Source organism: Acidimangrovimonas sediminis, assembly GCF_002871005.1.
In the GTDB taxonomy this organism is placed as follows: Bacteria; Pseudomonadota; Alphaproteobacteria; order Rhodobacterales; family Rhodobacteraceae; genus Acidimangrovimonas; species Acidimangrovimonas sediminis.
The window spans coordinates 173,015-230,215 of record NZ_PHSN01000001.1 but is presented as its reverse complement, the minus strand read 5'-3'; the positions used below and the strand labels follow the sequence as shown (position 1 = coordinate 230,215).

Sequence of the window (57,201 nt, the reverse complement as noted above, 5' to 3'; positions counted from 1 at the left end):
GGTCGCGGGTGAAGAACACGCCTTCGGCGAGGGCGGCGAGCGGGCCAGCGGCGGCGGCCACCTCCTCGGGCTTGGAGACCATCAGCGTGACCGGCCCCTTGGCCTTGGGCGCGGCGGTCTTGTGATCGGCGAAATCGTAGTCGCGCAGCGCGAGGCCGAAGGAAAGCTCATGCGCGCGGGGATGCGGGCCGGCGAGGACGAGGTTGCCGCCCTCGGGCCGTTTCGCGCCGATCGTGGCACCGGCGCGGCGCGCCTCGTCCGCGCCGGCGCGGCGGTCGAGCTTGAGCACCTGAACAGCCTCGGCGGCGAGACCGGCGGGATAGGCGAGATCCAGCGCATCGCCCGGCTTCAGCGCGGCGAAGGCGGCCCCTGCAACACAACGTTCCACCGCGCCGCGGGTAAGACGGTTCACGCGGCGGGTCAGCGGCGAAAGCTTGCCGTCGCTGTCGACCAGAACCGTGACACGGCCGGCAAAACCGGCGATCGCTTCGGGATCTGCTTCGGTAAACTGGATGGCGGCGGGTGCAGTCATGTCGTATCCCTTCTGATCAACCGGGCGTTTGGGCGGACCCTAGCCCTGCGCTCCGGGAATGGCCAGATAGCAGTTTTCCCTGCCCGGGAATTCCGCTAGGTTCCGAAAAAACTCACGGGGCAGGAGCGCGCGAAGGTGTCAAGATTCGACAGATACATGCTGTCGCAACTCATGGCGCTGTTCGGGTTCTTCTCGCTGGTTCTCGTGCTCGTCTACTGGGTGAACCAGGCGGTCCTGCTGTTCGACCGGCTGATCGGCGACGGACAGACGGCCCTCGTGTTTCTCGAATTCACCGCGCTGTCGCTGCCCAACTCGATCCGCCTCGTGCTGCCGGTCTCGGCCTTTGCCGCGACGGTCTACGTCACCAACCGCCTGACCCGAGAGAGCGAGCTGGTGGTGGCGCAGTCGACGGGGATGTCGTCATTCCGGCTGGCACGGGGGGTCCTGGCCTTCGGAATCATCGTGGCCCTTCTGCTGTCGGTGCTGGTCCACGTGCTGGTGCCGGCAAGCCGCGCCACGATGGCGGTGCGCCAGGCGCGGATGGATGCCGACGTCACCTCGCGCATCCTGACCGAGGGCAAGTTCCTGCACCCGTCGGACGGGATCACCATATTCATCCGCCACATCACCCCGGACGGAGAACTGAAGGCGGTGTTCCTGTCGGACGGGCGGTCGCCCGACAGCCGCACCACCTATACCGCGAACCACGCGCTGCTTGTGAACACAGGCGGCACGCCGAAGCTCGTGATGTTCGACGGCATGGCGCAGACCCTGCACATGGACACCCGGCGCCTGTCGACCACCCGGTTCAAGGAATTCACCTACGAGATCGGCTCGGCCCTCGGTAGCGGCGTGCCACCGGTGCCCTCGATGAACGAGTTGAGCACCTGGACCCTGCTGCACCCGACTCCGGCCGAGCTGAAACTGACCGGCAAGACCGCAGGAGAGTTCTGGTTCGAGGGCAACACCCGGCTGGCCGAACCCCTGAACGGGCTGGCGGCGACGTTCCTCGGCTTTGCGGTGCTGATGGTGGGCGCGTTCAGCCGCTTCGGCCTGGGCCGGCAGATCTTCGTGGCGATCGTGCTGCTGATCGTGATGCAGCTTCTGATCAACGCCGGCGCCAACATGGGCCAGAAGAGCCCCGGGCTGTGGGGGCTGACCTACGTGCCGGCGGCCTATGGCATGATCGTGTCGGTGGGGCTGATGTGGTGGTCGCAGCGACGGCGCTGGCGCCCGCGCGACCGCAGCCGCCCCGAGACCGACACCGGCGGAGGGGCCACGGCATGACCCTTTCGCTTTACGTCGCGCGTCGCTTCGGGCTGGCCTTCCTGGGCGTGCTGCTGGTCTTCACCTTCATCCTGGGCCTGCTGGACATGGTCGAGCAGATCCGCCGTTTCGCCGGCGACAACGTGAGCTTCTCGCAGGCTGCGGGGCTGGCCGCGCTCGACGTCCCGTCGAGCCTTTACCGGATCCTGCCGCTGACGATGATCCTGTCGGCGATCGTGCTGTTTCTCGGCCTCGCGCGGACGTCGGAGCTGGTGGTGATTCGCGCCGCCGGGCGTTCGGCGCTGAGCTGCCTCGTGGCGCCGGTGCTGACGGCGCTGGCGATCGGCGTGCTGGCGGTCACCGTGCTGAACCCGATCGTCGCCGCCACCTCGAACGAATACGAGACGCTGAGCACGCATTATTCGCAGGGCGAGGAGAACGTCCTGTCGATCAGCCGCGAAGGCGTCTGGCTGCGCCAGGGCAGCGCCGACGGCCAGATGGTGATCCGCGCGGCCAAGGCGAATTCGGATGCCACCGTGCTGCACGACGCGACTTTCATCAGCCTCAACAAGCAGGCCCAGCCGACGACCCGGGTCGAGGCTCGCGTGGCGCATCTGCAGCCCGGCGCGTGGAAGCTGACGGACGCCAAGGTCTGGCGCTTCGACAAGGGCCCGAACGCCGAGAAGACGGCGCGCGACATGACCGAGATGACGCTGCCGTCGGACCTGACGCAGGCCCAGATCCGCGACAGTTTCGGCCCGCCCTCTGCGGTGCCGATCTGGCAGCTGCCGGGCTTCATCGACCGGCTCGAGAAGGCCGGTTTCTCGGCCCGTCAGCACCGGGTCTGGCTGCAGATGGAGCTTGCGCTGCCGCTGCTGCTGGCCGCGATGGTGCTGGTGGGGGCCGGGTTCACGATGCGCCACGCGCGTTCCGGCGGCACCGGCCTGATGGTGCTGCTTGCGCTGATGGCCGGTTTCGGGATCTTCTTCCTGCGCAACTTCGCCCAGGTCCTGGGCGAGAACGGGCAGATCCCGGTACCGCTCGCTGCGTGGAGCCCGCCGGTCGTGGCGGTGCTGCTGGCGCTGGGTTTCCTGCTACATCTGGAGGAAGGTTGATGGTGGTGCGACGCCTCCTGTCCCTTGGACTTCTCGCGGCGCTGATGGCCGGGACCGCGGCCGTGCCGCCCGCCGGCGCCCAGAGCGCAGGCCAGACGGGCACCGGTCAAACGGGCGCCGCCCCTGCGCAGGGCGACACCCCGGCCACGCTGGTCGCCGACAATGTCGAGCTCAAGGGCGACAACAGCATCGTCGCAACCGGCCATGTCGTGGTGTTCTACCAGGGCACCCGGATGGAGGCGACCAAGGTCGTCTACGACAAGGCCAACGACAAGATCGACATCACCGGCCCGATCCGCCTGACCCAGCCCGACGGCACCATCGTGCTTGCCGATCAGGCCGAACTCGCCACCGACCTGAAGAACGGGATCCTGACCAGCGCGCGCATGGTGCTGGCCAGCAAGCTGCAGCTTGCCGCGGCGCAGATCAACCGGGTCGACGGGCGCTATACCCAGCTGACCAAGACGGTCGCCTCGTCGTGCCAGGTCTGCGCCGGCCACCGCACCCCGCTGTGGGAGATCCGCGCGACCAAGGTGATCCACGATGCCGAGAAGCATCAGCTCTATTTCGACAACGCGACGTTCCGGCTGGCGGGCGTGCCGATCCTCTACCTGCCGCGGCTGCGCCTTCCCGACGCATCGGTCAAGCGCTCCACCGGCTTCCTGCTGCCGATGGTCCACAACTCGACGCTGCTCGGCACCGGCGTCACCCTGCCCTATTTCGTGGCGCTCGGCCCGTCGAAGGACCTCACCCTCTACCCCGAGCTCTACACCCGCAGCCGCACCCTCGCCTTCCGCTACCGGCAGGCGTTCCGCAACGGCTACATGTCGTGGACCGGGGCGGCCAGCCGCGACGACTTTCACACCACCGGAACCCGCGCCTACCTGTTCGGCAGCGGCGACTTCAACCTGCGCAACGATTACAAGCTGCATTTCGACGTGCAGCTCGCGTCAGACAAGGGCTATATCAGCGACCATGATTTCTCGGGCCTCGACCGGCTGCAGAGCGACCTGATCCTCAGCCGGACCCGGCGCAGCGACTTTTCCAGCGCACGCCTCTACGCCTTCCATTCGCTGCGCGGAGAGGACGACAACGCGACCCTTCCGGAATATGCCGCGGGCTACACCCGGATCCACCGCTTCACCATGCCGGGAATCGGCGGCCAGGCCAGCCTGTCGTTCGACACGCTCGCGCTCACCCGGCCCTCAAGCACCGACGTCTCGGGCCGCGACGACGCCCGCGCCTCGGCAGAATTCAACTGGCAGCGCAGCTGGATCTTCGGCCCCGGCGTCGTGTTCACCTCGCTGGCGAAGGCCACCACCGACTTCTACGTGATCCGGCAGGACAGCACCTACCCCTCGACGATCACCCGCACGATCCCCGAAGGGGCGGTCGAACTGCGCTGGCCGCTGGTCAAGCAGGAAGCCGGCGGCGGCAGCCAGGTGCTGGAACCGATCGTCCAGCTCATCCTGTCGCCGGACAGCGTCACCGCGGTGCCGGACGAGGATTCGACCATGGTGTCCTTCGACGAGGGCAACCTTTGGTCGCTGAACCGCTACGCCGGCTACGACGCGATCGAATATGGACCGCGCGCCAACGTCGGCCTGCGCTGGACCCGCTATTCCCCCGGCGGCTGGGTGCTGGGCGCGGTCGCGGGCCGGGTCTTCCGAGTCAAGTCGGCGCAGGATTTCTCCACCGCGTCGGGGCTGGACGGCGCCAGGTCGGACTGGCTGACCGGGGTGCGGGTGTCCTCGCCCAACGGGCTGGTATTCACCGGGCGGGCCGTGTTCAACGACCAGATGTCGCTCTCGCGCTCCGAGGCGCAGCTGAGCTACGGCCGCCCGCGCTACAACTTCTCGACCAGCTACACCTACCTGAACGCCGACCCGTCCGAGAACCGCAGCGTCGACACGTCGGAATGGGGAATGGGCGCCTGGTACAAGGTCAGCGACACGCTCGACAGCTCGATCAACTGGCGCTACGACTTCCAGGCACAGAGGGCCACCAGCGCCGGGATCGGCCTGAACTGGCACACCGAATGCATCTCGGTCAATCTTTCCCTCTCGCGCAGCTTCGCTTCCTCGACTAGTGTGACGGCGACCACGACCTTCGGCCTTCTGGTCAACCTGCTCGGCATCTCCGGTCGTTCCGCCGGGGCCGCCCCCAGCAGGTGCCGCAGCTGAGGACGCGCCGGGCCCAGCCCGCCGATCGGGCCGGACCGGACGCTGAAGCGAGCGCCGGCGCGGTTGGCGGAACGGACGACGGAACGAACGAACGAACGAACGACGGAACGGACGAGCAGAACGGACCGATGATGCGACTGAAGACGATGCTGATGACCGCCTGGATGTGCCTTGCGGGGGCGCTTATGCCACTGCCTGCACTGGCTCAAGCCGGGACCTTCGCGCCCGTGCTGATCGTGAACGGCTCCCCGATCACCGGCTACGAACTGTCACAGCGCGCGCGCTTCCTGCAGCTTCTGAACGCCCCGGGCGACCTGGACAAACTGGCGCAACAGCAGCTGATCCAGGACCGGGTGCAGCTCAAGGCCGCCAAGGACGCCGGGATCGTGCCGACCAAGGACGAGATCGACGCCGGGATGAAGGAATTCGCGGGCCGCGCCAACATGCCCGTCGACCAGTTCGTCGCCCAGCTCGGGAAGGCCGGGGTTGCCGAACAGACCTTCCGCGACTTCGTCAAGGCGGGCGTCGCCTGGCGCCAGCTCGTGCAGGCCAAGTTCGGCCCCGAGGTGTCGATCGGAAAGGCCGATCTCGACCGCGCGCTCTCGGTCGCGGCGCAGCAGCCCGCCACCCGGCTCCTGCTGTCCGAGATCATCATGCCCGCGACCCAGCCCTACATCGACCAGACCATGGCGAACGTGCAGCAGATCATGCAGACGGTGCACACCAGCGGCGAATTCGCCGCCGCGGCGCGCAAGTTCTCGGCCTCGGCCTCGGCGCCGCGCGGCGGTGCCATCGACTGGATCGCCGAAGACAACCTGCCGCCGCAGGTGCAGAACGCCGTCAAGGACCTCAAGCCCGGGCAGATGAGCTCTCCCGTCCGGATCGAGAACGCCGTCGGCATCTTCTTCCTGCGCGCCGAGGGCGCCGCCCCAGGGCCAGCCGCCTCGGACATCACGGTGAAATACGCCCAGTACCTGATCCCTGGCGGCCGCAGCGACAAGGCGATGGAGGCCGCAGCGAAGGTGAAGGCCCGCGTCGACAGCTGCGAAGACCTCTACAGCGTCGCGCGGGGGCAGTCCAAGGGCGTCCTGACCTTCACCACCCAAGTGCTCACCAAGGTGCCCGGCGACATCCGGATGCAGCTTGCCGGCATGGACCAGAACGAGATCTCGACCGCGCTGACCAAGGGCGGCAACCTTGACCTGCTGATGCTCTGCACCCGCCGCCCGACCGAGGCAGAGACCGCGGATCCCTCCGACATCCAGAAGCAGCTCTTCAACCAGCGCCTCGCCGGCAAGGCCGCCAACTACCTGGCGGAGCTGGAGGCCGACGCCTTCATCCGGCACCCCTGAGGGCGGTGCGATGGCAGACGTCCCGCCGATCGCGCTGAGCTGCGGCGACCCCTCGGGCATCGGCCCCGAGGTCGCCGCCAAGGCCTGGGCGCAACTGGGCGCGCGCCTGCCGTTCCTCTGGATCGGTGATCCGCGCCACCTGCCCCGGGGCACCCCCCACCGCGAGGTGACCAACCCGGCCGAGGCCATCCAGGTGGCGGGCTCGGCCCTGCCTGTCTGGCGCCAGGATTTCGCCGCCCCCGCCCGCCCAGGCGACCCCGACCCCGCCAATGCGGCGGGCGTCGTGGCCGCGATCGAAACCGCGGTGCGGCTGACCCAGGCAGGGCGTGCCCGTGCGGTCTGCACCGCACCGATCCACAAGAAGGCGCTGAAGGACGGCGCGGGCTTCGCCTTTCCCGGCCATACAGAATTCCTCGCTGCGCTCGCCGGGGTCCGGCAGGTGGTGATGATGCTCGCCTGCCCCGAGCTGCGTGTTGTCCCCGCCACCATCCACATCGCGCTCGCGGAAGTGCCGGCGGCGCTGACCGCGCGGCTGCTGAGCGATACGATCCGCATCACCCATACCGCACTGATCCACGATTTCGGCATCCCCGCGCCCCGGATCGCGATCGCCGGCCTCAACCCCCATGCCGGCGAAGGCGGCGCCATGGGCGGTGAGGAGATCGCGATGATCCGCCCGCTCCTGGACGAGCTGCGCGCCGAGGGCCTCGCCCTGCAGGGGCCTCTGCCCGCCGACACGATGTTCCACGCGCGCGCCCGGGCGGGCTACGACGCTGCGGTCTGCATGTACCACGACCAAGCGCTGATCCCGATCAAGACGATCGACTTCGCCGGCGGGGTGAACGTGACGCTGGGCCTGCCCTTCATCCGCACCTCGCCCGACCACGGCACCGCCTACGACATCGCGGGCACTGGCGTGGCCGACCCCGCCAGCCTGATCGCCGCGCTGAAGATGGCGGACGAAATAGCCCGGCTGAGAGGATAGAACCGGGGGTTTCACACCCCCGGACCCCCGTGGGATATTTCCGAGCAGAAAGAAGATGACGGTCCTCCCCACTTTCTGCTCTCAAATATCCCGGGGGGTAAAGGGGGGCAGCGCCCCCCTTCGCAGGAAAGGACTTGCGTGAGCACGATCGACGGACTTCCCCCCCTGCGCGAGGTGATCGCGACCCATGGACTGAGCGCGCGCAAGCAGCTGGGGCAGAACTTCCTGCTGGATCTCAACCTGACCGCCAAGATCGCGCGGCAGGCAGGGGATCTGTCCGGCTGCGATGTGCTCGAGGTCGGACCCGGGCCCGGGGGCCTCACCCGCGGGCTGCTGGCCGAAGGGGCGCGCAAGGTACTGGCGATCGAGAAGGACACCCGTTGCATGGCCGCGCTGGCCGAAGTGGGCGCGGCCTATGCCGGCCGGCTCGAGGTGGTGAACGGCGACGCGCTGCAGATCGACCCCCTGGCGCATCTGGCGCCGCCGGTCCGGGTGGTCGCGAACCTGCCCTACAACGTGGGAACGGAACTGCTGATCCGCTGGATGACGCCCGCGGAATGGCCTCCGTTCTGGGAAAGCCTGACGCTGATGTTCCAGCGCGAAGTGGCCGAGCGAATCGTGGCGAAGCCCGGCTCAAAGGCCTACGGGCGGCTGGCGCTGATGGTGCAGTGGCGGGCCGAGGCGCGGATCGTCATGCAGCTCCCGCCCGAGGCCTTCACCCCGCCGCCCAAGGTGTCCTCCTCCGTGGTGCATATCACCCGGCTCGACGCGCCGCGCTATCCTGCCGACGGGGCGATCCTGTCGCGTCTGACGGCGGCGGCGTTCAACCAACGGCGCAAGATGCTGCGATCAAGCCTGCGCGGCCTTGCCCCGGATATCGAGGCGCGGATCGAGGCTGCCGGGCTGAAGCCCACCGCCCGGGCCGAGGAGATCCCGCTGGAAGGATTCTGCGCCTTGGCGCGGGAGCTTGCCCACGCCCAAGTCTGACCGGCGACCGCCCCGCAAGGGCGCCCGCCAGGTCTGGATCGGCTTTGGGAACGGCCTGCGCCTATTCGGCGGCGGGGGATTGCTCCGCCGGCTGGCTGTCGCCGCCTTCGGCCTTTGCGCCGCTTTCGCCGCTGGCCTTCTTGCTGCCGGGCTTGGCCGCGGTCTCGCCTTCGGCGGTCTTGCGCGGCTTGCGCGGCGCACGGGGGCGGCGCGGCTTGGCAGGCTTCTCCTCCGCCTCGGCGGCGGGCTGTTCCGGGGCGGCCTCCGCCGCGGCGGCAGGCGCCGCATCGGCAGCCGGGGCATCCTCGGTACGGAACACCGGGCGGCGCGACTTGCGCTCTTCCGGGGTATCGACGAGGTTGCTGTCGCCCTCGGAGACGTCCATCACGTCGCCAGCCTGGGCAGCGCCCTGCGATCCGCCCTGGGCGCCGCTCTGGGCACCACCACGATCACCGTCGCGGTTCTGGTCACGGTCACGGCGGTTGCCGCCATTCTGGTTGCTGCCCTGGCCGCCACCCTGGACGTTGTTGTTGTTCTGGGCGTTGTTCTGGTTGCCCCCGCCCTGACCGTTGTTCTGGCCACCGTTCTGGTTGCCGTCCTGCTGGTCGCGGCGGTTCTCCTGGTCGCGCGCCATCTCGCGCTGCGCCTCGCTCAGCATGCGGGCGTAGTGTTCGGCGTGCTGGAGAAAGTTCTGCTCGGCCACGCGGTCGTTGGAGAGCTGCGCGTCACGGGCGAGAATCTGGTACTTCTCGATGATCTGCTGCGGCGTGCCGCGGACCTTGCCCTCGGGGCCCGAGGAATCGAAGACCCGATTGACGATGTTGCCCATCGAGCGCGGGCGGTTCGACTTGGAACGCGAACGGGATTTGCTTGATCTCATAACTGTTTTGTTTCCTGCCTTGCAGGGCTTTGCCCGAACCTTGCGCTGCCTCTCACAGGCGCCTCTCGCGAAGTGGTCCGGCTTTTGGGCTTGCCGGCCGGGGGGAAGCGCAATGCGTCCGCCCGCGTACCGTGCCCCCGAGTAAGCATGACAATGCGGACAGGGCAAGCGGAAAGTGCCGTTTCGGCAGGTTTCCGTGCCTTTCGCTGCCGCCTGTGACGCGGTTTCCGCGGGTTTCAGGGCCGTTCGGCCATCACCACGCGGTCGCGCCCGTCGAAGTCGGGGCGGATCGTCACCGGGCCAAGCCCTGCATTGCTGAAAAGCCCCGCGACCGCTTCGCCCTGGCTTGGGCCGATCTCGACGATCAGCCGCCCGCCGGGGGCAAGGGCACGGGGGGCATCCCGGGCAATCCGTCGATAGGGATCTAGCCCGTCCCCGCCGGGGGTCAAGGCCAGCCAGGGCTCCCACTCGCGCACCTCGGGGGCGAGATCGTCCATCTCGGCATCGCTGATGTAGGGCGGGTTCGAGACGATCAGGTCGAATGCCCCCTCGATTCCATCAAACCAGTCGGCCCTCCGGAAGGCGGCGCGCTCCGCCAGGCCCAGACGCTCGGCATTGTCGCGCGCCACGGCCAGCGCCGGGTCGGAAAGATCCGTCCCGAGGCCCGTGGCTCCAGGCATTTCCGCAAGCAATGTCAACAGGATGGCCCCGGACCCGGTGCCAAGGTCGAGAACCCGCGCGAAACGGGATGAAAGCGCCTCGGCCACCAACGTCTCGGTCTCGGGGCGCGGGTCGAGCACATCGGAGGTGACGCGGAAATCGCGGCCCCAGAAGGCGCGCAACCCGAGGATCTGGCTGACCGGCTGGCGCGCGCTGCGGGCCTCCAGCAGCAGGTCGAACCGCGCGGCCGATTGCGGCGACAGCGGGTCGGGAAGGTGCAGGGTCAGCCGGTCGGGGGCGATGTCCATCGCATGGGCCAGAAGCCGCCGCGCGTCGCGGGCCGGGTCGTCCACCCCGACCTCGGCCAGCCGGGGGATCGCCGCGCGCAACGCCGCGTCCGCGGTCTGCCGCCCGGTCTCGCGACGGCCAGTCTCGCGGGGACCAGTGTCGTGGGGACCAGTCACCCTTCCATCTCGGCAAGCTTTCGGGCCTGGTCATCGGCGATCAGCGCGTCGATCACCTCGGTCAGGTCGCCCTGCATCACCTGATCGAGGCGATAGAGCGTCAAATTGATGCGGTGGTCGGTCATCCGGCCCTGCGGGAAGTTGTAGGTGCGAATCCGTTCCGACCGATCGCCCGAGCCGACCTGGCTCTTGCGGCTGGCGGCGCGCTCGGCATCAGCGCGGGCACGCTCCATGTCGTAAAGGCGGGCACGCAGCACCTGCATGGCGATGGCGCGGTTCTGGTGCTGCGATTTCTCCGACGAGGTCACGACGATCCCGGTGGGGATATGGGTGATCCGCACCGCCGAATCGGTGGTGTTGACGTGCTGCCCCCCTGCCCCGCTGGCGCGCATCGTATCGATGCGGATATCGCCGGAGGGGATGTCGATGTCGACCTCCTCGGCCTCGGGCAGGACGGCGACCGTGGCGGCCGAGGTGTGGATGCGCCCCCCCGCCTCGGTCTCTGGCACACGCTGCACCCGGTGGACACCCGATTCGTACTTCAGCCGCGAGAACACCCCCTCGCCGGAGATGAGGGCCGTCACCTCCTTGATGCCGCCAAGCTCGGTCTCGGTCTCCTCCAGGATCTGCACCTTCCAGCCCTGCGCCTCGGCATAGCGCTGGTACATACGCAGAAGATCCCCCGCAAAGAGCGCAGCCTCCTCTCCGCCGGTGCCGGGGCGGATCTCGAGGATCGCGGGGCGGGCGTCGGCCGCGTCCCTGGGCAGGAGCGCCAGCCGCAGGGCCTGTTCCATCTCGGGGATGCGGGCCTTGAGGCGGGGCAGCTCCTCCTCGGCCAGAGACCGCATCTCTGGATCCGACAGCATCGCCTCGGCCTCGTCGTAGTCGTCCCGCGCCTGGCGGTAGGCGGCGATCTGCACGACAACCGGCTTCAGTTCGGAATATTCACGCGAGAGTGCGGCGATCTCTGAAGGCGGCGCGCCGGCAGACAGCTTCGCCTCGAGGAACTCGAAGCGCTGCGTGATCTGGGCGAGTTTGTCCATCGGAACCATGGGTCGGTCTGTGGCGCTATTGAACCGCTTGGTCAAGAGCGGGGAGTGCGGCGGCGGGGGCGCTGCCCCCTGCACCCCCGAGATATTTCCGCTCAGAAGAAGGGTGGGGCCCGCCTCTCCCCTTTCATTGTTCCGCAAATACGCAGACCACCTCGACGCCCCCCCACGCGGCGAGGTCAGGGAGCCGAAAGCTCGGCGAGCCAGTGCAGCAAGCGCGCCTTGTTGACGCCGAAGTCGGAGCGTCCGAAGCGAGCGCGGGCGTAGGCGGCGAAGGTGCTGGCCTCGCCGAGGGGGAGGACCTTGACCGAGGTGAAATCCGGGAAGCCCCATATGAGCGAACGGGTGAGGAAGGTCATCTGGCCGCTTGCGGCCGAGCCCGCGATCAGGCGGGTGCGCGGGGTGGCGAGGGCCACCTCCTCGAGGCGCGTGGCAAGCTCCGGCGCGGGGATCCGGTAGACCGGGGCGGCCATATCGCCGCCCTCGGGGCGGATCAGCCAGCCATTGGGCTGGTGGGGCCGGCCCGCGACCAGCGGATCCACGGCCCAGGCGCGGGGCGGGTTGGGCGAGAACCTGACCCAGGCGGCGGCGAAGGCCACCACGAGGATCAGGAGGGTCGCGAACCAGCGCAGCATCCGGTCATCCCCGCCGCGTCCAGCCGTAGAGGCAGATCAGTTCGGTCGCCACATGCGCGCCCATGATCGCGGTGGCACCTGTCGTGTCGAAGGGAGGCGAGACCTCGACCACGTCGCCGCCCTTGAGGTCGATCCCCGCAAGGCCACGCAGCATCGCCGCCGCCTGGGCCGAGGTCAGGCCGCCCCAGACCGGCGTGCCGGTACCGGGCGCGAAGGCCGGATCCAGCGCGTCGATGTCGAAGGTCAGGTAGCAGGGGCTGTCCCCCACGATCTCGCGCACCTTGGCGGCCACGGCCTTCGGGCCCGTCTCGTGCACCTCGGGCGCGTCGATGATGTTGATCCCGAGGGTGTCGTCGTTATGGGTGCGGATGCCGATCTGGACCGAGCGGGCGGGGTCGATCAGCCCGGTCTTCACCGCCTTGTAGAACATCGTGCCGTGGTCGATACGGCTGAGGTCGTCATCCGGCCAGGTGTCGGAATGCGCATCGAAATGGATCAGCGAGATCGGCCCGAACTTTTCGGCATAGGCCTTCAGGATCGGGTAGCTGATGTAATGGTCGCCACCGAGTGTGACGCTCCCCGCGCCCTCGGCCAGGATGCCGCGGATATGCGCGGTCAGGGTGTCGGGGAAGTCCGACACCTTGGCATAGTCGAAGGCCAGATCGCCGTAATCGACGATCGCCAGCTCCTCGAGCGGGGAAAAGCCCCAGCCATAGGGCGGATCGTAGGGTTGCAGGGCCGACGCCTCGCGGATCGCCCGGGGGCCGAAGCGGGTGCCGGGGCGGTGCGTCACCGCCTGGTCGAAGGGCACGCCGGTGATCGCCAGGTCCACCCCGGCGAGATCCTTGGAATATTTCCGCCGCAGGAACGAGGGCGCGCCACCGAAGGCGTTCTCGAACGCCAGCCCCTTGAGGTCGGACCGGGTGAAGGCCGTATCGACCTGCGTCTTCGCATCTTCCAGTGCCATCAGCCGATCCTCACGCCTTCTTTCACTAGCTGGTCCGTGACCTTGACGATCGCCCGGCGCAGCGTGGCCTCGATGAAGTCCACGTCGTCGCCGGTCATCACGAGGGGCGGCGACATGACGTTGTTGTGCCCCATGGGCCGGACGATCAGCCCCATCTCCTCGCAGGCGTCCGAGATGCGCGTGCCGATGCCCAGGCTTTCGGGCAAGAGCCGCTTCGTCGCCTTGTCGGCCACGTTTTCCACACAGATCATCATCTTGCGGCCGCGGACGTCGCCGACGATGGGCAGGTCGGAAAGCCCCTTCATCGCTGTCTCGAACAGCCCCCCCACGCGGCGGGCATTTCCGAGGATATCCTCGGCCTCGATGATCTCGATGTTCTTCAGCGCCGCGGCGCAGGCGACCGGGTGGCCGGAATAGGTGAAACCGGAGGTGAACCAGCGCCTGCCGTCCTCGGCCATTGCCTCCCAGATCCGGTCGGAGAAGATGGTGGCGCCGAGCGGCAGGTAGCCCGAGGTCAGCCCCTTGGCGCAGGTGATCACGTCGGGCTGGATGCCGAATTCATCCATCGAGGCGAACCAGTGGCCGAGGCGGCCGAAGGCGGTGACGACCTCGTCGGCGATGAACAGGATGTCGTGGCGGCGGCAGATTTCGGCCATCCGCGGCAGGTACCCTTCGGGTGGGACGATCACGCCGCCAGACGCCTGGATCGGCTCGGCGAAGAAGCCGCCGATGCGGTCGGCACCGACGCGCGCGATCAGATCCTCGAATTCCGCGACGAGGTGGTCGCAGAAAGCGGACGCGTCCATCCCGTCCGGCGCGCGGTAGGAATTGGGGCAGCTCAGGTGGTGGATGCCGTCTTCCTTGTAGCGGAACTGGGCCACCCGGTCGCCGTCACGCTTGCCGATGGATTGGGCGATGTAGGTGGAGCCGTGATAGGATTGTTCCCGCGCGACGACCTGCATCTTGTCGGGATTGCCGCGGCAGCTCTGATAGAACTGCACCAGCCGATAGGCGGTGTCGATCGCGGCGGACCCGGAGGTGGTGAAGTGGACGCGATTCAGATCACCCGGCGCCAGCTGCGCCAGCTTCTGCGCCAGCAGGGCGGCCGGCGCGTTGGTCTGGTCGACAAAGGTGTTGGAATAGGCCAGCTTCATCACCTGGCCCGCGATCGCCTGCGCCATGTCGGCGCGGCCCAGCCCGATGTTGGTGCACCACATGCCCCCGACAGCATCGAAATACTTCGCGCCGTTCGCATCCCACAGGTAACAGCCCTCGCCGCGCTCGATGATCATCGAGCCCTTGTCCTCGAAAGGACCGAAATTCGTCCAGGGGTGCAGGAAATGCGCGCGGTCGGCTTCCCAGACCGCGGCGGCGACGCTGTTCGACACCATGAGGTGCTCCATTGATGTTGAAATCCGCGCCACCTTAGCCGACCTATGGCCGGGCGCCAGCCCCTCCTTTTCGCACAGGTGAGCGATGAAACGGATCTACGAGCCCGAAGCCTACGACACCGCCTGGCCCGACAGCCACTGGCGCCGCTCGGCCCCCCTTCCTGTGCCCGCGCCCCGGCTGGAGGGCGGGCAGACCGCCGAGGTGGCGGTGATCGGCGCGGGCTATGCCGGGCTGTCGGCCGCGCATGAGCTGGCCACCCGGTTCGGGATCGACGTGGCTGTGGTCGACGCGGTGCAGCCGGGCTGGGGCGCCTCGGGGCGGAACGGAGGCTTCTGCTGCTTTGGCGCGACCAAGCTGAGCCATCGGGGGATCGTGCGCCGCGTGGGCGTGGATGGCGCGCGTGATTTTCACCGCTTCGGCGTCGAGGCGATCGAGGGGGTGGGCGCCTTCCTCGACGAACACGGCATCGACGCGCGGCAGGGCCCGGACGGAGAGGCCTCGCTCGCCCATTCGCCCTCCGCCTTCAAGGCGCTGGTCGAACAGGCGAAGTCGGAGCCCGAGTCACGGCTGATCGGCCCGGGGCAGCTGGCGTCCGAGGGCATGGCGGGCCCCGGATTTCACGGCGCACTGGTCGTGCGCGACGGCTTTCCGCTGCATCCGATGCTATATGTGGAGGGGTTGGCGAAGGTCGCCGCCGGGTCGGGTGTGCGGATCTTCGGCGACAGCCCGGTCCTGCATATCGCGCGGCAGGGCGCGGAGTGGCGACTGGACACACCCGAGGGCTCGGTGACGGCAAGAACCGTCCTGGTCGCGACCAACGGTTATTCGTCCGAAGACATCCCGACGTGGCTGGGCGGGCGCAACCTGCCCACGCTGTCCTCGATCATGGTGACGCGGCCGATGACCGAGGCAGAGCGTCAGGCGCAGGGCTTCACCACGCCGGTCATGTCCTTCGACACCCGCACCGCGCTGCACTACTTCCGCCATCTGCCCGACGGTCGGTTCCTGTTCGGGATGCGGGGGGGCACCTCGGCGGCGCCCGCAGCGACGGCGGCCACGCAGGTCCGCGTGCGGGAGCATTTCGATGCGATGTTCCCGGCATGGCGCGGGGTCGAGACGGAAAGCCGCTGGGCGGGGTTCGTCTGTCTCACCGGGTCGCTGGCCGCCTATGTCGGGCCTGTCCCGGGCGCAGAGGGGATGTACGCGGCCTTCGGCTGGCATGGCAGCGGCGTCGCGCCGGCCAGCCAGGGCGGACGCCTGGCCGCGCGGCTGATCGCGGGGGCGAACCCGCAGATCCCCGACCTCATCGCCACCCCGCCACGGCGCTTTCCGGTGCCCGCCTTCCGGCGCACCGCCCTCGCCACCGCCTACATGGCGGCAGAGTTCCGCGACGGCCCGCTGCCGAAAGGCTGATCAGAGCCCCGTCAGAGCGGCTGCGCCGTCTCGACCAGACGGGCGAGGAAGCTGGCCCCCACCGGCGCCACCTCGTCGTTGAAATCGTATCGCGAATGGTGCAGCCCCGCCCCCGGCCCGGTGCCGATGAACAGGTACGCCCCGGGCCGCGCCTCCAGCATGTAGGAGAAATCCTCCGCCCCCATCTCGCGCCCCGCGTGCCCCTCGACGGCAGCGGCGCCCGAGATCTCCTCGGCCACGGCGACGGCGAAATCGGTCTTGTCGGGGTCGTTCACGGTGGCGGGATAGCCCCAGTCGTAATCGACCTCGGCCGTCACGTTGTAGGCGGTGGCGGTGCCCTCCACGATCTCGTGGAACCTGCGGCGGATCATCTCGCGCAGGTCCGGGTCGAAGCTGCGGATCGTGGCGCAGAACATCGCCTCCTCGGGGATGATGTTCGACGCCGTGCCGCCGTGGATCTGGGTGACCGAGATCACCACCGGTTCCAGCGCGTTGGCATTGCGCGACACGATCGTCTGCACCCCCTGCACCATCGCCACGACGGCAACCAGCGGATCCACCGTCTCGTGCGGGTTGGCGCCGTGGCCGCCCTTGCCGGTGACGGTCACGGTCGCCGTATCCACTGCCGCCATCAGGGGCCCCGGGTTGGTCAGGAAATGACCAAGGGGCACGTTCGGCGCGTTGTGGATGCCATACACCTGCGAGATGCCGAACCGGTCCATCACCCCTTCCTGCACCATGACCTGGCCGCCGCCGCCATCCTCTTCCGCCGGCTGGAACAGCAGCGCGACGCGCCCCGCGAACCGCCGCGTCTCGGCCAGGTACTTCGCGGCCCCCAGAAGCATCGTGGTGTGCCCGTCATGGCCGCAGGCATGCATCCTTCCCGGCACGGTCGAGGCATGCTCGACCCCCGTGGTCTCGACGATCGGCAGCGCGTCCATGTCGGCCCGAAGCCCGATCGTCGGCCCCGTGCCCTGCCCCTTGATGATCGCCACGATCCCCGATGTGGCGATCCCCTCATGGATCTCGTCGACGCCGAACTCTCGCAGCCGCGCCGCGACATAGGCGGCCGTCTCGTGGCAGTCGAACATGAGCTCCGGATGCGCGTGAAGGTACCTGCGCCACGTCTTCATCTCTTCGGCGTAGTCGGCAATGCGATTGATCACGGGCATTGGAACCTCGGGCTGGAAACGACGCGTCTTCGTCTCACCATCGGCGCGGAAGGGCAAGCACCGTCGCGTGAGGTGGATGCGGGAAGCCGGGACGAAGCTCCGGCAGCCTCCACCTCTTCTGCGCGCCGACCCGCCGCCCCATGCATGGGAAGGCCCCCGGCAGAGCCCTCGAACCGCCCCCCTCGGCATGGCTCAATCGGCCCCTTTTGCCACCCGTGCCACCTTTCTGGCGCCAAGGCGCTGCAAGAATTTTCGCAATAGAATCAAATGGTGACGTAACGTCACTCAAAGATCTTGCGACCGAACCGTGGCCGCCGCGCGTTTGTGGTCTTGGAAGCACGCCGAAGCAGTACGGTGTGGACGCGAACACAGAAGAAGGAGACTTGCGATGCGCAAGGCAACTTTCACCCGCACCGCCCTGATGGGCGCCGCTATCGCCCTCGGTCTCGGGGTCTCCGCCCCGGCGATGGCCGACAGCCATTCCAACGGCGCCTCGCATTGCGCGCCCGGTCAGAAATGCCAGCCGCAGCAGCGGTCCGACAGCCACCGCAAAGATCAAAAGGCGCCCCAGCACGCCCAGTCGCGTGACAGCCACAAGACGCAGCAGCATGCCGACAACCACCGCGCGTCGGCGCCCCGCGTCGGCCAGCACGCGCATGGCGAGCGTATCTCGTGGTCGAAGAAATACCACCACCTGCCCAAGCCCCGCGCCCACACGCATTACGAGCGTGTCGACGGTCGGGTCGTGCTGGTGAACGACAACACCCTCGCCGTGGTCTCGGTCGTGGGTCTCGCCGCGGTGCTGCTCGCCAACAACTGATCCGGCGACAACATCGCCAAGCATCCCGAGGGGGGCGGCAGTGGCCGCCCCTTTCGCATGATCAGCCCCCGCACAGTCAGTCCCCGCCTGATCAGCCCTTACGCATCTCGTCGCGCCGCATCGGCATCGCATCGATCGTCTGGAACAGCATGTCCGGAGAAATCACGGCCCCCTCGTCCAGCTTGACGCCCCCGTCCTTGCCCACCAGCAGCATCCGGAATCCGCGCACGTCAAACGCCGCGCGCAGACGCCCCTGAGCCTTGGGATCGGTGTCAGTCAGAACCACGAGGTCGCGGTTCTCCAGACCCGCCGCCCGCGCGCGCAGCGCCTCGGTCACGTCGCGATACTTGGGATCCTGTGGCGAGGGCGCGAAGATCATGACCACCCGCTTGTTCCAGCGATACTGGTCGAGGTTGCCGCTGTCCGGCGGCAGCGGTCGAAACACCTCCGCCGCGGCCGCAGCACCTGTTGCGCCGACCGCCGCGAAACAGGCCGCGGCAAGTGCGATCCCGGCAGCGGATGTCCTGAATAGCTTCAACATCTGAGCCTCCTGTGCAGATCTCCCAATGGATAACGCACGAGGCAGTCTCAGGGATCAGTCCGCAGGCGGCGATCCGCGCACCCTGCACCGGACCTCAGTCCCCGAACGATCAAATCCCGGGAAGCGACCGCCAGAAAGGCGACCGCCGGGGATCACTCCTTCAGAAGCTGGTTCATCGAGACGGACGGCTGCGAGCAGCCGGCATCGCCCACGACCTTGGCGGGGACCCCGGCCACGGTCTTGCAGGGCGGCACGTCGTGCAACACGACCGACCCGGCCGCGACCCGCGAATTCGCCCCGATGTGAATGTTGCCCAGCACCTTGGCCCCGGCGCCGATCAGCACGCCGTCGCCGATCTTGGGATGGCGATCGCCGTCTTCCTTGCCGGTCCCGCCCAGGGTCACCGAATGGAGCATCGAGACGTTGTCGCCGACCACCGCGGTCTCGCCGATGACGATGGCATGGGCGTGGTCGATCATGATCCCCTTGCCGATCTTCGCCGCCGGGTTGATGTCGACGCTGAACACCTCGGATACCCGCGACTGGATGAACAACGCCATGTCGCGGCGCCCCTGCCCCAGCAGCCAATGCGCCACGCGATAGGCCTGCACCGCCTGGAACCCCTTGAAATAAAGGATCGGCTGAAGGTAGCGGTGGCAGGCGGGATCGCGCTCGTAGCTCGCCATCAGATCGGCCCGTGCCGCCTCAGCCAGTGCCGGATCGGCACCGTAGGCCGTCGACGCGATCTCATGCAGGATCTGCTCGCCCAGCTCCCCCGAGGCCAGCTTGAGCGCGAAACGATAGGCCAGTGCGCTTTCCAGGGTCTCGTGGTGCAGAAGGTTGTAATGCAGCATGCCGCCCAGAAGCGGCTCTTCGTCGAGCGCCTGCTGAGCTTCGTCGAGCACCCGGGTCCAGACCGGATCGACGGCGGTGATCTGAGGTCTCAAACGTGCCATGCGCCGTCTCCCTAACGCTCGCTGCTTCACGGGTGTTGTAGCAGATAGGGTGCGGATCGGCACGTTCAAAGAATATTCACCGGGCGTGAGGCGAAATCGCCCCGGCGCGGCGCAAGGGCCGGACGGGCGCGCCAGGTGGCGAGGGCGGGCCGGCGGGGGCGCTGCCCCCTGCACCCCCCGGGATATTTCCGCTCAGAAGAAGACAAGACGTCTTGCCTGGGAGCCATGTCGCCCGGTCAGTTCTTCGGCGCCAGGTGCTTGAGACCCGCACGGATCAAGGCCGAGGCCTCCGCTGACGGGTCGGCCTCGGCGGCGATCGCCACCGCCTCGGCGGCATCCGCATGACCGTAGCCGAGGTTCACCAGCGCCGAGAGCGCATCGGCCGAGGCCGCCGCGCGGCGCTGCGCATCGCTGGGCGCGGCCGGCGCCTTGCGCAGCGTGCCGGGCCTTGCCGGCGCGCTCTCCTCGATCACCGCATCGTCGGCATCAGGCACGGCCCCGCCCGACAGCCGCCCCGCCTGCGCCATCACCGCGGGTGCCTTCTGCTTCAGCTCCATCACCACGCGCTGCGCGATCTTGGGGCCGACCCCCGGCGCCGCGGTGATCGCCTTGGCATCCCCCAGCGTGATCGCCCGTGCCGTGCCCTCGGCCCCCAGCGCGCCGAGGATCGCCATCGAGGCCTTGGCGCCGATCCCCTGCACGCTCATCAGAAGCTTGTGCCACTCCTTCTCCAGCAGAGTCGGGAAGCCGAAGAGCTGCAGCAGGTCCTCGCGCACCAGAAGGTCGGTGTAGAGCGCGCAGGCCTCGCCCACCCCCGGCAGGGCCGCAAGCGTGCGGTCAGAGACGTGCACGATGTAGCCCACGCCGCGCACGTCGATCAGAACGTGGTCGGGGCCGCGATACTCGATCCGTCCGGCGATACGGCCGATCATCGCGCGGCCTCCGCGCGTATGTCGATCGGCGCGGCCTTCGCGCGGGCGCCGATCATCGCGCCGCCCCCGCACGGGCGCCCGAGGTCGCCCGTGCGAGAGCCGCCTCGAACCGGCCCGAGGATTGCAGGTGGTGGGCATGGCAGATCGCGATCGCCAGCGCGTCCGCCGCATCCGGTCCGGCCAGAACGACGCCCGGCAGCTGCAGCCGCACCATGTGGTCGATCTGCGCCTTGGCGGCGTGCCCCACGCCGACCACGGCCTTCTTGATCGCGTTCGGGGCATATTCGCCAATCGGCAACCCGAACTGCGCCGGCACCAGAAGCGCGATGCCCCGCGCCTGCCCCAGCTTCAGCGTCGCCACGCCGTCCTTGTTGACGAAGGTATGTTCCACCGCCGCATGGGTCGGCCCATGGATGCGCAGCACTTCGGTCAGCTGGCCATGCAGCGACAGCAGCCTGGGCGCCAGATCACCCGAATCGGAGTGACAGATTCCATTCGCGACATGGCTGATCCGGGTGCCGTCGACGTCGATCACCCCCCAGCCAAGGTTGCGCAGGCCGGGGTCGATCCCCAAAACGCGCATGCTGCCCCCTCAATTTTTGTGTCTTTTTCGACGCAGTAGCACGAACAGCGAACATTCGCCAGCACGGCGTGCCCGGCCCCTGCAACAGGGCGGATGGCGGGGAACGCCGAAATCCGGGCGGAAAGCGGCGTTGCGATGTCTGAATGCGACGGATTTCAAGGTGGCCGTAAACGCCTTGTAAACAAGGCCCAAACGCCCGCGAGAGGCATGCGAAAAACGCAACCCACCCATGCGAATTCCCCCGCTTGCCGAGTCCAAACCGCTCATCTATCTGCCGATCAGGAAGACGACATGCCCACATGTTGGGCGCTTTATGAAAAAGGAAATCCGCCATGGCCGCCTACGAGACGACCCGCACGGCGCCCTTCGGCGCCATCACCACGTTCCGCACGATCCAGGGTCTTTCGACCATCGTTCACGCACTGCGTGACTGGAACGACACCCGCCTGACCCGCAACGCGCTGGACAAGCTGACCGACCGCGAGCTTGACGATATCGGCCTGTGCCGCGGTGACATCGATCACTTCTCCAGCCGCCGGGCCTGACGCCCTAAGCGCCGGACCGGAGGCACCCGGCAGATGGCCGGGGGCGAAGATACGCGAAGACACGAACGCCGCGCCCGGGATCGGGACGCGGCGTTTTGAATTTCAGGAGCCAGATTTCGAAACGCGCTTTCCCGCGCCCGCGCGACAGGACGCCTTTGGACGGAACGCCCCCGCGCGGAACGCCCCCGAAGGTCAATCGACGTAGGGCCGCACTTTCTGCGCCAGCGCGACGGTCAGCGGATCGGACTGCATGATGAAGGCGCCGAGCGGCTGCACGCCCTTGCCGGCGCTCAGCTCCGCGACGCGGCTCTCATAGGCCCGCTCGCCGATCTTGGCGTAGATCACGGCTTTCAGAGCGAAAACCGCCATCAGCACGATCAGCAGCGGCCCGACGATGGGCACCGAACGCCGGGGCGCGCGGTTGAACGCCGACCGGCCGAGTGCGCCGCTGGCCTCGAACCCACCGCCACTCCGGCGGATTTTCTGGATACGCTTGAGCCGTCCCTCGAAGTCCACGAGATTCGGATTGGCCATGGGTCTACTCCCGAACATGGCCCCCACCACGGTGCAAGTTCTGCGTCCAGAATGTGGCTCAAATAAGGCAGGCCCCCGCTATTGAGGCAAAATTAGGGTCAGGGTGCTCCACTCGCCGATTTCCTGCCTTGTTTCGACGACAAACCCTTCGCCGCGATAGGCATTGATCACGGTTTCCGCCTGTTCATTGAGGATTCCGGAGAGAATCACGCGTCCGCCGGGCGCCACATTCCGGCCCATATCGGGCGCCAGCGCGATCAGCGGCCCCATAAGGATGTTCGCGAAGACGAGGTCGAACGGCGCCTTTTCGGCGATCCGGGGATGGGCGAACCCCACCGCCTCGAGGCATTCCACCCGCCCTTCAAGCCCGTTCACGCGGGTGTTTGCCTCCGCCACCTCGACCGCCACCGCGTCTATGTCCGAGGCGATCACCGGCTCCGGCCAGATCGAGGCGGCGGCCATGGCAAGCACCGCGGTGCCACAGCCAATGTCGGCGACATTGTGGCAGGCGATGCCCTGGCGGTCGAGCGCGTCGAGCGCGCGCAGGCAGCCCAGCGTGGTGCCGTGATGGCCGGTGCCGAAGGCCATCGCCGCCTCGATCATCAGCGCGATCCGGCCCTCGGGCACGCGGTCCGCATCATGGCTGCCGTAGACGAAGAAACGCCCGGCCTCGACCGGGGCAAGCTCGCGCTTGACCTTGGCGACCCAGTCGATCTCGGGCAGTTCGGAAACGGTGAAGGGTTTCGCGCCGAAAGCGGCCGCGAGAAGGGCAAGGTCGGTCTCGGCGGGGGCATCGTCGAAATAGGCGCCCACCTCCCACAGGCCCGAGCCGTCCTCGATCTCGAAAACGCCGACCCCGGTGGGCGCCGGCTCCATCTGCTCCATCGCGGCGGCAAGATCGGTGGCGGGCGCTTCGCCGGGCAGCGTGGTAAGGGCGGAATAGGTGGGCATCTCGGGCCTCCGTTCTGGACCCGCAAGGCCTTAGTTTGCGCACGCAACAGGGTCAAGCGCCGTGGCGGGCGCCCCCTTCCCATCAATCCCTCCTCCCGGGATGACACGGATACGGGACGAAAAGGTCAGCCGTCGAGCCAAGCACAGACCGCCGCGGCAAGCGCCTCGGTCGGTTCGGCGCCGTCCACCGCCAGCACCGGGCATGCCAGCCGCTCGAGGAAATTGTCATGCGCGGCCCGTGACCGCCCGGTGAATTCCGGGTAGTCGTAGCCCTTCGCCCAGTCCATGAAGCCCGTGTGATGTGCTGCCAGATCGCCGCCCTCGCGGATCCGTGCGCCGTAGCGCCGCGCCTCGCGCGCCTCCAGCCGTGCCAGCCGCGCCGCCGGATCGATGGCCACGAAGACGGCATGCGTCAGCCGCGCTTCGATCGGCGCACTCCACCCGAGGGGAGAGCCCGACAGGACCCACTCCGCCCGGGGCAGCACCATCTCGGACAGCAAGCGCAGCCTCTCGTCCGGCGGGCGGCGGGTGGTGAAGGGCGGATCGGTCGGCCGCCAGAAGAAATCGTCGACGTCGAAATGCTGAGTGGCCCGTATCGTCGCCACCGCGCGCCCCAGCGTCGAGGTTCCCGCCCCGCTGGCCCCGATGACCAGAAGGCGCGCCATGCGCCCTACTCCGCCGGCTGCGCCGGGAGAAGGCGCGAGAACAGGGTTTCGTTACCCTTCGCCGGGTGGCGCGGGATCAGCAGCGCCAGCCCCAGCGAGACCGTGGCGATCCCCGCCGCAAGGCCGAAGACCGCGCCCGGCGACTGGATCCAGACATAGCCCAGGGCAACCGGGAGGAAGACCGCAGCGATGTGGTTGATGGTGAAGGAGACGGCCGCCGTGGGCGCGATGTCCTCGGGATCGCAGATCTTCTGGAAGTAGGTGGTCATGGCGAAGGCCAGCGCAAAGAAGATCTGGTCGACCACGTAGAGACCTGCCGCCACCCAGCCCCCCCAGCCGAAGTGATAGATCCCCGCATAGGCGAGGAAGATCGCCAGCAGCCCCGCATATTCGAAGGTCAGGAGCGAGCGTTCCCCGAACCGTCCGAGAAGCCGCCCCACCACCGGGGCCAGCACCATGTTGGCCGCATAGTTGATGATGAAGAGCACGGTGATCTGGTCGACGTGAAAGCCGAAGCGCTGCACCATCATGAAGGCCGCGAACACCACGAAGATCTGGCGCCGCGCCCCAGAGGCCAGCTGCAGCGCATAGTAGAGCCAGTAGCGACGGCGCAGCACGAAGCGCGCCTGCTGCGGCGTGCGGCTGCGGAACTGCGGATAGAGCAGGAAGCACACCACCGCCGCGACCGCCGTCGCGGCCCCGGCCACGGCATAGACCGTCTCGAACGACAAATCGAACCGGCGCCAGGTCAGCACCAGCACGAGGTAGGCCCCGAGCGACGCGGCCGACCCCAGCGCCACGATCCGCCCCAGCGTCCGCGGCGCGCGCTCCCGGTCGATCCACTGCAATTGCAGCGACTGGTTCACCGTCTGGAAGTAGTGAAAGCCGATCGACGAAAGGATCGTCGTGGCCAGCAATCCGCCGAAACTCGGGAACAGGGCCGTCGCCGCGACCGCGGCCCCCAGCAGCACCAGCGACATAAGCGCCAGCATCTGCTCGCGCATCACCATCAGCACAAGGATCACGCCGATCGCCAGGAACCCCGGCACCTCACGCACCGATTGCAGCCAGCCGATCTGGACACCGGTGAAATTCGCCGCCTCGATGACGAAGTTGTTCAGCAGCGCCTGCCAGGTCGAGAAGGCGATCGGCATCGCCGCCGCCATGACATAAAGCAGCGCCTCGGGCCGCCGCCACCGCGGCAGCGCCTGCGCCTCGTCCATGCTGATCGAGCGGAATCCCTGAGCCATGCCTATCGGATAGGCGCTTTTTTTCGGGTTGGCGAGGGATAATGCAGGCGCAGAAACCGAATTCGCCCCACCTCTCCGGCCCCGCGCCGCACGGCGAAGCGCCTGACCTGGATCAATGCTGAACGAAAAACATTCGAATACTTTTATGACCGCAATGAACAGCACCCGCGCAGGCGGGCGGAGGCCCGGCATGGATATCGTGCCCCTGATCGACAGTATCGGCGACCATCATGCCGCCGCGCTCTTCGGCCTCCTCACGGGGGCAATCTTCGGCGTCGCAGCTCAGCGCTCCGCCTTTTGCCTGCGCGCGGCGACGGTGGAATTCGCGCGCGGCCGGATGGGGCCGCGGGTTGCGGTATGGCTGCTGACCTTCTCGACCGCGATGGTCTGGGTGCAAGGCGCCCAGCTGGCAGGGCTCATGCGCGCGGACGAGGCGCGGATCATGGCGGTGCCGGGGTCGTGGTCCGGCGCGGTGATCGGCGGCCTCGTCTTCGGCATCGGGATGGTGCTGGCACGCGGCTGCTCGGGGCGGCTTCTGGTGCTGGCCGCCACCGGCAACCTGCGCTCGGCGGTTTCCGGCCTGATCTTCGCCGTCGTGGCACAGATGAGCCTGCACGGCTGGCTCTCTCCGCTCCGCGGCCGGCTCGCGCGACTCTGGGTCACCGGGGGCGGGCACAATCTCGACCTGCTCGCCTGGTCCGGGGTCGGGCACCTCGGCGCGCTGCTTCTCGGCCTTGCGATCGCCGGGCTGGCACTTGCGCTGGCGATCCGCGCCCGGATCGGCGCCGCCATGCTGGTCTTCGCCTCGGGCGCGGGCTTCGCCGTGGCGGTGGGCTGGGTCCTGACCTACACGCTGTCGCAAGTCAGCTTCGACCCCGTGGCCGTCACCTCGGCCACCTTCACCGGGCCCTCGGCCAACACCCTGATGTTCTTCCTGTCGCGCGATGCCGTTCTCAACTTCGACATCGGGCTGGTCCCCGGCGTGTTTCTCGGCGCCTTCCTGGGCGCGCTGGCCGCCTGCGAATTGACCTTCCGGGGCTTCGAGGATGCGGGCAACATGAAGCGCGCGATGACCGGGGCCGCGCTGATGGGATTCGGCGGCATGCTGGCGGGCGGCTGCGCCATCGGCAACGGCGTGACCGGCACCTCGATCTTCGCCGGCACCGCCTGGCTCGCTCTGCTGTGCATGTGGATCGGCGCCATGGCGACCGACCTTCTGCTGGAACAGCGGCGGCAGGAGGCGTTAGCGGCAAAGGCCTGAGCCCCCTTCCCGCCGCATCCGCGGGGGTTTCACACCCCCGCACCCACCGCATCCGCGGGGGTTTCACACCCCCGCACCCCCGTGGGATATTTCCCCTCAGAAGAAAGCAAGACCTCTCCCCTTCTTCTGAGCGGAAGTATCCCGGGGGGTCACAGGGGGGCAGCGCCCCCCTCGCACGGTATGGGGCCGCGCCGGACGGAGCGGACGAAAAGGGTCAGCCCTGCCGCCGGGCGGCGCGGATCAGGCCGAGGATGTTCCTGGCCGCCTCGGGAATGTTGGTGCCGGGGCCAAAGATCGCCTTCACCCCGTGGTCGTGGAGATACTGGTAATCCTGTTGCGGGATCACGCCGCCGCAGATCACCAGGATGTCCTCCGCCCCCTGCGCCTTCAGCGCCTCCACCAGCTTCGGCGCCAGCGTCTTGTGACCCGCCGCCTGCGAGGAGATGCCGACCACGTGCACGTCATTGTCGATCGCGTCCTGCGCGGCCTCCTCGGGCGTCTGGAACAGCGGCCCCACGTCGACGTCGAAGCCGATGTCGGCAAACGCCGTGGCGATCACCTTGGCGCCGCGGTCGTGGCCGTCCTGGCCCATCTTCACCACCAGCATCCGGGGGCGCCGTCCCTCCTCCTCGGCGAAGGCCTCGACGTCGCGCTGGATCTGCGCGAACCCCTCGTCACCCTCGTAAGCGGAACCGTAGACCCCCGCGAGGGTCTTCACCTCGGCCCGGTGGCGGCCGAACACCTTTTCCATCGCCATCGAAATCTCTCCCACGCTGGCGCGCGCCCGCGCTGCCTCGACCGCGGCCTCGAGCAGGTTGCCGCCTTCGGAGGCCCGCCGGGTCAGCTCGTCCAGCGCCGCCTGGCAGGCCGCCTCGTCGCGCGCAGCGCGGACCTTCTTCAGCCGGGCGATCTGGCTGTCGCGGACCTTGACGTTGTCGACGTCGAGGATGTCGATCGGGTCCTCCTTGTCCTTGCGGTACTTGTTGACGCCGACGATCACGTCCTCGCCCCGGTCGATCAGCGCCTGGCGCCGCGCAGCACTTTCCTCGATCCGCAGCTTGGGCATGCCGGAGGCGACGGCCTTGGTCATGCCGCCCATTTCCTCGACCTCCTCGATCAGCGCCCAGGCCTTTTCGGCCAGCTCCGCCGTCAGGCTTTCGACGTAGTAGGACCCCGCGAGCGGGTCGATCACGTTGGTGATGCCGGTCTCTTCCTGAAGGATCAGCTGGGTGTTGCGCGCGATCCGGGCCGAGAATTCGGTGGGCAGCGCGATCGCCTCGTCCAGCGCGTTGGTGTGCAGCGACTGGGTGCCGCCCAGGGCCGCCGACATCGCCTCGTACGCCGTTCGGATGACGTTGTTGTAGGGGTCCTGCTCCTGCAGGGACACACCCGAAGTCTGGCAATGGGTGCGCAGCATGGAAGAGCCGGGCTTCTTCGGCTCGAACTCCTCCATGATCCGGCTCCACAGCAGGCGCGCGGCCCGCAGCTTCGCGGCCTCCATGAAGAAGTTCATGCCGATGGCGAAGAAGAACGACAGCCGACCCGCGAACTTGTCGACATCCATCCCCGCCTTGATCGCTGTGCGCACGTATTCGCGCCCGTCGGCAAGGGTGAAGGCCAGCTCCTGCACCAGGTTCGCGCCGGCTTCCTGCATGTGGTAGCCGGAGATGGAGATCGAGTTGAACTTCGGCATCTCGTTCGAGGTGTATTCGATGATGTCCGCGATGATCCGGATCGAGGGCTCCGGCGGGTAGATATAGGTGTTGCGGACCATGAACTCCTTGAGGATGTCGTTCTGGATGGTCCCCGAGAGCACCGCTCGGTCCACCCCCTGCTCCTCGCCCGTGACGATGAAGTTGGCGAGGATCGGAATCACCGCGCCGTTCATCGTCATCGAGACCGAGACCTTGTCGAGGGGGATCCCGTCGAACAGGATCTTCATGTCCTCGACGCTATCGATCGCGACGCCCGCCTTGCCGACATCGCCCACGACGCGGGGGTGGTCGCTGTCATAGCCGCGGTGGGTGGCCAGGTCGAAGGCGACCGACACCCCCTGCTGGCCGGCGGCCAGCGCCTTGCGGTAGAAGGCATTCGATTCCTCGGCGGTGGAAAAGCCCGCGTATTGCCGGATCGTCCACGGCCGGCCCGCGTACATCGTGGCCCGCGGCCCCCGGGTGAAGGGCGCAAGACCGGGGAGCGAGCCCATGTGCGCCAACCCCTCGGTGTCCGCCTGGGTGTAGAGCGGCTTCACGTCGATGCCTTCCAGCGTGTGCCAGGTCAGGCTTTCGGGCGACCTGCCCTTCAACTCCTTCTCGGCCAGCGCTTTCCATGCGTCCATGTTGCCGGGCACGTTGTCGGGTCTCTTGTCGTTCATCGCGGTGTCCCTCTCTCCTCTCCGCCGGGCGCGCCGTGCTTGCGGCAGCGGCCCCGCGGGCCTATATCTGTTGTGCAAGGCACGGTGATCGTCACCATGCCTCAACGCGGAGGATGAAGATGCCGAAAGACACCTACACCCCCATTCCCGTCACCGGCCGGACCGGTCCGCGCCCGGGGTACTGATCCCGGCCCTTGCGCGTTCGGCCGCCTCAGCCCGGAGCGCGCCGTCCCTGCCGCCCTTCGCGTAGGCGTCGATGATCGTCAGGGCGTAATCCCCGAAGGCGAAGGCCTGCTTCTTCATCTCGATGTAATCGCGGTAGATCGCGATGCGTCGAGGCTGTTCCAGCCCGCGGAAGCCCACCCCGCGCATGTCCCGCGCCAACGCCGCGACCGAAGCGATCTGGCTGTAATAGGCCACCACCGGGTCGATCGAACTGCGCGGCAGGATGTGGATATCCGCCACCACCGCGCCGAACACCCGGTCGTTCGCCTCGTGCGGGATGAAGGGGATGAAGGCGGGATCCGCCTCCATCCGGCTCACCATCCTGTCGGCGTAGAGGTCCAGCGCCTCGGCCCCGCCGAGGTTCGCTAGATGCGCCCCGATCTCGGCAAAGAGCGCCCGGTGCACGTCGCGCAACCGCTCCGCCCGGCGGGCGGCCGCGGCGCGGCGGTTCTGCCAGCCGTTGACCCACCAGCCGAAGGCCACCACGGCCCCGGCGATCACCGCCTGCCAGATCCGCGCGTCCCAGAGACCCGCCTCGGCGATATGGGCGCTCTCGCTCACTCGAACTCCATGATGACGTCATCGACGGCAAGGCTGGCGCCCGGTTCAGCATTGACCTTGGAAACCACGCCCTTGCGCTCGGCGCGCAGGATGTTCTCCATCTTCATCGCCTCGACCGTCGCCAGCGCCTGGCCCTCCTGCACCTCGTCGCCCTCGGCCACATTGATCTTCACCACAAGGCCCGGCATCGGGCAGAGCAGCAATTTCGACGTGTCGGGGGGCAGCTTCTCGGGCATCAGCCGCGCAAGCCCCGCCGCACGCGGACGCCGGACATAGACCTTGAGGTCGGCCCCACGCGTGCGCAGCCGATACCCCGCCGCGATCGGGTCGACTTTGAGGACCAGCGGCACTCCGTCCACCATGATCCGCGCCAGCGACTGTCCTGGCCGCCAGTCGCTTTCCACACGGAGCGATTGTTCCCCCACCCGCACGGTGGAGCCAAGCTTGTCGGCCTCGATCTTCACCTCGACCTCCTGCCCTGCGATCGAGACGACCCAGTGGCTGCCCACCCGCCGCTCGTGGTTGCCCAGCCGGCCCGAGATGCGGGTGCGCCGGATCTCGTCGACGCGGTTCATCGCCGCCGCCGCCGCCGCGATCCGCTCCACCTCGGCCCCCGAGGGCGTCACGCCGTCGAAACCTTCGGGATATTCCTCGGCGATGAAGGCGGTGGTGATGTTGCCGCTGATGAACCGCTCATGGTCCATCACCGCGCTGAGGAACGGCAGGTTGTGCCCGATCCCCTCGACCTCGAACCCGTCGAGCGCGCGGCGCATCTCGTCGATCGCCGCCTCGCGCGTGGGGGCCCAGGTGCAGAGCTTGGCGATCATCGGGTCGTAGTACATCGAGATCTCGCCGCCCTCGAAGACGCCGGTGTCGTTGCGCACCGCGGCCTTGTCCGAGGCCATCTCCTCCGGCGGGCGGTAGCGTGTCAGCCGGCCGATCGAGGGCAGGAAGTTGCGGTAGGGATCCTCGGCGTAGAGGCGGCTTTCGATCGCCCAGCCGTTGATGCCGATGTCTTCCTGCGCAAAGGGCAGCTTCTCGCCATCGGCCACGCGGATCATCTGTTCCACGAGGTCGATGCCGGTGATCAGCTCCGTCACCGGGTGTTCCACCTGAAGACGGGTGTTCATCTCGAGGAAGTAGAAGTTCTTCGCCCCGTCGACGATGAACTCCACCGTGCCCGCGCTGCAATAATCCACGGCCTTGGCCAGGGCCACCGCCTGCTCGCCCATGGCACGCCGCGTCTCTGGGTCCAGGAAGGGCGAAGGAGCCTCCTCGATGACCTTCTGGTTGCGGCGCTGGATCGAGCATTCGCGCTCGTTCACGTAGACGCAATTGCCGTGCTTGTCGGCCAGAACCTGGATCTCGATGTGGCGGGGCTGGGTGACGAACTTCTCGATGAAGATCCGGTCGTCGCCGAAGGAATTCGCGGCCTCGTTCTTCGACGACTGGAAGCCCTCGCGTGCCTCCTCGTCGTTCCAGGCGATCCGCATCCCCTTGCCGCCGCCCCCGGCCGAGGCCTTGATCATCACCGGATAGCCGATCTCGTTCGAGATCTTCACCGCCTCCTCGGCATCCTCGATCAGGCCCATGTAGCCCGGCACGGTGGAAACCCCCGCCTCGGCCGCCAGCTTCTTCGAGGTGATCTTGTCGCCCATCGCCTCGATCGCGCCCGCGGGCGGGCCGATGAAGGCGACGCCCGCCTTTTCCAGCGCCTCGGCGAACTTCTTGTTCTCGGACAGGAAGCCATAGCCCGGATGCACCGCCTCGGCGCCGGTCGCCTTGATCGCCTCCATGATCCTGTCGATCACGATGTAGGACTGGTTGGCGGGCGACGGGCCGATGTGCACCGCCTCGTCGGCCATCTTCACGTGCAGCGCGTTGCGGTCGGCGTCGGAATAGACGGCCACCGTCTGGATGCCCATCTTGCGTGCCGACTTGATGACCCGGCAGGCGATCTCGCCCCGGTTCGCGATCAGGATCTTCTTGAACATCTCCGCCCTTCCTGAACTGCGGGGCGGCGAAGCCATGCCGCCTCCGCGACAAAGAAAACGCCACCACGGCACCGGGCCGCGATGGCGTCATCGTGAGTGGTGATCATGCGTCCCCCCGGGCGCGCGAGGCGCGCCGCGGGAGCCGCGAAATCAGTTCCGGGTGTTCTGGCAGGCCTGGGCGCCGGTATCGCGGCAGAACACGCCAGCGGCACCGCCGATGAGCGCACCGGTCGCAACGTTGTTGCCGGTCGCCCCGGCGACGGCACCACCTGCGACGGCCCCTGCGACGCCGCGCTGGGTGTCGTTCTCGAAGCAGCCGGCGAGCGAGCCGACGAGAACCCCTGCGATGGCCAGTTTTCCAAGCGTCGCGGGCCAGTTACGAACAGTTTGCATTTCGACATCTCCTTTATATTTTTCAACAGGGAGATGCCGCGAATGCCCCCGCGCGCTCCCTGCCTTGCAATCCGGGAACGCGGCCCGATCAAAAGCGGTTCCCTCACGCAGGGGAAAAGTCGCACGACATGGGAGACCGCAAAAAAAGGCGGCCTGACCCGGGGAGGGTCAGGCCTTAGGGTAGGGGAAGGGTAACGGTCTTGACAAATCAGAGCCGCGGCATGGGTGCACCGCGCCTCGATCATCAGCATGTCGCAGGACGCGCCACCGGGAAAGCCGAATTTCCGGCGCAACGGAATCTGCGCTGAACCCTGCCGGTTTCCCAGTGACTTACGCGGATTCATGCCGAGCGACCCCGGTTTTCGGGTTCGTCACCGCCGGTTTCATCCTCTTCCCAATCGTCATCCTCCTCGTCGTCGAAGTCGAAATCGTCCCAATCGGCCGGCGACATGCCGGCGTTCGGGTCGAAGACCTCGGGAAAGGAGGCCTCGGCGACCGAACGGTCGATCTGCAGCATCGCCTCGTAGCTTTGCGGATCGAACGGGTCGTCCAGCGCCTTCACCTCGCGGCCGAACAGCCACGAAAGCCGCCCGGCATCGAGGTTGCCACGCTCGAACGGCTCCTCTCCGAAGTGGTCCCAGAGCGCGGCCATGAACTGGCGGTCGGCCTCGCGGTCGACCTTGCGCCGGTCGGCGAAACGCTCGCGCCGGATGATCTTCGTCGCGCCCTCCTTGCCGGCGCGGCGGATCGTGAACTGGAAATCCGTCCCCGTCATGCGGCTGGGAAAGCCGCGGTGCTTGACCATCTCGCCACCTTGGTGGCCGCCGCTGCCCTGCCGCTTTCGCGCGGCCCGCGGCCCTTTGCCCCCGTGCTTGGCCATCAAAGCCCCTCCCATTCGCAGTGATCTTCCTTGGGCAGGAAGGTATCTATGTATTGCCGGACCTTCGGGTCCGCCGTGCCGAAGGGCAGCGGTTTGGCCATCATCGTGATGACGATCTCGTCCACCGCGCGTCCATCCTTCTTCAACGCCGGCAGGGCGACGTGATCGCAGAGATATTGCAGATCGTCCGAGGCCGCCTCGGGTGCGATCAGAGTCTTCGCTCCGGCCGCGATCTGCGGCGCGACGAAGCGCAGGCGCAGCCGACGCTCGCCCCCCGCGGCCTGCGCCTCGGGCCAGATCACCTGGTGCAGCGTCACCGCCTGCCCCGAGGGCAGCGTCATCGCCGCGGGCGGCGTCTCGGCCGGCGCGGTGGACGCCAGTGCCGGCGCGGTCAGCGCCAGCAGCGCCAGAAGGGCGGGACGCATCATCTCAGGCGACCTTGCGCAACAGCATCCGCCGCGCCTTGGGATGCCCCGGCAACAAGGTGATCGGCCCCATCGTCGCCAGATCCCAGACCTGGTCGTCGGCCCGCTTCATGCGCAGATCCAGAAGCACCGCGCCATTGGTCGACACCTGCCCGCGGAAGAATTCCAGGTAGGTCGCCGCCGGATAATGGAACCCGCAGGAGACGAAGCTGGCCGCCAGATCCACCACCCCGGCCTTCTTCAGCTCTTCCGAGGTCGGGTTGACGGTGACGATGCTGCCCTCCGGCACCCCGTTCGCTTCGAGAAAGGCCCGCGCCTTGCCAAGGCTTGTGTAGGCCGCGCCTTCCTCGGCATAGCCGAAATGGCGATGCTCGTTGCTCTCGATGTCGATCAGCACGATATCGCACGCCAGGTCGCGATGCGCGAACAGGTCCCAGATCGCGTAGCCGCAGCCGATATCCGCCACACGGCGCGGCTCAAGATCCTTGAGCGCGACCGCCATCGCCCGGTACTCGGCATGGATCACGCCCGCCACGCGGCGCGCGATCTCCTCGCCCAGCCGGTCGATCTCGGCCTCGATGGGTGCGGGATCGCCCTGCCCCCAAGCCTTGATCACCTGCCCGTAACGCGGCACATCGTATAGCACCTCGGACCGCTGCAGCAGCATGTTGAGCAGATCCTGCCGGTCGAACATCGACACGTCGAGGGCACGGATCGCGGGATCCTGCGCCTCGGCTGCGATGTCCAGCGGAACGACATCGAGATCGGGCATGGCGTATCCTCAGAGGGGAATGTTGTCGTGCTTCTTCCAGGGGTTCTGGAGCTTCTTGCCCCGCAGGCTGGCAAAGGCCCGCGCCACCCTGCGGCGGGTCGAGCGCGGCTGGATCACCTCGTCGATGAAGCCACGCTCCGCCGCGACGAAGGGGTTGGCAAAGCGGTCCTCGTAATCCTGCGTCCGCTGCGCGATCTTCTCCCGGTCTGCCAACTCGCTGCGATAGAGGATCTCCACCGCGCCCTTGGCGCCCATCACCGCGATTTCGGCGGTGGGCCAGGCATAGTTGAAATCGCCGCGCAGGTGCTTGGACGCCATGACGTCATAGGCGCCACCATAGGCCTTGCGCGTGATGACCGTTACCTTCGGCACCGTCGCCTCGCCATAGGCGAAGAGAAGCTTTGCCCCGTGCTTGATGACACCGCCGTATTCCTGCCCCGTCCCCGGCAGGAAGCCCGGCACGTCGACGAAGGTCAGGATCGGGATCTCGAACGCGTCGCAGAACCGCACGAAACGCGCGGCCTTGCGCGACGAGTCGATGTCGAGGCACCCCGCCAGAACCATCGGCTGGTTCGCCACGATGCCGACGGTCGACCCCTCCAGCCGGATGAAGCCGGTAATGATGTTCTTGGCGAAATCTTCCTGGATCTCGTAGAAATCCCCCTCGTCCGCAACCTTGTGGATCAGCTCCTTCATGTCATAGGGCTGGTTCGGGTTGTCGGGGATCAGCGTGTCGAGGCTTTCCTCGACCCGGTTCACGTCATCGAAGAACGGCCGCACGGGCGCCTTCTCGCGGTTCGAGGCGGGCAGGAAATCGACCAGCCGGCGCACCTCGGTCATCGCCTCAACGTCATCCTGGAACGCGCCGTCGGCGACCGACGACTTCCTGGTGTGGGTCGAGGCGCCGCCCAGTTCCTCGGCGGTGACGATCTCGTTCGTCACGGTCTTCACCACATCGGGGCCGGTGACGAACATGTAGGAGGTGTCGCGCACCATGAAGATGAAATCGGTCATGGCAGGGCTGTAGACCGCGCCCCCCGCACATGGCCCCATGATGACGCTGATCTGCGGCACCACGCCCGAGGCCATGATGTTGCGCTGGAACACCTCGGCATAGCCCGCGAGAGAGGCCACCCCCTCCTGGATCCGCGCGCCGCCGGAATCGTTGAGGCCAATGACCGGCGCGCCGTTCTGAACCGCCATGTCCATGATCTTGCAGATCTTCTCGGCATGAGTCTCGCTCAACGAGCCGCCGAAGACGGTGAAGTCCTGGCTGAAGACATAGACCTGCCGGCCGTTCACCGTGCCCCAACCGGTGATCACGCCATCGCCGTAGGGGCGGCTTTCCTCCATCCCGAACTCGGTGCAGCGATGCGCCTTGAACATGTCGAATTCCTCGAAGCTGCCCTCGTCGAGCAACAGTTCGATCCGTTCGCGCGCGGTCAGCTTGCCCTTGGCGTGCTGCGCCTCGATGCGCTTTTCACCACCGCCTAGCCGGGCCTCGGCCCGCTGCGTTTCCAGTTGCTGCAGGATATCCTTCATCGGCGGCCTCACTCCCTGGCATCTTCGGGGGGCATTCCGCGCCTTGGGCCGGGCACGCCGGCCCGGCGCGGACCGGCACGGCCCTCGCTCGCAGCGACACTAGCGGCAAAGGCGGCCGGACCAAAGGAGAATCCGTCAAATTTGCAAAGTATTGGCATGAGATGCAGAGCAAATCGCAAAGTCGCAAATCACTCCACGAAACGGGCCTCCCGCCGTCATGCATCGGGCCTACAATCCGCGCGTTCGCCCGCGGGAACCCACCCCGCCCCACTTAGCGTTTCCGAAGGCTCAACCTGCGAGAGATCCCCATGACCGCCCTGCCCGCACCCCTGATCACCATCCTGCTCCTGACCGGATCCAACGTCTTCATGACCTTCGCCTGGTACGGCCACCTCAAGTACAAGGGCGCGCCCCTTTTGCTGGTGATCGTCACGAGTTGGGGGATCGCCTTCTTCGAATATCTACTGCAAGTGCCCGCCAATCGCATCGGCAGCGAGGTGCTCAGCGCCGCCCAACTCAAGACGATACAGGAGGTGATCACGCTGCTCGTCTTCTCGGTGTTTTCGGTCACCTATCTCGGCAACGCATTCCACTGGCATATCCTCCTGGGCTTCGCCTTCATCGCGGTCGGCGCCTTCTTCATCTTCAACGCGGCGGCGTGACGGGCTGGACGCGAAGGGTTTGCAAAGGCTAGAACAAGGCCTGCAAACCCGAGGGACGGCCATGGCCACAGCGAAACTCTACGCCGGCGTGAAGCTGCGCGACATCCGCGGGCGGCTGGGGCTGACGCAGAAGGCTTTCGCCGGCAAGCTCGGGGTGTCGCTGCCCTACCTCAACCAGATGGAGAACAACCACCGCCCGGTCTCGGCCGGGGTGGTGCTGGCGCTGGCGCGCGAGTTCGGCTTCGACGTGACGGAGCTGTCGACCGACGACGCCGAGCGGGTCGTGAGCGACATGCGCGAGGCGCTGGCCGACCCGGTGTTCGGCGCGGCGACGCCATCGATGGCCGATCTGCGGCTGGCCGCGACCAATGCGCCGGCGCTGGCGCGGGCCTTTCTGGACCTGCACCGCGCCTACCGGCAAAGCCACGAGCGGCTGGCCTCGCTCGACGCGGCGCTCGACCGCGACGAGGGGGCGGTCCGGCCCTCGCCCTGGGAAGAGGTGCGCGACTTCTTCCACTATTGCGACAATTACATCGACGCGGTGGACCGCGCCGCCGAACGCTTCTCGGGCCCCGATGGCACCCCGCGCGATCCGATGGAGGCCGCCCGCGCGGCCCTGGAACGGCGCGGCGTGACGCTTGCGCGCGGCGAGGGGCCTTGGCTGCGCTTTTTCGACGAAAAAGCGGGGCGGCTCACCCTCTCGGCCCGCGCGCCCGACGCGACCCAGCGGTTCCAGGCGCTGCACCAGGTCGCCCTGCTCACGCAGAACGAGCTTCTGGAGGCCACGCTCGACCTCGCGCGATTCCAGTCCGACGAGGCCCGGGCGATAGCCAAGATCGGGCTTGCGAACTACTTCGCCGGGGCGGCCCTCATGCCCTACCGCCGCTTCCTTGCCGCCGCGCAGGAAGTGCGCCACGACCTCGAACGCCTCGCCGACCTCTTCGGCGCCTCGATCGAACAGGTGGCGCACCGGCTCTCGACCCTGCAGCGCCCCGGCGCCAAGGGCATTCCCTTCTTCTTCGTCCGCGTCGACCAGGCCGGCACGATCACCAAGCGCCACTCGGCCACCCGGCTGCAATTCGCCCGCTTCGGCGGGGCCTGCCCGTTGTGGAACGTCCACCGCGCCTTCGAGACGCCAGGCCGCTTCCTGCGCCAGCTGGCCGAGACGCCGGACGGGATGCGCTATCTCAGCCTTGCGCTGGAAGTGTCGAAGCCCGGCGGGTCGTTCCGCGCCCCGGTCCGGCGCTACGCGATCTCGCTCGGCTGCGAGGTAAGCCATGCCGGCGCGCTGGTCTATGCCGACGACCTCGACCTCACCCGCGCGTTCGAGCCGATCGGGATCTCCTGCCGGATCTGCGAGCGTCCCGACTGCCCGCAGCGCTCGGTCCCGCCGCTGGAACGGCGGCTGCGCGTCGACCCCGGCAAGCGGGGATTGCTGCCCTACGAGATCGGCGGGTAGAGGGCGCCCGGCCCGCACAGGACGCCGGGGCATGCAACGCCCGACGCAGATGCCCCAGACTGTCCGACTTCACGCGTCGAACGAGTGTGGGCTTTCCGGCGGGTGAGCCCGTGGCGCCGGATCACATGCCCCGCCCCGACCAAGCCGCGCCGCGAAGCCATGGGCCAGCCATCATCCGGCGCCCCGCGGGGGTCACGAAGGCGCGCCTCCGGCGACGGGCCGCCGACCCGCCCTTGCCCCCGCCACTCACGGCGCTAGGGTTGGTCGGCACCATTTCGGAGGGGAGCATGAAGCGCGTTCAACTTGGCCGGACCGGTATCGAGGTTTCGGAATTCTGTCTCGGCTCGATGACCTGGGGCAGCCAGAACACCGAGGCCGAGGGCCATGCCCAGCTCGACATGGGGTTGGCTGCCGGGGTGAATTTCATTGACACGGCCGAGATGTATCCGACCAACCCGATCCGCCCCGAGACCGTGGGCCGGACCGAGGAGATCATCGGATCCTGGCTTGCCGCGCGGGGCAATCGCGACGACCTCGTGATCGCCACCAAGATGACCGGCGAGGGAAACGACAAGGTCCGCGGCGGCGAGGCGATCACCGGCCCCGGCCTGGAGGCCTGCGCCGACGCTTCGCTGAGGCGGCTGGGGACGGACGTGATCGACGTCTACCAGCTGCACTGGCCCAACCGTGGCTCCTACCACTTCCGCAAGTACTGGACCTACAACCCCTCGGGCCAGGACCGGCAGGCCATCCTCGACAACATGCAAGAGGTTCTCGAGGCCGCGGACCGGCTGGTGAAGGCGGGCAAGATCCGCCATTTCGCGCTCTCGAACGAGACCGCCTGGGGCACCGCGCAATGGCTGCGGCTGGCCGACGAGAACGGCCTGCCCCGCGTCGCCTCGGTGCAGAACGAATATTCGCTGCTGTGCCGGCTGTGGGATACCGACATGGCCGAGCTGTCGGTGAACGAGGACGTGCCGCTCCTGGCCTATTCGCCGTTGGCCGCGGGCATCCTTTCGGGCAAGTACGCGGGCGACGTGACCCCCGACGGGTCGCGCCGGTCGGTGACGCCCGACCTTGGCGGGCGCATCACGCCCTACGTGTTCGAGGCGGTCTCGGCCTATCTGGGCATCGCGCAGCGGCATGGCCTGAACCCGGTGCAGATGGCGCTGGCCTGGCTCCGGACGCGGCCGTTCGAGGTGATCCCCATCCTCGGCGCGACCTCGACCGCGCAGCTTGAGGTCGCCCTGGGTGCCGCCGACCTGACTCTGCCCGAAGACGCGCTGACGGAGATCGAGGCGGCCTTCCGCGCTCACCCCCGGCCTTACTGACCCCCCCCTTTCTAGATGCTCCGGGGCCGCGGCGCCCCTGATCGCCGCGGCCTCGCTGGATGCACGTCGCCCCGGAGCGGCTGCGGCGGGGCGGGCCGTCACGATGCGGGAGGCCGTCACGACGCGGGAGGCAGGCGTGACGAGGTGAGCGGTCGCAATCTGGAGGGCAAGCGCGACAGGGAGGGCGGCAAGCTTTCCCGCTGGCCCTCACGCCCGTCTCGCGATAGCGAGAGCGCATGACCCGCGCGACACCCATCGACTGGCTTCTGCTCGCCCTTCTGGGCGTGATCTGGGGCGCCTCCTTCATGGGGGTGAAACTGGCCCTCACCGGCCTGGGCCCGGCACAGGTCGCGGCGGTGCGCATCGGCCTTGCGGCGGTGGCGCTGACCGCGCTGGCCTTCGCGCTTGGCAAGGGCTTGCCGCCGCTGGGCCATCGCAGGCTGTGGCTGCACGTCATCGGCATGGGCCTCTTTTCGAACGCCATTCCGTTCCTGCTGCTCAGCTGGGCACAGAAATCCGTCACCTCGGGCTATGCCGGGATCACCATGGCGGTGGTGCCGCTCCTGGTGCTGCCGCTGGCCCATGTCTTCGTGCCCGGCGACCAGATGACTCGCAAGAAGGCCGCGGGCTTCGCGCTCGGCTTCGCCGGGGTGGCCGTCCTGATCGGGCGCGACGGCTTCGCCTCCTCGGGGGCGGAAACCGAGACACTGGCACGGCTGGCGTGCCTCGGCGCCTCGGCCTGCTACGCGGTGGGCTCGATCATCACCCGGAGCGCGCCGCCCTCGAACCAGATCAGCTTTGGCGCCGGGGCGTTGATCGCGGCCTCGGTCGTGATCGTTCCGGTGGCGCTGCTGACCGAACCGGCCCCCGCGCCGGATCTCACCTCGATCGCCGCGGCGGTCTACCTCGGGCTGTTCCCGACCGCGCTGGCGACGCTGATACTGGTCCGGATCATCACCTCGGCCGGCCCCAGCTTCCTGACCCAGGTGAACTACCAGGTGCCGGTCTGGTCCGTGCTCTTCGGCTCCGTCCTGCTGGGCGAGCCCGTGCCACCCGCCTTCGTCGGCGCGCTGGGGCTGATCCTGGCGGGGCTTGCCGTGGCCCGCGCCCCGGCCTGGCGCCGCAGGCCCTGAACCGCCGCCCCGGGCGCCCCTTCCGCTGATCATTTCCCCCCCGCAGCCCTGCCCCGACAGGCGGCGCACGGAACCCGGCCATTTCGCGCCCGGACCTCGGCGAAAGCCTGCCAGTGCTGGCCCTGGGCCGCTTTCCGCAGGGGAACCCGGGCGCCCGGCCGCACGTTTACACGCTGTCTTCGGCAAACCTTAGCCGGGCCTGTGGACCGATCTCACGAGCCCATTGATTTTTGCGCGAAAGCGCTCATTTGCTCACGCGCTCCAGCCCTGCAACGTGCAGGATTGCGACTCAAGGATTTCGGCCATGCGCCTGACCCTCCTCGACGGCTTTCGCGGTTACTTTCTGCTCTTCATGACGGTGGCGCATGTCAACGTCTACCTCGACACCTTCATCGGCAAGGTGAACCATCACTACATCGGCTGGGTGGAGGACGCCCAGGGATTCGTCTTCATCTCGGGCTTCGTCATCGGGCTGGTCTACACCAAGCGGCTCCTGCGCAAGGGCGCGCAGGAGATGGGCGGTGCGGTCCGCACGCGCATGGTGCACATCTGGCGCTATCATGCGGGGCTTGCGCTGCTGTTCCTGGCCGCAGCGCTGATCCTGCCGCGGCTCGGGGTGCATGCCGACATCCTCGACCAGCAGGCGAAGGATCCGATCCTGTTCACGCTGATGGAGATGGGCCTCGTCACCGGCACGCTGCACATGGGCATCCTGCCGATGTACCTGATCTTCATGGCGGCCACTCCCTTCGCGCTCCGCGCCTTCCAGAAGGGCAATTACCTGACGGTTGCCGTCGTCTCGGGCCTGGCTTGGATCTTTGCCCAGACCGGCCTGCCCGACTGGGCCGAATACCCGGTGCAGAACGCGCTGGCCGACATGGGCCACCCGATCAACATCGGCATCTACTTCAACGTCTTCGGCTGGCAGGTGCTCTACATGGCCGGGCTGTGGCTGGGCTACCTGATGGCCACGGACAAGCTCGACCTCGGCTTCTTCCGCACGAAGGAGGCCGAGACCATCTTCTACGTCCTGCTGGCGGGCTTCGCGCTTTTCGCCTTCGTGAGCGTGGTGACCTGGAGCAAGGGGCTGGGGCTGGGGTACAGCAAGTTCGTCTGGAAGACCTTCGACCGCGGCAACCTTTACCCGATCTACGTGTTCAACTTCGCGGTCGACCTCTACCTGGTCGTCTGGCTGCTGAACGCCGGGCACGACCACGCGAACCGCGTCATCCGCGGCGCGGCGGCAACGCTCAACTGGGTGTTCACGCGGCGGATCTTCGTCTTCCTCGGCCAGCATGCGCTGCAGGTCTTCACCACGCAGGTGGTGGTGGTCTACATCCTTTCGGTCTGGATGCAGGGGCAGAAGCCCGACACGCTCGAGGCGAACCTGCTGTTCTTCGCCTGCTTCCCGCCGCTCTACCTCGCCGCCTGGGTGCACAAGCGGGCGAAGGCCCCGCGCCCGGCCCGGGTTACCGCGGTCCCGGCCGAATAGCCCAGGCCAGCTTGCCCCGGCTTGCAGGGTGCGTCTCGGCGCGCCCTGCGGCCTCCGCCGGGAAAGGGGGTGCTGAGACTCCCCCCTAGGCGCCCTGACCTGCCGCCGTCTCGACCGCCGCGACGATACCATCGACGACCTCTTCCAGAAGCGCCGGATCCTCGCATTCCGCCATCACCCGGATCAGCGGCTCCGTCCCCGACTTGCGGATCAGCAGCCGCCCCTGCCCGGCAAGCCGCGTCTCGGCGCCGGCGATCGCGGCCTGTACCGGCCCCGCCTCCAGCGGCGCCGCCCCCGCCGCGTAGCGCACGTTCCTGAGAAGCTGCGGCACGGTCTCGAAGTTCTGCACCAGGGCCGAGGCCTTCTGCCCGGTCCGCGCCATCTCGGCCAGGAACTGCAGCGCCGCGATCAGCCCGTCGCCGGTCGTCGCGTAATCGGTCATCACGATGTGGCCCGACTGCTCCCCACCAAGGTTCCAGCCGCCCCGCCGCATTGCCTCGACGACGTAGCGGTCGCCCACCGGGGTCCGCTCCAGCCGCAGGCCCCGCCCCTGGAGAAAGCGCTCCAGCCCGAGGTTCGACATGACCGTCGCGACAAGTGTATCGCCCCTGAGCCGCCCCTCGCCCGCCCAGCGTGCCGCCAGAAGCGCCATCAGCTGGTCGCCATCGGCCACCCGCCCGGTCTCGTCGAGGATGATGACCCGGTCTGCGTCGCCGTCGAGACAGATCCCCACGTCGGCCCCCTCGGCCACCACCTTGGCCGCCGCCGCCTCCGGATGGGTGGAGCCGCAATGGTCGTTGATGTTGTAGCCATCCGGCGCCACCCCGATCGGCAGCACCTCGGCGCCCAGCTCCCACAGCACCTCGGGTGCGGCGCGGTACGAGGCGCCGTGGGCGCAGTCCACCACCACCTTGAGCCCATCGAGCCGCAGCCCCGCCGGGAAGGTCGTCTTGACGAATTCCTGATAGCGCCCGCGGCCATCGTCGATCCGCCGGGCACGGCCGATCCGCTCGGGGGCAGCCGGGGCGATTTCGCCCTCGAGAATCGCTTCGATCTCGGCCTCCGCCTCGTCCGACAGCTTGAACCCGTCGGGGCCGAAGAACTTGATCCCGTTGTCATGCGCCGGGTTGTGGCTGGCCGAGATCATCACGCCGAGATCGGCCCGCATCGACCGGGTGAGGAACCCCACCGCCGGCGTTGGCACCGGGCCGAGCAGCAGCACGTTCATCCCGGTAGAGGTCAGCCCCGCGGTCATCGCCGTCTCCAGCATGTAGCCCGACAGCCGCGTGTCCTTGCCGATCACCACCCGGTGCACCCCCGCCGAGGACCGGCGAAAGTACCGCCCCGCCGCCGCCCCAAGGCGCAACGCCATCTCGGCGGTCATCGGATGGGTATTCGCGCGCCCGCGCACCCCGTCGGTCCCGAAAAGCTTGCGTGCCATCTATCCCTCTCCTTGCCTGCCCGGCCGCTACCGCGCCGGGGCCGGTGCCGGCTGCCCGTCAGACGGCCCCTTCGGCCCCGCATCCGGCCAATCCGCCCGCCAATCGAGCTGCCATTGCGCCTGCCAGAGCGCCAGCGCCTGCGCCGTCTGCGCAACGTCGTGGACGCGCAGGATCTGCACCCCCTGCGCCACCGCTCCCAGCGCCAGCGCGATCGACCCCGGCGCACGGTCGCGCGCCTCCGCCGCCCGTCCGATCGTGCCGATGAACTTCTTGCGCGACACCCCGAGCAGCACCGGACACCCCAGGCCGTGGAACAGCGACAGCCCGCGCAGCAGCGCCAGGTTGTGCTGCGGCCGCTTGCCGAAGCCGATGCCCGGGTCGACGCAGATCCGCGCCCGGGGGATGCCCGCCGCCTCCGCCGCCGCGACCCGTTCCTCGAGATGATCGTAAACGTCGAGCAGCACGTCGTCATAGCGCGGATCGGCCTGCATCGTCTCCGGCACGCCCTGGGCATGCATCAGGCAGAGCGCGGCGCCGGTCTCGGCCACGGCTCCCGCCATCGCGGGGTCGAACAGCATCGCCGAGACGTCGTTCACCAGATCCGCCCCCGCCGCGACCGCGGCCCGGGCAACCCCGGCCTTGCGCGTGTCGACCGAGATCGCCCCTTCATCCCCGCCGGCCCTGAGCGCCGCGATCACCGGGGCGACCCGCGCCGCCTCGGCCTCCACCGGCACCTCGGCCGCGCCGGGCCGCGTGCTCTCGCCGCCGATGTCGAGCATCTCCGCCCCCGCCGCGCGCATCGAACGCGCGTGCGCCAGCGCCGCCTCCGGCGCGTCGAACATTCCGCCATCCGAGAAGCTGTCGGGCGTGACGTTCAGGATCCCCATGATCCGCGGCCGGTTCATCCCCAGCCCCGCCAGCGCGGCCCGCGGCGCGCAGAGACGCGCCATCACCGCCTGCGGCAGATCGGAAACCCCGACCACCCCGACACTGCCGCCCCGCTGCAGAACCTCGACCCGATCGAACCAGCACCAGCCGCCCGCCAGGCTCGGCGCCCCCTCGGGCCGCGCCGCATCCTGCATCGCGATCGGTCGGTAATACTGGGTCACGCAATGGCCTTCATCTTGGTCCAAATATTCCCGCCGGAGGGCTGCCGCGGGCAGCCCCGTCCCTGGCCCGGCTTAGCCCCCCACCCGGCACGGGGCAACCCCGACCACCCGGGGCGGGGCTAGGCCCGCTCCACCGCCACGCGGCTTCCCGCCGGCACTGCAACATCGCCGTGAACCACCAGCTTCGCCGCAGCGAAGTCCTCGGCCAGCCAAAGCGCCAGCCGCAGCGGATCCGCCCCGCCCGGCCCGTCGACCGCGTCGAGCACCATCTTGGACGGCGCCCAGACGATCGGCTGACCGCGATGCAGGGCCGAGTCGATCTCGGTCCGACTCGCCACCACCACGCAGCGCCGGTCGCGCCCGGCCAGCACCCAGGCGTTCTGCTCGATCGCCAGAAGGTCGATCCGCCTCTGCGCCGGTCCCACCGCCGACGTGGGCCGCGCGCCGTCCGGCAGACCCACGCAGAGGATCAGCGGTGCGCCGCCCTCCTGCAGCGCATCGAGCCGCGCCGAGAGATCCGGTGCCATGATCGCCGCGTTGTCGAGAAGAACGACGACCGGATGCAGCACACCGCCCTCGGGCGCCCGCACCGCCGGCCCCTTGCGGGCGCGCACGATCTCGACCCCAAGCTCGAACGGCCCCCGGTCCAGCTTGGCGATCCGCACGAAGACCCGCATCGCCCGCGGCTCCGCCAGCAGCCGCTCGGCCACCCGCTCCGCCAGCGTCTCGAGAAGGTTCAGACGCTCGGCCCGCAACTCCACGTCGATCGCCTCGACGATCTTCTCGTAGGACAGGATCCTGTCGACATCGTCGTCCAGAGGCCCCGCCTCGGCCCGCACCTCGACCACCACATCGAAGCGCAGCCGCTGCAGCGCCCCGCGCTCGTGCTGGAAGGCCCCGATATCGGCTTCGACCACGTGATCGCGCAGGCTGATCCGGTCACGCGGATCCGCGCTTGCGGTAGCGGCGGCGCGCGCTTCGGGATGGGCGAAGGCCAGCGCCGCCTCGTCGTCGGTCCGCGCGCCCTGTCCGGCGCGCCTGAGCTTGTCTGTCATGGGTCTCCGTCCTGCAGGCCGCGCCCTACCCTAGCGCGCCACGGCCCGCAACCCCAGCCACTGCGCGGCAGGCGCGGACCCGACCGCGACATCCACGAGGAGAAGCGCAGCGCACGACGAGAGGCGGCAAACCCCATTCGGCGACGCCCATCCACGACCGGCCCGGGCAGACGGCGTTACTTCGCCGCCACGCGGCTCGGCAGCCGATAGAACATGTGCGCCCCCACCGTCGCTGTATGGGTGAAGCGGTGCGACCACGAGGGATGCACCCAGCGGGTGTGGAAATAGGTCGCCCCATCGGTCACTTCGCGCGGGGCGCCGTCCAGCAGAAGCCGGGCGATCTTGCCCGCCCGCCGGAATGCGATGGTGTTGTGGATCGTCTCGGGCGCGCCGTCGCAGGCGAAAGAGAACTGGCAGCCGCCGCGCAGATGCGCGCCCTGGTTCACCACGCCGCAGACGGTATCGGGGAAACGCCCCGAATCCACGCGGTTCAGGATCACCTCGGCCACGCCGAACTGGCCCTTCACCGGCTCGCCCCGCGATTCGAAGTAGACGGCCTCCGCAAGGCAGCTCCATTGCGCCCCGCCCGTGGCGACCGGCAAATCCGAAAGGAACTCGGAGTTGTATTCGATCGTTTTGGGATCTGGATAGCCGTTCTGCTTGCGCACCACGGCGGTCGGAGGGGTGATGATCTTCTCCAGCCGATCCGGCGAGATCGTGGTGTAGGCGGTCCGCTCGACGCCCAGCAACCGCGACAGACGGCTGTCGACAGAGGCCGAGGCCGACACCGCGGCCGACGGATCGTTGGACTGGCTCACCGTAACATCGGCATGAGCCGCCCCGCTCAGGGCAAGGAGCATGACAGCGCTCCGCGCCCAGAATTGAAGCACGCGCATGGGTTTGCGTCCCCGGTTCCATTTTTTCTGCGGAGGTGCCCCCAGGCAACATCCGGCGGGTCGAATAGCCGAAAAGGAAAGGCGGGTCTACCCTTGTGACATTTATGTCACGTAAAATCAGCCAAGGTTTGCCTGCGGCCGTTTTTCGGTTGCCGGGAATATGTCATGAGACATTCCCAAAATGACACCACAGCAACCTGAAAAACCTCAGCTTTCAACCGTGGCGCGTTCTGCCAGGGCAAGGTGCGCGGCGGCCAGCCGTGCCACGGGTACCCGGAACGGAGAGCAGGACACGTAGTCGAATCCGGCCTTGCGACAGAAGTCGATAGATTCGGGGTTGCCCCCATGTTCGCCGCAGATCGACAGGGTGAGATTCGGCCGCCCCCGCCGCCCCCGCTCGGCCCCCATCAGCAAGAGCTCCCCAACCCCCTCGGTGTCGAGGATGTGGAAGGGGTCTTCGGGAAAGACGCCCTGCTGCACGTAGGCGTTCATGAACCGCCCCGCATCGTCCCGCGACAGGCCATAGGTCATCTGTGTCAGGTCGTTGGTGCCGAACGACAGAAAGTGGCAATGCGGCGAGATCTCGGCCGCGCGCAGCGCCGCGCGCGGCGTTTCGACCATGACCCCCAGGCGGTAGTCGAAGGCCGCGCCGCGCTGGGTGCGCACCGCCGCCGCCACGCCGTCGACCCGGGTCTTGACCAGCTCGACCTCGCGCCGCGCCGACACCAGCGGGATCATGATCTCGGGCACCACCGGCGCGCCGCGCTGCCCCACCTCGATCGCCGCCTCGAAGATCGCGCGGGCCTGCATCTCGTAGATCTCGGGCCAAGTCACGCCCAACCGGACACCGCGCATGCCCAGCATCGGGTTGGCCTCCGACAGCGCCTCGACCCGGCGGATCACCTCGGACAGCGGCTTGTCCAGCGCCTCCGCCAGCTCCAGCATGCCGTCGCGGCTGTGGGGCAGGAATTCGTGCAGCGGCGGGTCGAACAGCCGGATGCAGACCGGCAGGCCGGCCATGATCTCGAACAGGCGCACGAAATCATCGCGCTGCATCGGCAGCAGGCGTTCCAGCGCCGCCTCACGCTCCCCCGCCGTATCCGCAAAGATCATCTCTCGCATCACCGTCAGGCGGCCTTCCTCGAAGAACATGTGCTCCGTCCGGCACAGCCCGATCCCCTCGGCGTCGAAATTCCGCGCCGTGGCCGCGTCGGCGGGGGTGTCGGCATTGGCGCGCACCCCGATGTCGCGCGCCGCGTCGGCCCATCCCAGCAAAGACCGGAACGCATCGTCGAGCGCGGGTTCCATCAGCTCCGCCGCACCGGCCAGCGCCTCACCGCGGGTGCCGTCGATGGTGATCACGTCGCCCTCGCCAAAACGCCGCCCGTCCTTGGTGCGCAGGGTCTTGTCGCGGGCGTTGAGGATCATGTCCGACGCCCCCACCACGCAGGGCAGACCCAGCCCGCGCGCAATCACCGCGGCGTGGCTGGTGGTGCCCCCCCTCTCGGTCAGCACCCCCGCCGCGGCATGCATGCCGCGCACGTCCTCGGGCGTGGTCTCGCGCCGCACGAGGATGCAGGGCTCGCCCCGTGCCGCGCTGGCCTGGGCCGCGGCCGAGGAGAAGACCAGCTTGCCCTGCGCCGCGCCGGGACTGGCGGCGATGCCGCGCGCGATCCGGTCGCGCGGCGCGCTTGCGTCGACCTGCGGGTGCAGCAGCTCCGACAGCGCCCGGGGCTCCACCCGCAGCACCGCCTCGTCATGCGTGATGATGCCGTCCCCGGCCAGGGCCACCGCGATCCGCACCCCGGCCCGCGCGCTGCGCGCCACCTTTACCGCATCGAGGACATGGAGCTGCCCGCTCTCGATGGTGAACTCGATCTGCATCTCCTCGCGCAGCCGCTTGCGCGACGCCGCGCCGAAGCGGATCAGCTCGGCGAAGATCTCGGGCGCCTCATCCTCGAGCGAGGGACCGCGGGGATCGCGGGTGAGGAAAAGCGCGGCATCCGGATCGGCCAGCGCATCGCGGCCCTGACTCTGGCCCAGGTAGCGGCCCTTGACCAGCGGCAGGCCCGTGGCCGGATCGACGAACTGGATCACGCCGGAGCCGGAAATCCCCCGCCCGATCCCCAGCGCCATGCCCTGCACGACAAGGCCCAGCCCCGCGTCGATCGGCGCTCCCTTGGCCTGGCGCAGAAGGCGCGCGGTCGTCCCCTCCCACGCGCGGGCCATGGAGCGCAACACCTCGCGCAGCTGGTGCACCGGGTCCTGCGGGAAGGGCTCGTCCATCTCGGCCTCATAGGCGGACAGGACCGATTTCAGCGCCGCGTCGTCGATCTGGGAGACCATGAAGGCATCGGGGTCGAGCCGGGCAACGTGAATCGCGTAGGCCTGCACGAACCGCAGGTAGAGCGTGGTCGCCGCCTGCGCACCATGCGTGGTGGCCAGTTCCGCGTGCCGTTCGGCGTTCATGCCGATGTTGAGCACGGTGGACGGCCCGCCCCAGTCGGTCTCCTCGGCCGAGGGCCTGACGGAGACCAGCGGCGCCGGGCCGAACCGGTCGAGGATGGCGCGGGCGTCGAACTGCTGGCCCGCGGCGATGGCCCGCACGGCAGCGAAGGAGAGCGCGACGGTCTTCGGCACCGGCATCTCGAGGCGGACCAGCCGCTGAAGGCATTTCGCGCGCCATCCATGGCTGTCCCGCGCAATCGGCGCCGTCGCCGTGATCTCGGCGAAATCCTTGAAATCCATGAGTTTCTGCATCGCGGCACCGGTTGTTGGCCAAGGCAGGATACTCTGCCTGACGCGTGGCGCAAGCGTTGCCGTCGGCAGCAGAGGGGCGGTCTGCGCCCGTGCCAATGTCTTTCGGACATTGGCAGAAGGAAGAGGCAGGGGGGCCGTCTGCCCCCCTGCACCCCCCGAGGATATTTCCGCTCAGAAGAAGGGGTCAGCCTTCGAGGCGGGTCAGGTCGGCGACCTGAAGGCAGGTGGTGCGGATCCGGCTGAGCAGGTTGAGGCGGTTGCGGCGCACGACCTGGTTGTCGGTGTTGATCTGCACTGCCTCGAAGAAGGCGTCGATCGGAGCGCGGAGCGCGGCCATCGCGGCCATGGCGGCGGGAAAATCCTCGGCCTTCATGGCGGGGGCGATGGTGGCGTCGGCACGGTCGAGGGCGGCGAAGAGCGCGGTCTCCTCGGGGCCTTCGGCGAATTTCGCCTCGGCGCCGAAGGAATATTCCACGCCGTCCTTTTCCTCGGCCTGGGTCAGGATGTTGTTCGCCCGCTTGAAGCCCTGGATCAGGTTGGCCCCGTCCTCGGTGGCCAGCGTTGCCGCAAGCGCCTCGGCCCGCTTGACCAGCAGGGTGAGGTCGTCGTTGCCGGGCATGGCCAGGCAGGCGTCGATCACGTCGTGGCGGATACCCTGGTCGCGCAGGTGGACCTTGAGGCGGTCGTGGAAGAAAGCCAGGAGGTCGGCTGCCTTCGCATGATGGTTCTTGTCAGCACGCTCTTCGGGCGAAAGCGAACCGTCATCTGTTCGCTCATGAAAACTCTGAGCCGGGCTTTGCTGAATTCCGCGAAACAGAACCTCCGAAAAGTCTAGTCGAACCCCATTCCCCAACACCAGCCGGATCACCCCGAGCGCGGCGCGGCGGAGGGCGAAGGGGTCCTTCGACCCCGTGGGTTTCTCGTCGATCGCCCAGAAGCCGGTGAGTGTGTCGAGCTTGTCGGCCAGCGCGACGGCCACGCTGACCGGCTCGGTCGGCGCGTCGTCGGAGGGGCCGAGCGGCTGGTAATGCGCCTTGCAGGCGGCGGCGACGGCCTCGGGCAGGCCTTCGGCGCGGGCATAGTAGCCGCCCATGGTGCCCTGAAGTTCGGGGAATTCGCCGACCATTTCGGATTGCAGGTCGGCCTTGGCCACGCGGGCGGCCTCGGTCGCAAGATCCGGGGCGGCGCCGACGATGGGGGCGATTTCATGCGCCAGTGCGGCAATCCGGGCGATGCGATCGGCCTGGGAGCCGAGCTTGTTGTGAAAAGTGACGTCGGAAAGACCCGCGGCCATCCCCTCCATCCCTTCGGATTTCACCGTGCGCAGGTCGTTTTCCCAGAAGAAGCGGGCATCCGACAGGCGGGCGGCCAGCACCTTGAGGTTGCCCGCAAGGATCGTCGCACCGTCATCCGCGGTCTCGCGGTTGGCGACGGTGACGAAGCCCTCGATCCGACCGGTGGCGGGATTGCGGACCGAGAAGAACTTCTGGTGTTCCTTCATCGAGGTCTGCAAGACCTCGGGCGGCAGGCCGAGGAAATCCTCGCCGATCTTGCCCATCAGAACCACGGGCCATTCGACGAGGCCCGCGACCTCCTCGAGCAGGCCCTTGTCCTCGACCACCTCAAGCCCCTGGGCGAAGGCGCGGTTGGTGGCGTCGTTCCAGATGTGTTCGGCGCGCTCGGCCGGATCCAGCATCACCTTGGCCGCGCGCAGCTTGGCCGCGTAATCGTCGAAGGAGGTGACGGCAAAGGCATCGGGCGCCATGAAGCGGTGGCCGCGGGTGGTGTCGCCCGAGGCGATGCCGTCGACGTTCAGGGGGACGACCTCGGCCCCCGCCTCCGTCGTCAGGATGCACAGGATCGAATGCAGCGGACGCACCCAGCGGAGCGAGCCCGCGCCCCAGCGCATCGACTTGGGCCAGGGGAAATTGCGGATCGTGCGTTCCAGCACCTCGGCCACGATCTGGGGCGCCGGGCGGCCGGGGCGTTCGATCGTCGCGTAGAGAACGGTGCCCTTCTTGTCCTCGCGTTCGACCAGCTGGTCACGAGTCAGGCCGGTCGAGCGCAGGAAGCCCTCGATCGCCTTTTCCGGCGCATCGGCCTTGGGGCCCTTGCGTTCCTCGCGCAGCGTCGGGCTTTCCGCCGAGAGTCCCTCGACCGCCAGGGTCAGGCGCCGGGGGGTGGAGGAGGCGCCGGCGGAGGCATAGGTGAGGCCGGCCTCGACCAGACCGTCGGTGATCAGCTTTTGCAGGTCGGCGCGGGCGCGGGCCTGCATGCGGGCGGGGATCTCTTCCGAGAAGAGTTCAATGAGCAAGTCGGGCATTCAGGTCCTCCGGGACGGGCGGGCAGCCCTCGGGCACGGGGCGGGCGTTGTAGGCGGCCACGCCGCAGCGGTTGAGCTGGGACCAGGCATAGGCCTGGCCGTCGTTGGTGACGGCGACGACACGGTCGACGCCATAGGCCGCATCGGCGGGGGTCGCGGGCTGGCCGAGAAAGGCGATCGCAGTGTGGGCCTTCAGCGCCGCGTCGATCCGGGCCGGGTTGAAACAGGTGAAATGGCGCGGCGCGGTCGTAGGCTTCGGGTCGGCATAGGTCCGGAAGTTCTGCGTCAGCATCGGCATAGCGGTATCGAGGCGGAAGCAGGCCTTGTAGCCCACGGGCGTGGCCTTCGAGGTGATGCCGTCGAAATCGCGCACCGTCACCTCTTGGGGCTTGCCCGTTGCGGCGGAGGTGAGAAAGACCTTCGCCGCGGGCGTCGCCTTGTCGATGCCGACGCGGGCGGCGTATTGCAGCGTGTAGTAGAGGCCGGTGCCGGCCACCGCGCAGAACACCATCAGCCCCAGCACCACCAGCGTGCCGTTGTGCGGCCGCCGGCGATCGCGGCCGAGCCGCCCGCTCTTGTCGCTGCCCTTTTCCGGCCCGGTCATGCCCCGGCTCCCGCCTCCTCCGCCGCGTCCATCGCCCCGCCGGCCTCGGTGGTGACGAAGGCGTCGGCGCATTTCTTGGCCAGCGCCCGGACCCGGCCGATATAGGCCTGCCGCTCGGTGACCGAGATCACACCGCGGGCGTCGAGCAGGTTGAAGAGGTGGCTGGCCTTGATGCACTGGTCGTAGGCCGGGTGCGCCATCACGATGCGGCGGCCCGCGGCGTCTTCGGCCGGGGCGGAGAGGATGCGTTCGCATTCCGCCTCGGCATCGACGAAGTGCTGAAGCAGCATCGCCGTGTCGGCCTGGTCGAAGTTCCAGCGCGAATATTCCTGCTCTGTCTGGCGGAAGACATCGCCGTATTTCAGCGGCGTCGGGCTGGACGGGTCGTTGAACGGCATATCCATGACGTGGTCGATGCCGAGGACGTACATCGCGAGGCGTTCGAGGCCGTAGGTCAGCTCCCCCGAGACGGGGCGGCAATCATGGCCGCCGACCTGTTGGAAATAGGTGAACTGCGACACTTCCATGCCGTCGCACCAGACCTCCCACCCAAGGCCCCAGGCGCCCAGCGTCGGGCTTTCCCAGTCGTCCTCGACGAAGCGGATGTCGTGCAGGTCCATGTCGATGCCGATCGCCTCGAGCGAGCCGAGGTAGAGCGCCTGCAGATCCGGCGGCGAGGGTTTGATCAGCACCTGGTACTGGTAATAATGCTGCAGGCGGTTCGGGTTCTCGCCGTAGCGGCCATCGGTCGGGCGGCGCGAGGGCTGGACATAGGCCGCGGCCCAGGGGCGCGAACCCAGCGAGCGCAGCGTCGTGCCCGGATGGAAGGTGCCGGCGCCCACCTCCATGTCGTATGGTTGCAGCACGGCACAGCCGCGCGCGCCCCAGTAGGCCTGAAGCCGCATCAGGATTTCCTGGAAGCTTTTCGGTTGGGAGACGCTGTCGGCCATGGTTTTCCTGCCCTTTCGGATGCGCGCCCTCGATAGCCAGAAGGCGCGCAAGGGTCAATGCGGCGAGGCGGGCGATCGCTGCAGCGCCGCCGCGCCACGGATCGCCTGGTCAGACCGTGTCGAGCACCCGGATCTCGGGCCAGGATGCCTGCCATCGCCCGGCCTTGGCCCGGTAGTTTTCCGCGGTGAAGCAGACCGACGGATTGGGCCGCACGATCAGCGCCTCGAGATCGGCAAGGCCGCGGGGCGCATAGACCTCGACCCCGCCCCGCCCGTCGGATCGCAGCCCCAGCATGCAGACCACCCCGAGAAACCGGTCGATCCCCTCGGTCGAGCTGGCAAGCGGCGGATAGGGCGTGCCGAACTTTTCCGGATACCACAGATGCACCCGCGCCTGATTGCGGATCTCGATCGGAGCCGCGATCCCGGCAAAGCTGCGCTCGGCGCGCCGGATCGCGCGATCCTCGGCCTCCCACGTGAGGTCGGTGTCGTCGAAATAGAAGAGGTCGTAATCCTTGATGCCATGCGCTGGCGGGCGCCCGGTGAGGTGGTTCCAGACCGTCTGGAACAGGCTGCCGGACACCAACCAGGCGTCGGCGAGGCCCGCGTCCGGCATCCGCCGCAGGATCTCGCGGTTCACCGGGTTGGTCTGCACGATCGAGACCAGCGTGTCATGATCCAAGCCGCCCTCCTCCCCGTCCGGGGGCGCCTTCCCGGCGCCATCCTGTCCGCCGCAGCGGTCTAGGACACGCGGCACGGACATGCAACTCCGGCGCGACCGCAGGCTGGCCCCGCCGGGCAGTGCACCCCGGCCAGTGACTTCGACCAGTGCACCCCGACCACACCCCGCAGCGCGCCCCCCTTTCCCTCTCGCATCCCCGCCACCGCGCCGCTAGGCTTCGCCCGTGCGTAGAAAAAACCGGAATGATCGAGGCCCGAGCAGATGAAGAAAGTGGTTTGGCTGGTCGCCTTCGCATGCGCGATGGTGATGGGGGGGATTGCCGAGGCGCAGCAGGGCGTCTGGCTGCAGATCGAGGCCCGCCCCAACCTCAGGCAGGCGCAGGAACGCGCCCGGGCCTATTCCGGCGCCTTCGCCGATGTCGAGGGTTTCGCGCTGACTTCGGGCTGGTATGCCATCGTGCTTGGGCCCTACCCGGCCGCCGAGGCCCGCGCCAAGCTGTCCGAACTGCGCCGCGACCGGCTGATCCCGCCCGATTCCTTCGTCGCCGACGGGTCGAAATTCCGCCGCCAGTACTGGCCGATCGGTGCCACCGCCACGCCCCCCAATTCCGCCTCAGACACCGCCATGGGCGGCACGGCCCTGGGCGGCATGGCCAACGCGCCGACAAACAGTGGAACGGCAGGCAGCGAGACGGCAGAGACCGGGACGGGCACGGGTTCCCTCGTCGCCAGCGCGCCCTCACCCGAACCGAGCGCGCCCGACTTGCCCCCCCCCGGCACGGACACCCAGACCGCCCCCCCCGCCGCGCCGGTGGAAGAAACGCCGGCCGAGGCGCGCCGCTCGGAGGCGCTGCTGACCCGGGACCAGCGCGAGACGCTGCAACAGGCGCTGAAATGGTACGGCTACTATACCGGCGCGATCGATGGTGCCTTCGGGCCCGGCACCCGCGGGTCGATGGCGAATTGGCAGCAGGCGCAGGGCGACACCCCGACCGGCGTGCTGACCACCGCCCAGCGTGACGCGCTGATGGCCGGCTACGACAAGGCGCAGGCCGCGCTCGGCCTCAAGACCGTGACCGACGAGGACGCGGGCATCCGGATCACGCTGCCCACCGCGATGGTCGGCGATCCGCGCTACGACCCGCCCTTCGCGCATTACGACGCCACCAACGGCAGCGGCGTGCAGGTGCTGCTGATCTCCGAGCCGGGCGACGCCGCGGCGCTCGGCGGTCTCTACCACCTGCTGCAGACGCTGCAGATCGTGCCGATGCAGGGCCAGCGGTCGCTTCAGGACGACAGCTTCTCCATCGAGGGGCGCAACGACCGGATCTCGTCCTACAGCCAGGCAAGCCTGAAGGAGGGCCTGATCAAGGGCTTCATCCTGGTCTGGCCGACGCCGGACACCGACCGCATGTCCCGGGTCCTGGCCGCGATGAAGTCCAGTTTCCGCCCGGTCGGCAAGGCGGCACTCGACGGCACCATGGTGCCGACCCCGGCCGACCAGCGCCGCGACCTGATGGCGGGGCTCGAACTGCGCAAGCCCGCCGCCGCCCGCACCGGCTTCTTCGTCGACGACAAGGGGACCGTGGTGACCACCGACGCGGTCCTCAAGAGCTGCGCCCGGATCACCGTCGGGGCCGATCACAAGGCGCGCCTCGCGCATGAGGACAAGGCCCTGGGCATCGCCCTCCTGACCCCCGAGACGACCCTCGCGCCACTTGCCGTCGCCCGGTTCGAGGGCACGGCGCCCGGCGTCGGCGACCCGGCCGCTGTCGCGGGCTTTTCCTACGGCGGCGTGCTCAGCGCGCCGGTGATGACCTATGGCACGCTCGAGTCGCTCAAGGGACTTCAGGGCGAGGACGATCAGCGCCGCCTCGCGATCCGCACCCTCGCCGGCGACGCAGGCGGACCAGTCTTCGACCAGAACGGCGCGGTGATGGGCATGCTTCTGCCCCGCCCCGGCGACGACGCGCGCCAGCTGCCCGGAAACGTCCGCTTCGCCCTCGACGCAGGCAAGCTCGTGTCGGCGCTGAAAGCCGCGGGCATCACTCCCGCGGTCGGCACCGGCACCAAGTCCATGGCGCCCGAGGATCTCGCCACCCGGGGCGCCAACACCGCCGTCCTCGTGCGCTGCTGGAAATAACCCCCGGCTCAGAACGCCAACCGGCGCCGGCGCTGAACAAGAGCCCGGCGCCGGCCGACCGCCCGCCGTGCGCTGCCTCCCCCCTGACGAAGACAGACCCTCTCCACTTTCTGCTCGAAAATATCCCGGGGGGTGCAGGGGGCAGCGCCCCCGCCGGCCCGACCCGTCCATCCCAGAACAACGGCCCATCACGCGCGCGCCCATCACGCCTCCCCCATCACGCGCCCCTGTCACGCGCCCCCTGTCACGCCGCAGTCACGCCCGCTTCACCGCCGCGTCGCACCCTCCGGTCATGCTGCATCCGCAGAAGCAGCAACGGGACAGGACCTGAGGGGGGGGGTGGCGCGGCCATGCCGCTGAGTGCCGTCAACGTGACCGGGACGCGGGCCGGCGACGCCGCGACGGAGGCCGGGCTCCGCGCCCGTATCGCTGCGCTGCCGGCCGGGGCGCCGGTGGTCGTGATGATCCACGGCTTCCGTTTCTCGCCTTCGGAACCGGGGCAGAGCCCGCATGAGCATATCCTCTCCTACCGCCCCGATCCCTCGTGCTGGAAGGCGGTCTCATGGCCCCGGCACCTGGGCTTCGGCCCCGACCGGCCGGGGCTGGCGATCGCGCTGGGATGGGAAGCGCGGCGCAGCCTCTGGGGCGCCTATCTCGAGGCCGCGCGGGCCGGCGCTGCGCTGGCGCGGCTGCTCGAGCGGGTCGCGGGCACGCGCAAGGTCGGCCTGATCGCGCATTCGCTGGGCGCGCGCGTCGCCCTCCAGGCGGTTGCGCGCCTGGAACGCCCGCTGATCGACCGCGTCGTCCTGCTGTCGGCGGCCGAGTTCCGCGGCCCCGCGCGGCGGGCGCTCGCCTCCCCCGCCGGACGGCGGATCGAGGTGTTGAACGTCCGCACGCGGGCCAACGGGCCGTTCGACTTGATGCTGACCGCGGCGCTGCCTGCGGGGGGCAGGCCACTGGGCACCGGGCTGCCGGGTGCCGGGCCGCGCTGGCTCGACCTTGCTCTCGACGCCCCGGAGGCTCGCGCCGGGTTGCGGCAACTCGGCTACCGCATCGCCGAGCCCGGGCCGCGGGTTTGCCACTGGAACACCTACCTCAGGCCGGGGGCCTTCGCGCTCTACCGTGGGCTGCTGACCGGCCGGGTCGCCCTGCCCGCCCTCGCAGGTGTCCTGGCGGTCCAGGTGAGCGCGCCTTCCGCCTCGCCTGCTCCGGTCTCGCCTGCTCCGGCCCCGCCCTCCACCGCCCTCCCGGGGCCCTGGTGCGGTGGCGTCGCCGGCCCCGCCTCCGCGCTCGCCCCACCGGCACGGACTTCGCTCTGATCCCGCCTTGTCCCCGTTCCGCCCCGGTGCGCGCCCTTGCCACGGCGCACCCGTGCCCCACTTTTCCCCTGCGCCCCACGCGACGCAGGTGAAAAGGAGGATCCATGCCGGCACCGATCGACCTTTACTACTGGCCCACACCGAACGGCTGGAAAGTGGCCATCGCGCTGGAGGAGATGGGCCTTCCCTACACGCTCCACCTCGTGAACATCGGGGCGGGCGAGCAGTTCGCGCCGGAGTTCCTGAAAATCTCTCCCAACAACCGGATGCCCGCGATCGTCGACCCCGAGGGGCCGGACGGCGCGCCTGTCTCGATCTTCGAAAGCGGGGCGATCCTGCAATATCTCGCCCGCAAGACCGGCCTCTTCGGCGGCCCGACGGAGCGCGACCGGATCGCCGTCGACCAGTGGCTGATGTGGCAGATGGGCGGGGTCGGGCCGATGGCAGGCCAGGCGCATCACTTCCTGAAATACGCCCCCGCCATGGATCCGCCGAACGACCTGCCCTACGCCAAGGACCGTTACCGCAACGAGGTTGCCCGGCTCTACGGTGTGCTCGACCGCCAGCTTCAGGGCCAGACCCACGT

Annotated in this window: 51 protein-coding genes (2 of these 51 only partly in view); 18 read left to right on the top strand and 33 right to left on the bottom strand. The window is 68.4% G+C overall.

Features of this window, described 5'->3' with window-relative positions:
• Positions 1-532, bottom strand: the 5' portion of a protein-coding gene (locus CVV76_RS00955; protein WP_102222738.1) for a leucyl aminopeptidase. 941 nt of this gene lie to the left of the window's left edge; the window shows 532 of its 1,473 coding nt (coding positions 1-532); the start codon lies at positions 530-532; the stop codon falls past the left edge of the window.
• Between the two features lie 135 nt (positions 533-667).
• Here CVV76_RS00955 and lptF point away from each other — a divergent pair, with 135 nt between their 5' ends.
• The 6 genes from lptF to rsmA all read left to right on the top strand — a co-directional run bounded on the left by lptF (position 668) and on the right by rsmA (position 8,420).
• Positions 668-1,819, top strand: coding sequence for an LPS export ABC transporter permease LptF (gene lptF / locus CVV76_RS00950; protein ID WP_102222737.1), 1,152 nt, complete (start codon positions 668-670; stop codon positions 1,817-1,819).
• Positions 1,816-2,913 (top strand): LPS export ABC transporter permease LptG, encoded by a 1,098-nt coding sequence (gene lptG / locus CVV76_RS00945; RefSeq protein ID WP_102222736.1) that lies wholly within the window; start codon positions 1,816-1,818, stop codon positions 2,911-2,913. The genes lptF and lptG overlap by 4 nt, the downstream gene beginning before the upstream one ends.
• Positions 2,913-5,096, top strand: coding sequence for an LPS-assembly protein LptD (locus CVV76_RS00940; RefSeq protein WP_102222735.1), 2,184 nt, complete (start codon positions 2,913-2,915; stop codon positions 5,094-5,096). Before lptG ends, CVV76_RS00940 begins: the two co-directional genes overlap by 1 nt.
• Before the next feature lie 128 nt (positions 5,097-5,224).
• On the top strand, positions 5,225-6,448 hold the full coding sequence (locus tag CVV76_RS00935; protein ID WP_102222734.1) for a peptidylprolyl isomerase: 1,224 nt from the start codon (positions 5,225-5,227) through the stop codon (positions 6,446-6,448).
• A 10-nt stretch (positions 6,449-6,458) separates the two neighbouring features.
• Positions 6,459-7,433: a 4-hydroxythreonine-4-phosphate dehydrogenase PdxA gene (pdxA, locus tag CVV76_RS00930; RefSeq protein ID WP_102222733.1), complete on the top strand. Its 975-nt coding sequence runs from the start codon at positions 6,459-6,461 to the stop codon at positions 7,431-7,433.
• Between the two features lie 138 nt (positions 7,434-7,571).
• The gene (gene rsmA, locus CVV76_RS00925; RefSeq protein WP_102222732.1) at positions 7,572-8,420 is read left to right on the top strand and encodes a 16S rRNA (adenine(1518)-N(6)/adenine(1519)-N(6))-dimethyltransferase RsmA; all 849 of its coding nucleotides are present in this window, start codon (positions 7,572-7,574) and stop codon (positions 8,418-8,420) included.
• A 61-nt stretch (positions 8,421-8,481) separates the two neighbouring features.
• Here rsmA and CVV76_RS00920 read toward each other — a convergent pair whose 3' ends face one another.
• From CVV76_RS00920 to CVV76_RS00895, 6 genes are all read right to left on the bottom strand, one after another.
• Positions 8,482-9,300, bottom strand: a complete 819-nt coding sequence (locus CVV76_RS00920) for a DUF4167 domain-containing protein (protein WP_102222731.1) — start codon at positions 9,298-9,300, stop codon at positions 8,482-8,484.
• 236 nt (positions 9,301-9,536) lie between these two features.
• On the bottom strand, positions 9,537-10,349 hold the full coding sequence (prmC, locus tag CVV76_RS00915; RefSeq protein ID WP_233192669.1) for a peptide chain release factor N(5)-glutamine methyltransferase: 813 nt from the start codon (positions 10,347-10,349) through the stop codon (positions 9,537-9,539).
• Positions 10,350-10,420: 71 nt separating this feature from the next.
• Entirely contained in the window at positions 10,421-11,476 is a 1,056-nt protein-coding gene (prfA, locus tag CVV76_RS00910) for a peptide chain release factor 1 (protein ID WP_102222729.1), read from the bottom strand.
• A 176-nt stretch (positions 11,477-11,652) separates the two neighbouring features.
• Positions 11,653-12,108: a DUF1499 domain-containing protein gene (locus CVV76_RS00905; RefSeq protein WP_102222728.1), complete on the bottom strand. Its 456-nt coding sequence runs from the start codon at positions 12,106-12,108 to the stop codon at positions 11,653-11,655.
• A 4-nt stretch (positions 12,109-12,112) separates the two neighbouring features.
• Complete coding sequence (gene speB, locus CVV76_RS00900) at positions 12,113-13,075, bottom strand: agmatinase (protein WP_102222727.1); 963 nt, start codon at positions 13,073-13,075, stop codon at positions 12,113-12,115.
• Complete coding sequence (locus CVV76_RS00895; RefSeq protein WP_199178456.1) at positions 13,075-14,466, bottom strand: aminotransferase; 1,392 nt, start codon at positions 14,464-14,466, stop codon at positions 13,075-13,077. The genes speB and CVV76_RS00895 overlap by 1 nt, the downstream gene beginning before the upstream one ends.
• Before the next feature lie 85 nt (positions 14,467-14,551).
• Here CVV76_RS00895 and CVV76_RS00890 point away from each other — a divergent pair, with 85 nt between their 5' ends.
• Entirely contained in the window at positions 14,552-15,880 is a 1,329-nt protein-coding gene (locus CVV76_RS00890) for an NAD(P)/FAD-dependent oxidoreductase (protein ID WP_102222725.1), read from the top strand.
• 11 nt (positions 15,881-15,891) lie between these two features.
• On the opposite strand, the gene CVV76_RS00885 is transcribed toward CVV76_RS00890, so the two are convergent.
• Positions 15,892-17,052 (bottom strand): M20 aminoacylase family protein, encoded by a 1,161-nt coding sequence (locus CVV76_RS00885; protein ID WP_102222724.1) that lies wholly within the window; start codon positions 17,050-17,052, stop codon positions 15,892-15,894.
• A 388-nt stretch (positions 17,053-17,440) separates the two neighbouring features.
• Between CVV76_RS00885 and CVV76_RS00880 the strand changes: the two genes are divergently transcribed.
• Positions 17,441-17,872: an RcnB family protein gene (locus CVV76_RS00880; protein ID WP_102222723.1), complete on the top strand. Its 432-nt coding sequence runs from the start codon at positions 17,441-17,443 to the stop codon at positions 17,870-17,872.
• A gap of 91 nt (positions 17,873-17,963) precedes the next feature.
• On the opposite strand, the gene CVV76_RS00875 is transcribed toward CVV76_RS00880, so the two are convergent.
• The 4 genes from CVV76_RS00875 to ruvC form a co-directional block, all read right to left on the bottom strand.
• The gene (locus CVV76_RS00875) at positions 17,964-18,413 is read right to left on the bottom strand and encodes a DUF4174 domain-containing protein (protein WP_102222722.1); all 450 of its coding nucleotides are present in this window, start codon (positions 18,411-18,413) and stop codon (positions 17,964-17,966) included.
• 152 nt (positions 18,414-18,565) lie between these two features.
• Complete coding sequence (gene cysE / locus CVV76_RS00870; RefSeq protein WP_102222721.1) at positions 18,566-19,369, bottom strand: serine O-acetyltransferase; 804 nt, start codon at positions 19,367-19,369, stop codon at positions 18,566-18,568.
• A gap of 236 nt (positions 19,370-19,605) precedes the next feature.
• On the bottom strand, positions 19,606-20,301 hold the full coding sequence (ruvA, locus tag CVV76_RS00865; protein WP_102222720.1) for a Holliday junction branch migration protein RuvA: 696 nt from the start codon (positions 20,299-20,301) through the stop codon (positions 19,606-19,608).
• A gap of 52 nt (positions 20,302-20,353) precedes the next feature.
• Positions 20,354-20,884 carry a crossover junction endodeoxyribonuclease RuvC gene (gene ruvC / locus CVV76_RS00860; protein ID WP_102222719.1) on the bottom strand — a complete coding sequence of 177 codons (531 nt, stop codon included), beginning with the start codon at positions 20,882-20,884 and terminating at the stop codon, positions 20,354-20,356.
• Between the two features lie 332 nt (positions 20,885-21,216).
• Here ruvC and CVV76_RS00855 point away from each other — a divergent pair, with 332 nt between their 5' ends.
• Positions 21,217-21,429, top strand: coding sequence for a DUF1127 domain-containing protein (locus CVV76_RS00855; RefSeq protein WP_102222718.1), 213 nt, complete (start codon positions 21,217-21,219; stop codon positions 21,427-21,429).
• 192 nt (positions 21,430-21,621) lie between these two features.
• Here the strand turns inward: CVV76_RS00855 and CVV76_RS00850 are convergent, their stop codons facing one another.
• The 4 genes from CVV76_RS00850 to CVV76_RS00835 form a co-directional block, all read right to left on the bottom strand.
• A complete protein-coding gene (locus CVV76_RS00850) occupies positions 21,622-21,963 on the bottom strand; it encodes a hypothetical protein (protein ID WP_102222717.1) in 342 nt (113 codons plus the stop codon).
• A 78-nt stretch (positions 21,964-22,041) separates the two neighbouring features.
• Positions 22,042-22,914 carry a 50S ribosomal protein L11 methyltransferase gene (locus CVV76_RS00845; RefSeq protein WP_102222716.1) on the bottom strand — a complete coding sequence of 291 codons (873 nt, stop codon included), beginning with the start codon at positions 22,912-22,914 and terminating at the stop codon, positions 22,042-22,044.
• Between the two features lie 125 nt (positions 22,915-23,039).
• Positions 23,040-23,579 (bottom strand): P-loop NTPase family protein, encoded by a 540-nt coding sequence (locus tag CVV76_RS00840; protein ID WP_102222715.1) that lies wholly within the window; start codon positions 23,577-23,579, stop codon positions 23,040-23,042.
• A 5-nt stretch (positions 23,580-23,584) separates the two neighbouring features.
• Entirely contained in the window at positions 23,585-24,829 is a 1,245-nt protein-coding gene (locus CVV76_RS00835) for an MFS transporter (protein WP_233192656.1), read from the bottom strand.
• A 190-nt stretch (positions 24,830-25,019) separates the two neighbouring features.
• Here CVV76_RS00835 and CVV76_RS00830 point away from each other — a divergent pair, with 190 nt between their 5' ends.
• Entirely contained in the window at positions 25,020-26,090 is a 1,071-nt protein-coding gene (locus CVV76_RS00830; RefSeq protein ID WP_102222714.1) for a YeeE/YedE family protein, read from the top strand.
• A 214-nt stretch (positions 26,091-26,304) separates the two neighbouring features.
• On the opposite strand, the gene scpA is transcribed toward CVV76_RS00830, so the two are convergent.
• The 8 genes from scpA to CVV76_RS00790 form a co-directional block, all read right to left on the bottom strand.
• On the bottom strand, positions 26,305-28,464 hold the full coding sequence (gene scpA, locus CVV76_RS00825; RefSeq protein WP_408607867.1) for a methylmalonyl-CoA mutase: 2,160 nt from the start codon (positions 28,462-28,464) through the stop codon (positions 26,305-26,307).
• A gap of 150 nt (positions 28,465-28,614) precedes the next feature.
• The gene (locus CVV76_RS00820; protein WP_102222713.1) at positions 28,615-29,250 is read right to left on the bottom strand and encodes a hypothetical protein; all 636 of its coding nucleotides are present in this window, start codon (positions 29,248-29,250) and stop codon (positions 28,615-28,617) included.
• Complete coding sequence (locus CVV76_RS00815) at positions 29,247-31,244, bottom strand: acetyl-CoA carboxylase biotin carboxylase subunit (protein WP_102222712.1); 1,998 nt, start codon at positions 31,242-31,244, stop codon at positions 29,247-29,249. The genes CVV76_RS00820 and CVV76_RS00815 overlap by 4 nt, the downstream gene beginning before the upstream one ends.
• Before the next feature lie 150 nt (positions 31,245-31,394).
• Positions 31,395-31,637, bottom strand: a complete 243-nt coding sequence (locus CVV76_RS00810) for a hypothetical protein (RefSeq protein WP_199178455.1) — start codon at positions 31,635-31,637, stop codon at positions 31,395-31,397.
• A 340-nt stretch (positions 31,638-31,977) separates the two neighbouring features.
• Positions 31,978-32,442 carry a hypothetical protein gene (locus CVV76_RS00805; protein ID WP_102222928.1) on the bottom strand — a complete coding sequence of 155 codons (465 nt, stop codon included), beginning with the start codon at positions 32,440-32,442 and terminating at the stop codon, positions 31,978-31,980.
• Positions 32,443-32,516: 74 nt separating this feature from the next.
• Positions 32,517-32,945 carry a DUF6497 family protein gene (locus CVV76_RS00800; RefSeq protein ID WP_102222711.1) on the bottom strand — a complete coding sequence of 143 codons (429 nt, stop codon included), beginning with the start codon at positions 32,943-32,945 and terminating at the stop codon, positions 32,517-32,519.
• 1 nt (position 32,946) lies between these two features.
• Positions 32,947-33,714 carry a class I SAM-dependent methyltransferase gene (locus CVV76_RS24875; protein ID WP_158243082.1) on the bottom strand — a complete coding sequence of 256 codons (768 nt, stop codon included), beginning with the start codon at positions 33,712-33,714 and terminating at the stop codon, positions 32,947-32,949.
• 9 nt (positions 33,715-33,723) lie between these two features.
• Positions 33,724-35,256, bottom strand: coding sequence for an acyl-CoA carboxylase subunit beta (locus CVV76_RS00790; RefSeq protein WP_102222710.1), 1,533 nt, complete (start codon positions 35,254-35,256; stop codon positions 33,724-33,726).
• A gap of 308 nt (positions 35,257-35,564) precedes the next feature.
• On the opposite strand from CVV76_RS00790, the gene CVV76_RS00785 reads away from it, so the two are divergent.
• From CVV76_RS00785 to opgC, 5 genes are all read left to right on the top strand, one after another.
• A complete protein-coding gene (locus tag CVV76_RS00785; protein ID WP_102222709.1) occupies positions 35,565-35,918 on the top strand; it encodes a DMT family protein in 354 nt (117 codons plus the stop codon).
• Positions 35,919-35,979: 61 nt separating this feature from the next.
• Entirely contained in the window at positions 35,980-37,377 is a 1,398-nt protein-coding gene (locus CVV76_RS00780; protein ID WP_102222708.1) for a helix-turn-helix domain-containing protein, read from the top strand.
• Positions 37,378-37,664: 287 nt separating this feature from the next.
• Positions 37,665-38,708: an aldo/keto reductase gene (locus CVV76_RS00775; protein ID WP_102222707.1), complete on the top strand. Its 1,044-nt coding sequence runs from the start codon at positions 37,665-37,667 to the stop codon at positions 38,706-38,708.
• A 236-nt stretch (positions 38,709-38,944) separates the two neighbouring features.
• Complete coding sequence (locus CVV76_RS00770; RefSeq protein WP_102222706.1) at positions 38,945-39,841, top strand: DMT family transporter; 897 nt, start codon at positions 38,945-38,947, stop codon at positions 39,839-39,841.
• 304 nt (positions 39,842-40,145) lie between these two features.
• Positions 40,146-41,333: an OpgC domain-containing protein gene (gene opgC / locus CVV76_RS00765; protein WP_102222705.1), complete on the top strand. Its 1,188-nt coding sequence runs from the start codon at positions 40,146-40,148 to the stop codon at positions 41,331-41,333.
• A gap of 85 nt (positions 41,334-41,418) precedes the next feature.
• Here opgC and glmM read toward each other — a convergent pair whose 3' ends face one another.
• From glmM to CVV76_RS00720, 9 genes are all read right to left on the bottom strand, one after another.
• Positions 41,419-42,774, bottom strand: coding sequence for a phosphoglucosamine mutase (gene glmM, locus CVV76_RS00760; protein ID WP_102222704.1), 1,356 nt, complete (start codon positions 42,772-42,774; stop codon positions 41,419-41,421).
• Between the two features lie 27 nt (positions 42,775-42,801).
• Positions 42,802-43,857, bottom strand: a complete 1,056-nt coding sequence (folP, locus tag CVV76_RS00755) for a dihydropteroate synthase (protein WP_102222927.1) — start codon at positions 43,855-43,857, stop codon at positions 42,802-42,804.
• Positions 43,858-44,003: 146 nt separating this feature from the next.
• On the bottom strand, positions 44,004-44,939 hold the full coding sequence (locus CVV76_RS00750) for a dihydroneopterin aldolase (RefSeq protein WP_102222703.1): 936 nt from the start codon (positions 44,937-44,939) through the stop codon (positions 44,004-44,006).
• Positions 44,940-45,115: 176 nt separating this feature from the next.
• Positions 45,116-45,835, bottom strand: a complete 720-nt coding sequence (locus CVV76_RS00745; RefSeq protein ID WP_102222702.1) for a cell wall hydrolase — start codon at positions 45,833-45,835, stop codon at positions 45,116-45,118.
• A gap of 207 nt (positions 45,836-46,042) precedes the next feature.
• Positions 46,043-48,595 carry a putative PEP-binding protein gene (locus tag CVV76_RS00740; protein ID WP_102222701.1) on the bottom strand — a complete coding sequence of 851 codons (2,553 nt, stop codon included), beginning with the start codon at positions 48,593-48,595 and terminating at the stop codon, positions 46,043-46,045.
• A gap of 184 nt (positions 48,596-48,779) precedes the next feature.
• Entirely contained in the window at positions 48,780-50,918 is a 2,139-nt protein-coding gene (gene glyS, locus CVV76_RS00735) for a glycine--tRNA ligase subunit beta (protein ID WP_102222700.1), read from the bottom strand.
• Complete coding sequence (locus tag CVV76_RS00730; RefSeq protein ID WP_102222699.1) at positions 50,899-51,522, bottom strand: DUF6446 family protein; 624 nt, start codon at positions 51,520-51,522, stop codon at positions 50,899-50,901. Before CVV76_RS00730 ends, glyS begins: the two co-directional genes overlap by 20 nt.
• Positions 51,519-52,472, bottom strand: coding sequence for a glycine--tRNA ligase subunit alpha (locus CVV76_RS00725; RefSeq protein WP_102222698.1), 954 nt, complete (start codon positions 52,470-52,472; stop codon positions 51,519-51,521). Before CVV76_RS00725 ends, CVV76_RS00730 begins: the two co-directional genes overlap by 4 nt.
• Positions 52,473-52,581: 109 nt before the next feature.
• Positions 52,582-53,154: a nucleotidyltransferase family protein gene (locus tag CVV76_RS00720; RefSeq protein WP_233192655.1), complete on the bottom strand. Its 573-nt coding sequence runs from the start codon at positions 53,152-53,154 to the stop codon at positions 52,582-52,584.
• A gap of 261 nt (positions 53,155-53,415) precedes the next feature.
• On the opposite strand from CVV76_RS00720, the gene CVV76_RS00715 reads away from it, so the two are divergent.
• From CVV76_RS00715 to CVV76_RS00705, 3 genes are all read left to right on the top strand, one after another.
• A complete protein-coding gene (locus CVV76_RS00715) occupies positions 53,416-55,296 on the top strand; it encodes a serine protease (RefSeq protein ID WP_102222697.1) in 1,881 nt (626 codons plus the stop codon).
• A 350-nt stretch (positions 55,297-55,646) separates the two neighbouring features.
• Positions 55,647-56,615, top strand: a complete 969-nt coding sequence (locus CVV76_RS00710) for a hypothetical protein (protein WP_102222696.1) — start codon at positions 55,647-55,649, stop codon at positions 56,613-56,615.
• Positions 56,616-56,719: 104 nt separating this feature from the next.
• Positions 56,720-57,201: the 5' portion of a glutathione S-transferase N-terminal domain-containing protein gene (locus tag CVV76_RS00705; protein WP_102222695.1), read on the top strand. The gene runs 223 nt beyond the window's last position; 482 of the gene's 705 nt are visible here — the first part of the coding sequence; the start codon lies at positions 56,720-56,722; the stop codon falls past the right edge of the window.

Bases quoted from the DNA above. Each gene is read 5' to 3' on its own strand.
- lptG (WP_102222736.1), top strand. From the start codon at position 1,816: ATGACCCTTTCGCTTTACGTCGCGCGTCGCTTCGGGCTGGCCTTCCTG.
- CVV76_RS00940 (WP_102222735.1), top strand. From the start codon at position 2,913: ATGGTGGTGCGACGCCTCCTGTCCCTTGGACTTCTCGCGGCGCTGATG.
- CVV76_RS00935 (WP_102222734.1), top strand. From the start codon at position 5,225: ATGATGCGACTGAAGACGATGCTGATGACCGCCTGGATGTGCCTTGCG.
- pdxA (WP_102222733.1), top strand. From the start codon at position 6,459: ATGGCAGACGTCCCGCCGATCGCGCTGAGCTGCGGCGACCCCTCGGGC.
- CVV76_RS00920 (WP_102222731.1), bottom strand. From the start codon at position 9,300: ATGAGATCAAGCAAATCCCGTTCGCGTTCCAAGTCGAACCGCCCGCGC.
- prfA (WP_102222729.1), bottom strand. From the start codon at position 11,476: ATGGTTCCGATGGACAAACTCGCCCAGATCACGCAGCGCTTCGAGTTC.
- CVV76_RS00905 (WP_102222728.1), bottom strand. From the start codon at position 12,108: ATGCTGCGCTGGTTCGCGACCCTCCTGATCCTCGTGGTGGCCTTCGCC.
- speB (WP_102222727.1), bottom strand. From the start codon at position 13,075: ATGGCACTGGAAGATGCGAAGACGCAGGTCGATACGGCCTTCACCCGG.
- CVV76_RS00895 (WP_199178456.1), bottom strand. From the start codon at position 14,466: ATGGTGTCGAACAGCGTCGCCGCCGCGGTCTGGGAAGCCGACCGCGCG.
- CVV76_RS00890 (WP_102222725.1), top strand. From the start codon at position 14,552: ATGAAACGGATCTACGAGCCCGAAGCCTACGACACCGCCTGGCCCGAC.
- CVV76_RS00885 (WP_102222724.1), bottom strand. From the start codon at position 17,052: ATGCCCGTGATCAATCGCATTGCCGACTACGCCGAAGAGATGAAGACG.
- CVV76_RS00880 (WP_102222723.1), top strand. From the start codon at position 17,441: ATGCGCAAGGCAACTTTCACCCGCACCGCCCTGATGGGCGCCGCTATC.
- CVV76_RS00875 (WP_102222722.1), bottom strand. From the start codon at position 18,413: ATGTTGAAGCTATTCAGGACATCCGCTGCCGGGATCGCACTTGCCGCG.
- cysE (WP_102222721.1), bottom strand. From the start codon at position 19,369: ATGGCACGTTTGAGACCTCAGATCACCGCCGTCGATCCGGTCTGGACC.
- ruvA (WP_102222720.1), bottom strand. From the start codon at position 20,301: ATGATCGGCCGTATCGCCGGACGGATCGAGTATCGCGGCCCCGACCAC.
- ruvC (WP_102222719.1), bottom strand. From the start codon at position 20,884: ATGCGCGTTTTGGGGATCGACCCCGGCCTGCGCAACCTTGGCTGGGGG.
- CVV76_RS00855 (WP_102222718.1), top strand. From the start codon at position 21,217: ATGGCCGCCTACGAGACGACCCGCACGGCGCCCTTCGGCGCCATCACC.
- CVV76_RS00850 (WP_102222717.1), bottom strand. From the start codon at position 21,963: ATGGCCAATCCGAATCTCGTGGACTTCGAGGGACGGCTCAAGCGTATC.
- CVV76_RS00845 (WP_102222716.1), bottom strand. From the start codon at position 22,914: ATGCCCACCTATTCCGCCCTTACCACGCTGCCCGGCGAAGCGCCCGCC.
- CVV76_RS00840 (WP_102222715.1), bottom strand. From the start codon at position 23,579: ATGGCGCGCCTTCTGGTCATCGGGGCCAGCGGGGCGGGAACCTCGACG.
- CVV76_RS00835 (WP_233192656.1), bottom strand. From the start codon at position 24,829: ATGGCTCAGGGATTCCGCTCGATCAGCATGGACGAGGCGCAGGCGCTG.
- CVV76_RS00830 (WP_102222714.1), top strand. From the start codon at position 25,020: ATGGATATCGTGCCCCTGATCGACAGTATCGGCGACCATCATGCCGCC.
- scpA (WP_408607867.1), bottom strand. From the start codon at position 28,464: ATGAACGACAAGAGACCCGACAACGTGCCCGGCAACATGGACGCATGG.
- CVV76_RS00815 (WP_102222712.1), bottom strand. From the start codon at position 31,244: ATGTTCAAGAAGATCCTGATCGCGAACCGGGGCGAGATCGCCTGCCGG.
- CVV76_RS00810 (WP_199178455.1), bottom strand. From the start codon at position 31,637: ATGCAAACTGTTCGTAACTGGCCCGCGACGCTTGGAAAACTGGCCATC.
- CVV76_RS00805 (WP_102222928.1), bottom strand. From the start codon at position 32,442: ATGGTCAAGCACCGCGGCTTTCCCAGCCGCATGACGGGGACGGATTTC.
- CVV76_RS00800 (WP_102222711.1), bottom strand. From the start codon at position 32,945: ATGATGCGTCCCGCCCTTCTGGCGCTGCTGGCGCTGACCGCGCCGGCA.
- CVV76_RS24875 (WP_158243082.1), bottom strand. From the start codon at position 33,714: ATGCCCGATCTCGATGTCGTTCCGCTGGACATCGCAGCCGAGGCGCAG.
- CVV76_RS00790 (WP_102222710.1), bottom strand. From the start codon at position 35,256: ATGAAGGATATCCTGCAGCAACTGGAAACGCAGCGGGCCGAGGCCCGG.
- CVV76_RS00785 (WP_102222709.1), top strand. From the start codon at position 35,565: ATGACCGCCCTGCCCGCACCCCTGATCACCATCCTGCTCCTGACCGGA.
- CVV76_RS00780 (WP_102222708.1), top strand. From the start codon at position 35,980: ATGGCCACAGCGAAACTCTACGCCGGCGTGAAGCTGCGCGACATCCGC.
- CVV76_RS00775 (WP_102222707.1), top strand. From the start codon at position 37,665: ATGAAGCGCGTTCAACTTGGCCGGACCGGTATCGAGGTTTCGGAATTC.
- CVV76_RS00770 (WP_102222706.1), top strand. From the start codon at position 38,945: ATGACCCGCGCGACACCCATCGACTGGCTTCTGCTCGCCCTTCTGGGC.
- opgC (WP_102222705.1), top strand. From the start codon at position 40,146: ATGCGCCTGACCCTCCTCGACGGCTTTCGCGGTTACTTTCTGCTCTTC.
- glmM (WP_102222704.1), bottom strand. From the start codon at position 42,774: ATGGCACGCAAGCTTTTCGGGACCGACGGGGTGCGCGGGCGCGCGAAT.
- folP (WP_102222927.1), bottom strand. From the start codon at position 43,857: ATGCAGGATGCGGCGCGGCCCGAGGGGGCGCCGAGCCTGGCGGGCGGC.
- CVV76_RS00750 (WP_102222703.1), bottom strand. From the start codon at position 44,939: ATGACAGACAAGCTCAGGCGCGCCGGACAGGGCGCGCGGACCGACGAC.
- CVV76_RS00745 (WP_102222702.1), bottom strand. From the start codon at position 45,835: ATGCGCGTGCTTCAATTCTGGGCGCGGAGCGCTGTCATGCTCCTTGCC.
- CVV76_RS00740 (WP_102222701.1), bottom strand. From the start codon at position 48,595: ATGCAGAAACTCATGGATTTCAAGGATTTCGCCGAGATCACGGCGACG.
- glyS (WP_102222700.1), bottom strand. From the start codon at position 50,918: ATGCCCGACTTGCTCATTGAACTCTTCTCGGAAGAGATCCCCGCCCGC.
- CVV76_RS00730 (WP_102222699.1), bottom strand. From the start codon at position 51,522: ATGACCGGGCCGGAAAAGGGCAGCGACAAGAGCGGGCGGCTCGGCCGC.
- CVV76_RS00725 (WP_102222698.1), bottom strand. From the start codon at position 52,472: ATGGCCGACAGCGTCTCCCAACCGAAAAGCTTCCAGGAAATCCTGATG.
- CVV76_RS00715 (WP_102222697.1), top strand. From the start codon at position 53,416: ATGAAGAAAGTGGTTTGGCTGGTCGCCTTCGCATGCGCGATGGTGATG.
- CVV76_RS00710 (WP_102222696.1), top strand. From the start codon at position 55,647: ATGCCGCTGAGTGCCGTCAACGTGACCGGGACGCGGGCCGGCGACGCC.